At 56.1% G+C, this 53,507-nt stretch carries 48 protein-coding genes and 2 pseudogenes; 19 read left to right on the forward strand and 31 right to left on the reverse strand.

What is annotated here, in order from left to right:
* Nucleotides 1-182 precede the first annotated feature (182 nt).
* The 5 genes and pseudogenes from LKE08_RS10745 to LKE08_RS10765 form a co-directional block, all read right to left on the reverse strand.
* The gene (locus LKE08_RS10745) at nt 183-1,643 is read right to left on the reverse strand and encodes a DASH family cryptochrome (protein WP_324704220.1); all 1,461 of its coding nucleotides are present in this window, start codon (nt 1,641-1,643) and stop codon (nt 183-185) included.
* Nucleotides 1,644-1,655: 12 nt separating this feature from the next.
* The gene (locus LKE08_RS10750) at nt 1,656-2,552 is read right to left on the reverse strand and encodes a CoA-binding protein (protein ID WP_324704221.1); all 897 of its coding nucleotides are present in this window, start codon (nt 2,550-2,552) and stop codon (nt 1,656-1,658) included.
* A 21-nt stretch (nt 2,553-2,573) separates the two neighbouring features.
* A complete protein-coding gene (locus LKE08_RS10755) occupies nt 2,574-3,734 on the reverse strand; it encodes a succinate--CoA ligase subunit beta (protein WP_324704222.1) in 1,161 nt (386 codons plus the stop codon).
* Nucleotides 3,735-3,924: 190 nt separating this feature from the next.
* A pseudogene (locus LKE08_RS10760) lies at nt 3,925-4,044 on the reverse strand (zinc ribbon domain-containing protein); the annotation flags it as partial.
* Nucleotides 4,045-4,171: 127 nt separating this feature from the next.
* Nucleotides 4,172-5,779, reverse strand: a complete 1,608-nt coding sequence (locus LKE08_RS10765; protein ID WP_324704223.1) for a glycosyltransferase family 2 protein — start codon at nt 5,777-5,779, stop codon at nt 4,172-4,174.
* Nucleotides 5,780-6,079: 300 nt separating this feature from the next.
* On the opposite strand from LKE08_RS10765, the gene ebsA reads away from it, so the two are divergent.
* Both ebsA and LKE08_RS10775 read left to right on the forward strand, forming a co-directional pair.
* A complete protein-coding gene (ebsA, locus tag LKE08_RS10770) occupies nt 6,080-6,469 on the forward strand; it encodes a type IV pilus biogenesis protein EbsA (RefSeq protein ID WP_324704224.1) in 390 nt (129 codons plus the stop codon).
* A 250-nt stretch (nt 6,470-6,719) separates the two neighbouring features.
* Entirely contained in the window at nt 6,720-7,817 is a 1,098-nt protein-coding gene (locus tag LKE08_RS10775) for a phosphotransacetylase family protein (RefSeq protein WP_324704225.1), read from the forward strand.
* A gap of 56 nt (nt 7,818-7,873) precedes the next feature.
* Here the strand turns inward: LKE08_RS10775 and LKE08_RS10780 are convergent, their stop codons facing one another.
* The 3 genes from LKE08_RS10780 to LKE08_RS10790 form a co-directional block, all read right to left on the reverse strand.
* Nucleotides 7,874-9,886 carry a response regulator gene (locus LKE08_RS10780; RefSeq protein ID WP_324704226.1) on the reverse strand — a complete coding sequence of 671 codons (2,013 nt, stop codon included), beginning with the start codon at nt 9,884-9,886 and terminating at the stop codon, nt 7,874-7,876.
* A 119-nt stretch (nt 9,887-10,005) separates the two neighbouring features.
* On the reverse strand, nt 10,006-11,289 hold the full coding sequence (locus LKE08_RS10785; RefSeq protein ID WP_324704227.1) for a folylpolyglutamate synthase/dihydrofolate synthase family protein: 1,284 nt from the start codon (nt 11,287-11,289) through the stop codon (nt 10,006-10,008).
* Between the two features lie 95 nt (nt 11,290-11,384).
* Nucleotides 11,385-11,660 carry a hypothetical protein gene (locus tag LKE08_RS10790; RefSeq protein WP_324704228.1) on the reverse strand — a complete coding sequence of 92 codons (276 nt, stop codon included), beginning with the start codon at nt 11,658-11,660 and terminating at the stop codon, nt 11,385-11,387.
* A gap of 664 nt (nt 11,661-12,324) precedes the next feature.
* On the opposite strand from LKE08_RS10790, the gene LKE08_RS10795 reads away from it, so the two are divergent.
* Entirely contained in the window at nt 12,325-13,161 is an 837-nt protein-coding gene (locus LKE08_RS10795; protein ID WP_324704229.1) for a photosystem II manganese-stabilizing polypeptide, read from the forward strand.
* Nucleotides 13,162-13,553: 392 nt separating this feature from the next.
* Nucleotides 13,554-14,333: an RNA polymerase sigma factor SigF gene (locus LKE08_RS10800; RefSeq protein ID WP_324704230.1), complete on the forward strand. Its 780-nt coding sequence runs from the start codon at nt 13,554-13,556 to the stop codon at nt 14,331-14,333.
* Nucleotides 14,334-14,490: 157 nt separating this feature from the next.
* Here the strand turns inward: LKE08_RS10800 and LKE08_RS10805 are convergent, their stop codons facing one another.
* The 3 genes from LKE08_RS10805 to LKE08_RS10815 form a co-directional block, all read right to left on the reverse strand.
* Nucleotides 14,491-14,646, reverse strand: a complete 156-nt coding sequence (locus tag LKE08_RS10805; protein ID WP_324704267.1) for a hypothetical protein — start codon at nt 14,644-14,646, stop codon at nt 14,491-14,493.
* A 109-nt stretch (nt 14,647-14,755) separates the two neighbouring features.
* Nucleotides 14,756-15,133, reverse strand: a complete 378-nt coding sequence (locus LKE08_RS10810) for a hypothetical protein (protein ID WP_324704231.1) — start codon at nt 15,131-15,133, stop codon at nt 14,756-14,758.
* Between the two features lie 123 nt (nt 15,134-15,256).
* Nucleotides 15,257-15,379: a hypothetical protein gene (locus tag LKE08_RS10815; RefSeq protein ID WP_324704232.1), complete on the reverse strand. Its 123-nt coding sequence runs from the start codon at nt 15,377-15,379 to the stop codon at nt 15,257-15,259.
* A gap of 159 nt (nt 15,380-15,538) precedes the next feature.
* Between LKE08_RS10815 and LKE08_RS10820 the strand changes: the two genes are divergently transcribed.
* The gene (locus LKE08_RS10820) at nt 15,539-17,035 is read left to right on the forward strand and encodes a CIA30 family protein (RefSeq protein WP_324704233.1); all 1,497 of its coding nucleotides are present in this window, start codon (nt 15,539-15,541) and stop codon (nt 17,033-17,035) included.
* A gap of 389 nt (nt 17,036-17,424) precedes the next feature.
* Here LKE08_RS10820 and LKE08_RS10825 read toward each other — a convergent pair.
* The 5 genes and pseudogenes from LKE08_RS10825 to LKE08_RS10845 form a co-directional block, all read right to left on the reverse strand.
* Nucleotides 17,425-17,802 (reverse strand): annotated as a pseudogene (locus LKE08_RS10825) (ribonucleotide-diphosphate reductase subunit beta); the annotation flags it as partial.
* Between the two features lie 608 nt (nt 17,803-18,410).
* Nucleotides 18,411-18,617, reverse strand: a complete 207-nt coding sequence (locus LKE08_RS10830; protein WP_324704234.1) for a hypothetical protein — start codon at nt 18,615-18,617, stop codon at nt 18,411-18,413.
* A 304-nt stretch (nt 18,618-18,921) separates the two neighbouring features.
* Nucleotides 18,922-19,128 carry a ribonucleotide-diphosphate reductase subunit beta gene (locus LKE08_RS10835; protein WP_324704235.1) on the reverse strand — a complete coding sequence of 69 codons (207 nt, stop codon included), beginning with the start codon at nt 19,126-19,128 and terminating at the stop codon, nt 18,922-18,924.
* 254 nt (nt 19,129-19,382) lie between these two features.
* A complete protein-coding gene (locus LKE08_RS10840) occupies nt 19,383-19,544 on the reverse strand; it encodes a ribonucleoside-diphosphate reductase (protein WP_324704236.1) in 162 nt (53 codons plus the stop codon).
* A 284-nt stretch (nt 19,545-19,828) separates the two neighbouring features.
* Nucleotides 19,829-23,119 carry a ribonucleotide reductase N-terminal alpha domain-containing protein gene (locus LKE08_RS10845; protein WP_324704264.1) on the reverse strand — a complete coding sequence of 1,097 codons (3,291 nt, stop codon included), beginning with the start codon at nt 23,117-23,119 and terminating at the stop codon, nt 19,829-19,831.
* A 303-nt stretch (nt 23,120-23,422) separates the two neighbouring features.
* Here LKE08_RS10845 and LKE08_RS10850 point away from each other — a divergent pair, with 303 nt between their 5' ends.
* Nucleotides 23,423-23,827, forward strand: coding sequence for a DUF4346 domain-containing protein (locus tag LKE08_RS10850; RefSeq protein ID WP_324704237.1), 405 nt, complete (start codon nt 23,423-23,425; stop codon nt 23,825-23,827).
* A gap of 70 nt (nt 23,828-23,897) precedes the next feature.
* Here the strand turns inward: LKE08_RS10850 and psb30 are convergent, their stop codons facing one another.
* Nucleotides 23,898-24,029: a photosystem II reaction center protein Ycf12/Psb30 gene (gene psb30 / locus LKE08_RS10855; protein ID WP_324704238.1), complete on the reverse strand. Its 132-nt coding sequence runs from the start codon at nt 24,027-24,029 to the stop codon at nt 23,898-23,900.
* 212 nt (nt 24,030-24,241) lie between these two features.
* Here psb30 and ileS point away from each other — a divergent pair, with 212 nt between their 5' ends.
* Nucleotides 24,242-27,124, forward strand: coding sequence for an isoleucine--tRNA ligase (gene ileS / locus LKE08_RS10860; protein ID WP_324704239.1), 2,883 nt, complete (start codon nt 24,242-24,244; stop codon nt 27,122-27,124).
* A gap of 2 nt (nt 27,125-27,126) precedes the next feature.
* Here the strand turns inward: ileS and LKE08_RS10865 are convergent, their stop codons facing one another.
* The 6 genes from LKE08_RS10865 to LKE08_RS10890 form a co-directional block, all read right to left on the reverse strand.
* Nucleotides 27,127-27,954, reverse strand: a complete 828-nt coding sequence (locus LKE08_RS10865) for a DUF3598 family protein (protein WP_324704240.1) — start codon at nt 27,952-27,954, stop codon at nt 27,127-27,129.
* A 53-nt stretch (nt 27,955-28,007) separates the two neighbouring features.
* On the reverse strand, nt 28,008-29,819 hold the full coding sequence (sppA, locus tag LKE08_RS10870) for a signal peptide peptidase SppA (RefSeq protein ID WP_324704241.1): 1,812 nt from the start codon (nt 29,817-29,819) through the stop codon (nt 28,008-28,010).
* A 76-nt stretch (nt 29,820-29,895) separates the two neighbouring features.
* Nucleotides 29,896-30,975: a type 2 isopentenyl-diphosphate Delta-isomerase gene (gene fni, locus LKE08_RS10875; protein ID WP_324704242.1), complete on the reverse strand. Its 1,080-nt coding sequence runs from the start codon at nt 30,973-30,975 to the stop codon at nt 29,896-29,898.
* A gap of 177 nt (nt 30,976-31,152) precedes the next feature.
* Nucleotides 31,153-31,689 carry a bifunctional pyr operon transcriptional regulator/uracil phosphoribosyltransferase PyrR gene (gene pyrR, locus LKE08_RS10880; protein WP_324704243.1) on the reverse strand — a complete coding sequence of 179 codons (537 nt, stop codon included), beginning with the start codon at nt 31,687-31,689 and terminating at the stop codon, nt 31,153-31,155.
* A 101-nt stretch (nt 31,690-31,790) separates the two neighbouring features.
* Nucleotides 31,791-32,783: an adenosylcobinamide-phosphate synthase CbiB gene (cbiB, locus tag LKE08_RS10885; RefSeq protein WP_324704244.1), complete on the reverse strand. Its 993-nt coding sequence runs from the start codon at nt 32,781-32,783 to the stop codon at nt 31,791-31,793.
* 90 nt (nt 32,784-32,873) lie between these two features.
* Nucleotides 32,874-33,317, reverse strand: coding sequence for an Rrf2 family transcriptional regulator (locus LKE08_RS10890; RefSeq protein WP_324704265.1), 444 nt, complete (start codon nt 33,315-33,317; stop codon nt 32,874-32,876).
* A gap of 427 nt (nt 33,318-33,744) precedes the next feature.
* Here LKE08_RS10890 and LKE08_RS10895 point away from each other — a divergent pair, with 427 nt between their 5' ends.
* Complete coding sequence (locus tag LKE08_RS10895) at nt 33,745-34,137, forward strand: AbrB family transcriptional regulator (RefSeq protein WP_324704266.1); 393 nt, start codon at nt 33,745-33,747, stop codon at nt 34,135-34,137.
* A 140-nt stretch (nt 34,138-34,277) separates the two neighbouring features.
* Here the strand turns inward: LKE08_RS10895 and LKE08_RS10900 are convergent, their stop codons facing one another.
* The 4 genes from LKE08_RS10900 to LKE08_RS10915 form a co-directional block, all read right to left on the reverse strand.
* Nucleotides 34,278-35,189 carry a MoxR family ATPase gene (locus LKE08_RS10900; RefSeq protein ID WP_324704245.1) on the reverse strand — a complete coding sequence of 304 codons (912 nt, stop codon included), beginning with the start codon at nt 35,187-35,189 and terminating at the stop codon, nt 34,278-34,280.
* Nucleotides 35,190-35,260: 71 nt separating this feature from the next.
* A complete protein-coding gene (locus tag LKE08_RS10905; protein WP_324704246.1) occupies nt 35,261-36,310 on the reverse strand; it encodes a bifunctional riboflavin kinase/FAD synthetase in 1,050 nt (349 codons plus the stop codon).
* Between the two features lie 217 nt (nt 36,311-36,527).
* Nucleotides 36,528-37,436 carry an MBL fold metallo-hydrolase gene (locus LKE08_RS10910; RefSeq protein ID WP_324704247.1) on the reverse strand — a complete coding sequence of 303 codons (909 nt, stop codon included), beginning with the start codon at nt 37,434-37,436 and terminating at the stop codon, nt 36,528-36,530.
* 29 nt (nt 37,437-37,465) lie between these two features.
* Nucleotides 37,466-37,675: a hypothetical protein gene (locus tag LKE08_RS10915; RefSeq protein WP_324704248.1), complete on the reverse strand. Its 210-nt coding sequence runs from the start codon at nt 37,673-37,675 to the stop codon at nt 37,466-37,468.
* A gap of 161 nt (nt 37,676-37,836) precedes the next feature.
* Between LKE08_RS10915 and LKE08_RS10920 the strand changes: the two genes are divergently transcribed.
* Nucleotides 37,837-38,685: a hypothetical protein gene (locus LKE08_RS10920; RefSeq protein WP_324704249.1), complete on the forward strand. Its 849-nt coding sequence runs from the start codon at nt 37,837-37,839 to the stop codon at nt 38,683-38,685.
* 434 nt (nt 38,686-39,119) lie between these two features.
* Here LKE08_RS10920 and LKE08_RS10925 read toward each other — a convergent pair whose 3' ends face one another.
* Nucleotides 39,120-39,707: a hypothetical protein gene (locus LKE08_RS10925; RefSeq protein ID WP_324704250.1), complete on the reverse strand. Its 588-nt coding sequence runs from the start codon at nt 39,705-39,707 to the stop codon at nt 39,120-39,122.
* Between the two features lie 425 nt (nt 39,708-40,132).
* On the opposite strand from LKE08_RS10925, the gene LKE08_RS10930 reads away from it, so the two are divergent.
* From LKE08_RS10930 to LKE08_RS10950, 5 genes are all read left to right on the forward strand, one after another.
* Entirely contained in the window at nt 40,133-41,038 is a 906-nt protein-coding gene (locus LKE08_RS10930; RefSeq protein WP_324704251.1) for an alpha/beta hydrolase, read from the forward strand.
* A gap of 150 nt (nt 41,039-41,188) precedes the next feature.
* Nucleotides 41,189-41,374 (forward strand): PCP reductase family protein, encoded by a 186-nt coding sequence (locus LKE08_RS10935; protein ID WP_324704252.1) that lies wholly within the window; start codon nt 41,189-41,191, stop codon nt 41,372-41,374.
* A gap of 78 nt (nt 41,375-41,452) precedes the next feature.
* Nucleotides 41,453-42,178 carry a triose-phosphate isomerase gene (gene tpiA, locus LKE08_RS10940; RefSeq protein WP_324704253.1) on the forward strand — a complete coding sequence of 242 codons (726 nt, stop codon included), beginning with the start codon at nt 41,453-41,455 and terminating at the stop codon, nt 42,176-42,178.
* 8 nt (nt 42,179-42,186) lie between these two features.
* Nucleotides 42,187-43,041, forward strand: a complete 855-nt coding sequence (gene folP, locus LKE08_RS10945; RefSeq protein WP_324704254.1) for a dihydropteroate synthase — start codon at nt 42,187-42,189, stop codon at nt 43,039-43,041.
* A gap of 206 nt (nt 43,042-43,247) precedes the next feature.
* Nucleotides 43,248-43,856: a hypothetical protein gene (locus LKE08_RS10950; RefSeq protein ID WP_324704255.1), complete on the forward strand. Its 609-nt coding sequence runs from the start codon at nt 43,248-43,250 to the stop codon at nt 43,854-43,856.
* Nucleotides 43,857-44,113: 257 nt separating this feature from the next.
* On the opposite strand, the gene LKE08_RS10955 is transcribed toward LKE08_RS10950, so the two are convergent.
* Nucleotides 44,114-46,048, reverse strand: a complete 1,935-nt coding sequence (locus LKE08_RS10955) for a protein phosphatase 2C domain-containing protein (protein ID WP_324704256.1) — start codon at nt 46,046-46,048, stop codon at nt 44,114-44,116.
* Between the two features lie 145 nt (nt 46,049-46,193).
* Here LKE08_RS10955 and LKE08_RS10960 point away from each other — a divergent pair, with 145 nt between their 5' ends.
* From LKE08_RS10960 to LKE08_RS10970, 3 genes are all read left to right on the forward strand, one after another.
* Entirely contained in the window at nt 46,194-46,622 is a 429-nt protein-coding gene (locus tag LKE08_RS10960) for an NfeD family protein (RefSeq protein WP_324704257.1), read from the forward strand.
* Nucleotides 46,623-46,728: 106 nt separating this feature from the next.
* The gene (locus LKE08_RS10965; protein WP_324704258.1) at nt 46,729-47,649 is read left to right on the forward strand and encodes an SPFH domain-containing protein; all 921 of its coding nucleotides are present in this window, start codon (nt 46,729-46,731) and stop codon (nt 47,647-47,649) included.
* A 331-nt stretch (nt 47,650-47,980) separates the two neighbouring features.
* A complete protein-coding gene (locus tag LKE08_RS10970) occupies nt 47,981-48,661 on the forward strand; it encodes an SDR family oxidoreductase (protein WP_324704259.1) in 681 nt (226 codons plus the stop codon).
* 543 nt (nt 48,662-49,204) lie between these two features.
* Here LKE08_RS10970 and LKE08_RS10975 read toward each other — a convergent pair.
* Together LKE08_RS10975 and LKE08_RS10980 are read right to left on the reverse strand one after the other, a co-directional pair.
* Nucleotides 49,205-50,344, reverse strand: coding sequence for an ATP-binding protein (locus tag LKE08_RS10975; RefSeq protein WP_324704260.1), 1,140 nt, complete (start codon nt 50,342-50,344; stop codon nt 49,205-49,207).
* A 329-nt stretch (nt 50,345-50,673) separates the two neighbouring features.
* The gene (locus tag LKE08_RS10980) at nt 50,674-51,267 is read right to left on the reverse strand and encodes a GNAT family N-acetyltransferase (protein ID WP_324704261.1); all 594 of its coding nucleotides are present in this window, start codon (nt 51,265-51,267) and stop codon (nt 50,674-50,676) included.
* Between the two features lie 343 nt (nt 51,268-51,610).
* Between LKE08_RS10980 and LKE08_RS10985 the strand changes: the two genes are divergently transcribed.
* On the forward strand, nt 51,611-51,910 hold the full coding sequence (locus tag LKE08_RS10985; RefSeq protein WP_324704262.1) for a hypothetical protein: 300 nt from the start codon (nt 51,611-51,613) through the stop codon (nt 51,908-51,910).
* 194 nt (nt 51,911-52,104) lie between these two features.
* Nucleotides 52,105-52,548: a heavy metal-responsive transcriptional regulator gene (locus tag LKE08_RS10990; protein WP_324704263.1), complete on the forward strand. Its 444-nt coding sequence runs from the start codon at nt 52,105-52,107 to the stop codon at nt 52,546-52,548.
* Nucleotides 52,549-53,507: the final 959 nt, after the last annotated feature.

The following is a 53,507-nucleotide window of genomic DNA, read 5'->3' on the forward strand; positions in this document are numbered from 1 at the left end:
CACCCGAGGGGGTGAAAGCCTTACCGGGAGGCTATTTCAGGCATTTCAGCCCTATTTCACTCCCGAACGAATCGCACGACTTCCCTATCTATAGCAGTGTGAAAGGATTCGTGAAAATTCGATCCGGTCAAAGCCCCCATAATTGGGGGTTTGGGGGCTAGATATGTTTCATGATGACTTCCCTATCTATTCTGACTCAACGCCCGTTCGTAAACCCGCCGGTTGTCTCGGACGGACTGTTGCAAATCCACCATCGGATGGGGATAGTCCACCCCCAAATGTACTCCAAATTGCCGTTGTTCTGCATTTGATAACGTCCAGGGGGCGTGAATCTTCGATGCGGGAATGGCAGATAATTCTGGCAACCAATGTCTGACATATTCCCCTTTGGGATCGTAATCTTTCGACTGTTTGGGGATGTTGAAATAGCGGAAACCCCGGGCGTCGTTGCCCACCCCGGCCGTATAGTTCCAATTTCCCCAATTGCTGCAGACATCGTAATCGATCAGCAGGGACTCGAACCATTCGGCGCCGATTTGCCAGTCGATTCCCAAATTTTTTGTTAAAAAACTCGCCACATTTTGCCGCCCCCGGTTGGACATGAACCCCGTCGCCGCCAGTTCTCTCATGTTGGCATCGACGAGGGGAAATCCGGTGGTCCCAAGCCGCCAGCGATCGCACTGTTCCCAGTCCTCCCGCCAGGGGATCTCCACCCCCTGCAATCCGGATTTTCGGAAGATTTTGTCGCCGTGTTTGAGGCAGATAAAGCGAAAATAGTCCCGCCACAACAATTCAAATATTAACCAATAAGTCGAATCGTTTTTGACCCGATTTTCTTCGTATTCCCGGACTTGTTGAGCGATGAAGCGGGGAGAAAGGCAACCGGAAGCCAACCAGGGGGAAAATTTGGAGGAATAGTCGGGACCCAACATTCCGTTTCGGGTTTGCTTGTAGTTTTTCAGACAATCCCGCTCCCAAATATAGTTGTTTAATCGATTCAAACCCGCCGTTTCGCCGCCTTGAAAGTTTAAAACGGCGCGGCTGTCAAAAACTGGAGGTTCGAGTCCGAGTTCTTCTAAGGTGGGAATGGAACCGGGTTCGATGTCGGGTAAGGGGGGCAAATTTTTGGGGGTTGGAAAAGCTGGATAAACGGTCGATTTTTTTTCGACTTGTTTTCGGAATTGGGTAAAAACTTCGGGGATATTTTGTATGGGAAAGGGCAGGTCTTCGAGATGATAGAGGGTCGCGCCCCAAAAGGATTGGGTCGGGATATCGGTGCTGTTTTTGAGATTATTTTCGACGGTAATTTCTTCTGATGTGACTTCTTTGTGATAGTAAATTTTATCGACGTTTAATTTTTTTGCGATCGCGGCAATTGCCATTTCGGGATGTCCGACTCGCACCACCAAATCGCATCCCAATTGTTGTAAATTATGGCGCAAATTTGTAACACTTTCAATTATAAACTGCGCTCGAAATGAGCCGGTTTTCGGAAATCCGAAGGCAGTTTTTCCGAATTTTCGCGGGTCGAAACAGTAAACGGGTATAATTTTGGCATCCGCTTTCAGGGCGACGTGCATCGGTTCATGATCGTGCAGGCGGAGGTCGTTTCGATACCAAATTAAAATTATTTTTTGATTCACCACAACACTCGACTATCGCTTTTTTTTAAGGGACTTTTTCAGCAGATCGGGAATTTGGGAGGGGCGTGTGGCGACGGGAATTTTTGCTTTTTTGAACGCCGCAATTTTGCTCTGGGCCGTGCCGGGGTGGGCGGCTTCCGTAAATTTGGAGGTGATGATCGTGCTGGCGTGGCCGATGAGTTGGACTTGGGGGGCGTGGAGTCCGGCGATGTAGGCGACGACGGGTTTATCGATGGTTTCGGCGATGTAGGATGCGGCCTCTTCTTCGCTCGCGCCGCCCACTTCTCCCACCAAAACGATCGCATCGGTATTGTCGTCCTCGTCCAAAATTTGCAGCCACTGGATGAAGGACGACCCCACAATCAGGTCACTGCCGATGCTGACACCGAGGGACTGGCCAAATTTGGCGCGGGTCAGGATTTGAGCGACTTCGTAGGTGAGGGTGCTGCTGCGGCTGATCAGGCCGATGGGACCGGGGGTGTACAATTCGCCGGGGTGGGTTCCCAACAGTAAAGTGTCGGGGACGATGATCCCGGGACAGTTGGGGCCGACGACGAGGGTTTCCGTGGCTTCGGCCTTCCGAACCAGGCGCACCATGTCCAGCGGTGGCATTCCCTCGGTAACGATCACGAGTTGGCGGATGCCGGCGTCGATCGCCTCCAGGGCCGCGTCGAGGACTTCGTAGGGGTGGACGAAGATCACCGTCGTATCCAGGGGGCCCACAGCCGCCTGGGCCTGTTCCACCAGGTCAAATACGGGGATGTCGTCCCCCTTCGCACCCCCCCGGCCGGCGCTGACGTAGGCAACGACGTTAGTCCCGTAGGCTTTCATCTTCAGGGCCGCGCGGAGCGACGAGTCGGAGGCTCTCAAACCCTGAATAATGACTTTGCTATCTGGCGTTAAATTCATGTCAGTTCTGGGAATCGTGAACTATCGGGCCGAAGCCACCGCTTCGGTGACGGCATCATCCAAGGTTTCGACGAGCGTCACCGGCAGGTCTTCAAAAAGCCCTTGGGTCGTCTTGAGGTCAGTCACGTTCAGGCGGAGGACGATTTGGGGAAGGGGGCGATTTTGTCCGCGCCCTTTCAAATGGGCCGCGATCGCCTCGGCCAGGGGATCGGCGGCGGTCTGGTGGCCGAGCCAGTTGACCAAAACCACTTTCACCCGGTTCGATCGCATCACCAATTCCAACCCCCGGCAGAGGCGGTCGCGGAGACTCTCCGAGGCCTCGAAATCATCTTCACCGCCCAAATTCAAGAAATTCGCCGGTTTGCCCTGGGCTGCGATCACCTGGTCGAGGGTCGTCATCGTCAGGGCCGCGCCGTTGCACAGGATGGCGATATTGCCGTCGAGTTCCACCAAATCGGGGCGGTCGGGGGGCAAAACCGCCTCCCGGACAGTTTCCAAATGGTCTTCCCGGGACGGTTCCGGTTGGTTGCGGACCAACATCACCAAATCCGCGTGGCGCCCGAGTGCCCCATTGTTGGCGACCACCTTCCCGTCCAGGGCCATCACCTCCCCGGTGGGACTGATGCCGAGGGGGTTAATTTCCACCAAATCCAGGTCTTTGTCCACGAACAGGCGGTACATTTTCTCCACGATATTGCTAACGGCGAGGTGATGGTGGTCTTGCAACCCCATTTTCACCATCAGGCGGCGAGCGTAAAAGGGGGAAAATTCCTGATCGACCACCACCTGTTTGATGTGGGACAGGGTCGCCTCCACGTTCACCCCCCCTTGCAGGGAGCCGAGGAGCAGGGGGCGGCGGATCACCGGGTCAAGGATCACCGCCAGATAGAGTTCCTGGTCCGCGTCGTATTTGGCTTCCGCCAGGAGGACCTGGGGATATTCGTCCCGGATGGGGAGGTTAAAAATCGTCTGGGCGGCGGCCACCGCGTCGATGGTATTTTCGACGAACTTGATCCCCCCCGCCTTTCCCCGCCCCCCCGAGCGGACTTGGGATTTGAGAACCACCGGATAGGGAATATTCAACCCTTTGAGATCGTGGGCGCGATCGATTCGCTGGGAGGGCAACACCGGGATTGCCATCTGGCGAAATAGGGTTTTTGCTTGGTACTCTAGCAAATCCATGGGACTCCGTTCTAAAAAACCGACTCAAACCTATCCATGGGTTGTCCAAATCTCGGCTGGCGTTGGATGGGCTCGATGTTTTCTTCGGAGCTTCGCCGAAGGAAGTGTCGGCACTCTCCGGTCCACCGGCTGACACGGGCGAACTGCCCGCCATCCCTCGACTCCGCTCGGGAACCATTGCCAAATTTTTAGCCGCATTCAAGTCTCGATCGCAGTCAAACCCGCATTTTTCGCAGCGATACACTCGCTCCGATAACGGCATCGAGTCTTTGACGTCAGAGCCGTTTGAACGACTAAGCCAAGATGACAACTTCCAGAAAGATGGGATGGACCCATTGTCCGGCTCGATGCAACAAAACGCCTCAACCCCCGAAAATTCCGTGAACAGACCAATATTGAGAATGTTTAGCTAGATTTTGGGTTTCTGTCAAACACCCTCAAGGGCGATCAGGGGTTCCTTGATGGACCGTCTTCACCCATTTGAGACGTTTCGGACGCACCGAGATGCGGACGGTCGTGCTGGCGACGACGATCAGCCAATGAAACATATACACCGTACCACGGAGGGTCTGAAACAATGTAGTGACGTAGGACACCCGGGGGAAGTTGGGGGTGCGATCGCCGGTTTCCGAGGTTTCCGTCGCGCCTTCAGCGGGGGCGTCCGGCAGCGGTTTCACCGTCCCCAGGCTGCGGCGCAGGCCGACGAACATCCCGAACAGGGAGAGGGTGACGGCCAGCAGGGTGATGGGGGTGGTGACGGGCGGACGGCGGAGGATGGCGGACAGGAGCAGGTCGGGGACGGCGGCCATCGGCAGCAGGTATTGGGTGACCAAAAAGCCGAACAGATCGACCTTTTTGCCGAAGTTGAGGCGATCGCCGAGGAGGAATTTCCCGTAGTCGAGATAGCGCTGGTAGCCGCCTTCGGCCCAGCGGTTGCGCTGGTGCCAGAGGGCCCTCGGGCCGGTCACGCCTTCTTCAAAGACGACGGCTCGATCCAGGAAGGCGATGTCCCAGCGGTCTAGGTGCAGGCGGAGGGTGAGGTCGAGGTCGTCGGTGATGGTTTCTTCGCACCAGCCGCCGCAGGTTTCCAGGGCGCGGCGGCGGACAAATTCGCCGTTGCCCCGCAGTTCCCCGATGCCGCCGACGGCGACGCGCTGTTTTTGGAAAAAGGCATCCAGAGCCATCTCGGCGGCCTGGGAGCGGGTCCAGAAGTTGAAGGATGCGTTGGCGATCGCCTTTTGCAGTTGTACGGCTCCCACCCGTGCGGCCCGAAATTCGGGGACGACGTGCCGCAGCAGGTCGGGGGCCACCTGGGCGTCCGCATCGAAGACGCCGACGATTTCGCCGCGGGTCAGGGGCAGGACTTGGTTGAGGGCGCCCGACTTGCCGCCGGTGGCGGTTTCGTCGCGGCGGAGGACGTTGAGCTGCCGGTAGCGTCCGGCCAACTCGTCGAGGACCGAAGGGGTGCGATCGCTGCTGTTGTCGTCGATGACCCACAATTCGTAGCAGTGGGCCGGGTAGTCGAGATTGCAGAGGTTTTTGACCAAGTTGCCGATCACGGCCTCCTCATTCTTGGCGGCGACGAGGAGGGAGACAAAGGGCCAGTCGTCTCCGGCCGGCTCCGGCTCGATTTCCCCCCGGCGGGGGTCGGCGAACAAAACCCGCAGGGCGTGCAGGGTCAAGACACCGCCCAGACCCCAGAGCAGCCAAGCCCCCCAGGAAATCAAGTGCAGGGTGAGAGTCCCGCCCCAGATGACGGTGAGGGCCGCGGCCGCCTTGCGCCGCCGGTGTTGATAACACTGGGGGGGGACCGACAGGGCGTCCGCGTCGCGGGGGGCGGGTTGCGGGGGCCGGTGGGGGGCCGCGATCGCGCCATTTGGCAGGTTTCGGAAGCGCCGGATATTCCGCAGGGGAAATCGGGGAGTCCGTCGGGTGCTATGGGACGGGCCCGAATCCCGGGGGTTCTGGCGCATTTCATATAACCCGGTCGTGCCTCGACTGGTCGGATTCTGACGCTGATGGTTCGGCCGAGATGTCTCTGGCATAGATGATCTCAATTCAATACTCAATGGTCGTTCCTCTACATTGTCCTCCACCCGGAGCGGGGATTCACAGGTCGTCGAGTTCCCCCGCCCGAAGGCATCGTCAGGCGATCGCGCCGGCCGGTTTTCGAGCCGTAATTCCGACCCCCGATGAGAATCAATGCTGCTATATAGTATCCAACATTGTCGGGAAATTCGCCGGTTGATCTTCGGGTATCGGCGCATCCGAGGAAGGCTCGGGTCCGCCAAGGGACTCACCCGTCGCCTAAGATGGAAGAGATGGGCGTTCGCAGGAGTTTGACCATGACCGATTCGGCCGCAGTCCTCAAAGAACTCAAACCGGCGGAGAAGCGGGAAGTCGGGGTTTATCTGCCCTACTACGATGACAAAAAGCGGCGGTATTTGCCGTTGTCGATCAGTCTCTACCGAGAAAAAAGCCTGGAGGGGGCGCGAAAAATTGACGGCGGGGAGGACATCCCCTTCGTGGCCACCTGGAGCGTTTCGACGCTGCCGGCGGACCTGACCCGATGTCGGGTGATGTTCGACGGAAACGCCGATCTGAGCTACGAAGTGATCATGGCGAATTATGAATTCATCAAGTACCTGATCGATATCGTCCACAATTTCCGCCTCAACCACACGATCGATTTTTCCCAGGAGTTTTACAAGCGGTTGCTGCACATGGAATCGTGACCGGAAATGCGATCGCCTCGCCGACCCCTCTCACCCCCGGCGGAGGGCGGGCGATCGATGAACGTGGAAACCTTTATAATGGGGGCACCCGTCGCCCGAGTGCGTCCGGAGAAGGGGAGAATTGGGGTCGCCCCGCTACCCGGCATGACGATGACAGGTCAGCGACACCGAACCCGCCCCCCGTGAAGTGATGTCCGGAAACATCAGATTCTAGGAAATGGCGTTGAATGCAAGTGGAGGAGTCAATTGCGTGGCTAAATCTGCCAAGTATCTTTTAATCGGATCGATCGAACCTTACAGCGGCAAGTCTGCGGTCGCCCTCGGTTTGGCTTATCAGTTGAAAAATCGGGGGTTTGACGTGGCTTACGGCAAACCCCTCGGGACGGACATGGATGGCGCTCCGGACGGGGGGGGAGATGCCGACTTTCAATTTATCGCCCAAACCCTGGGACTTTCCGAATCCCACCTGCGACCGCCCGTCGTGATGCTCGACGACGCCACCATTGACCAGCATCTCCACCATCCGGACAGCGCGGGCTACCGCCGGGAGCTGGCCGGTTATCGGGAACGGACGGGGGGGGATTGCGTGTTGCTCGAAGGTCCGGGAACCCTGCAGGAGGGGAGTCTGTTCGACCTGTCGCCGATCCGGATCGCCGAGGTGTTGGACGCCGCGGTGATGTTGGTCGTCCGCTTCGACTCCCAGCGGTTTTTGGACGAGTTGCTCTCGGCCCGGGAACGGTTGGGCGACCGCCTGCTGGGCATCGTCGTCAACGACCTGACGCCGGAGCACTCCGAGACCCTTCAAACTCGGGTCCAACCCTTTTTGGAAAGTCACGGCATCCCGATTTTGGGCCTGCTCCCCAGACACGCCCTGCTGCGGAGCGTCACCGTCGGCGAACTGGCCCGGCAGCTCGACGCCCAGGTCGCCTGCGGCCGGGAGCGGTTGGACCTGATGGTGGAGAGCCTCAGCGTCGGCGCAATGAACGTGAGTTCGGCGATGAAGTATTTCAGCCAATCGCACAACATGGCGGTGGTGACGGGGGGCGATCGCCGGGACATCCAAATGGCCGCCCTGGAACAATCGACTCACTGCCTGATCTTGACGGGACAACTGCCCCCTGACCCGATGGTGATCGCCCGGGCCGAGGAGCTGGAAATTCCGATCCTGTGCGCGGACCTCGACACCCTGACGACGGTGGAGATCATCGACCGCGCCTTCGGCCGGGTCCGCCTCCACGAAGCCAGCAAGGTGGAGTGCATCGCCCAAATTATGGCGGAACACTTCGACCTGTCCCGACTCCTGGAAATGACGGGTTGGGAAGCGATCGCCCCCGCCAATTTGGCTTGAGATCCCGTCTGTCCGGCGACCCGAAACTCCCCGTCCGCGCCCGGGCCGCTCCGCTCTCAACGGTCCGACCGGACGAATTTGAGTCCGAGCAGTCGGCTCATTTTTTTCAACAATTCCTCATACTCAAACGGCTTGTCTACAAAATCATCGCATCCGACGGAGAGCAGCGCTTCGCGATCGCGGTCGAAAACGCTGGCCGTCAGGGCGATGATCGCCGTTTCCGCCCCGCCGGGGGAGTTCTTGATCTGGCGGGTGGCCTCAAAGCCATCCATCTCCGGCATCCGCATATCCATCCAGATCAGGTGCGGGTGCCAGTCCGACCAGATTCGGACCGCCTCCCGGCCGTCCCTAGCCCGCCGGACTTCAAAACCGGCGCGGGTGAGAAACTCCGCCAAAACGAAGCTGTGGCTGGGGTCGTCCTCGGCCACCAAAATCCGATAGGTGCGGCCGTCGGGGACCCGTTTCGCGGTGGTGTCGGACGGGATTTTTGCACGGTCCGCGATCGCGGCGGTGGTGACCGGAATTTCAAAAAAGAATTTCGCCCCCCGACCCACTTCACTGGCGACATCCAATTCCCCCCCCATCACCCGCACGAACTGATAGCTGATCGCCAAACCCAAACCCGTGCCTTCAAAGGCCTTCAACCCCGCTTCGGTTTGGGCGAACGGCTCGAAGAGTCGGTCCCGTTCTTCTCGGGAAATTCCCGGCCCGGTATCCTCCACTTCAAACCGCAGGTGCAACAGGTGATCGTCCGGCGTCAAAACTTGTTGGGGTCCGCTGCGCGTCACCCGCAACGTCACCGTCCCGGCCTCGGTAAATTTGATGCCGTTGTCCAACAGATTTAACAGCACTTGGCGGAGTTTGCCGGCGTCCGCCACGACGGGTTGGGGAATGTCCGGATCTCGCTCGAACTCGAGTTTTAACCCCTTGGATTCCGCCCGCATTTTCAGCAGGTGTTCGAGGTTGTCCAACAGTTGAAAGACGTCGAATTCCGTTTCCTTGAGTTTGATCTGTCCGGCTTCGATTTTGGACATATCCAACACGTCGTTGATCAGCGCCAGCAGGTGGCGCCCGCAGCGGATCACCGTCTCTAAATATTGGTGGTGCTTGACCGAAAGGTTCGGGTCCCGCAGCATCAGTTGGGTAAAGCCCAGGATCGAATTGAGCGGCGTCCGCAACTCGTGGCTCATCCGGGCCAGAAACTCACTTTTCGCCCGGTTCGCCCGGTCGGCCGTCTCCTTCGCCTGCTGCAAAATGACGGTCTGCTGCTGGGCGTGGATGAGCAGTTGCGCCAACTTCTGCTCCGCCTGCTTGCGATCGCTGATATCCGTCACCATCGCCAGGGTGGCGATGCACTCCCCCGCTTCGTCCCGGATGGGATTGGTGGAAATCAAGGTCCACAGGCTGCCCCCGTCCCGCCGGGGCAGACACAGCTCGTGCTGGCCCGGGTCGCCCCGGCGGGAATTCTCGCACAAATGTTCGGCTTCGGGGATGTCGGCGAGGGCGACGCACTCGGTGGGGGAGCGCTCCGAAATGTCCTCGGCCCTATAGCCCAGCATGGCGGCCATCTGGGCGTTGGCGTAGATCGTCCGGCCGTCGCGGGCGATCATCCAAATTCCCTCCCGGGCCGTCTCGACGATCTGGCGGTATTTTTCCTCGCTTTGGCGCAGGGCCTCCTCGGCCCGCCGGCGGTTCGCCCGTTCCCGGCTTTCCCGCATTGCCCGCCCCACGGCCAGGGGCAGCCGCGACAGCCGCCGTTTCAAGACGTAATCCGTCGCCCCCAGTTTCAGGGCGTCGATCGCCTGTTCTTCCCCCAACTGTCCGGAAACCAAAATGAAGGGCATCTCCGGGTCGAGTTCCCGGGCAATTTGCAGCGCGCTGATGCCGTCGAAGGCGGGAAGGGCGTAGTCGGCCAGGATCAGGTCGTATTTTTCGGTGTTCAGCGACCGGACAAATTCATCCTGGTTTTCGACGCGCATCCAGCGACATTCAATCCCCGCATTGGTCAGGATCGTGCGGATCAGTTCCACATCGACCGGATCGTCTTCGAGCAATAAAATACTCAACATGGATGGGGCAGGACTATATAATGGTGGGCGATCGCGGATTCTGACCGTGCGGGTTGAGAATGCACAATTGACCATTCAAATCTTACCAAATTTTGGGGGGACAACTCATCCTCCCCAAGTCAGATTTCCGCGTCCGCCCGCCGTTTGTATTCTTTCAAAATCGCCCCCGCCAGGTACAGGGACCCGCACAAAATCACCGGTTTCTCAGAGGTGGTCAAAACGCTCTCCAAACCGGCGATCGCATCGGCGTGGGTGCGGCAGGACCCCAAATCCGGACACACAGTCCGGGCGAGGGCGGCGAGGTCTTCGGGAGCGGCGGAACTGTGGTCGGGGACGGGAACCAAATCCAAGCGGTCGCCGGGGCGCAGCAGGGCGCGAAAAATGTCGGCGTGGTCTTTGGTGGAGAGCATCCCCATCACCCAATGAATGGGAGGGACAATCACCCCGAATGCTTGCAGGTCGTCCGCGTACCGTCGCAACTCAGCCGCGGCCGCCCGGTTGTGGGCTCCGTCGATCAGAAATTGGCGGTCGCCCCGGGCGACCCACTGCAGGCGCCCGGGCCACCGGGTTTTGGCGATTCCGTCTGTAACCGCCCGGTCCGGAACCGCCCACCCCTGTTCCCGCAGGACGTCGATGGCCGCGATCGCGATCGCCGAGTTGACCAGTTGCACCCGCCCGGGCAGGGGGAGCCGGTACTCCAGACCGTTGTAGGAAGCGACCGGCTCGAAGGGGTGGGATGTCACGAGTCGGGCCGGCTCCACCCACATAGCCGGACAGCCGAGTTCGTCCATGCGGTCGGCGACCACTTTCCGGGCTTCCGGGGGCAGGGGACCGACGATGGCCGGCCGGCCGGGTTTGAGGATTCCCGCCTTTTCCCGGGCGATGTGGGCGAGGGTGGGGCCGAGGCGCTGCCGGTGTTCCAGGCTCAGGCTGGTGATGACGCAGGCGATGGGGCGCGCGATGACGTTGGTGGCATCGAGACGCCCCCCCAGCCCCACTTCCACCACCGCCACGTCCACGTCCTGTCCGGCAAAATACAGCCAGGCCGCCGCCGTGATGACTTCAAATTGGGTGGGGGAGGGTTCGTCTTCGGGGATGGCCGCGGCGACCTCTCGGAGGAGGTCCCGGAAGTCGGCTTCGGAAATGGGGACGCCATTGATATTGATGCGTTCGGTCCAATCGACCAGATGGGGGGAGATGTAGCGCCCGACCTGATATCCGGCCTCCGCCAAGATGGAGGAGAGGTACGCGCAGACGGAGCCTTTCCCGTTCGTCCCGGCGACGTGCAGGGTCGGGACTCGCCGCTGGGGGTCGCCCAAGCGGTGCAGGAGGGTTTGAATCCGCTCCAAACCGAGGTGGACGCCGAAGCGCTGGAAGGGTTGTAAGAGAGTTTCGAGGTTCACGGTGTCGCTGTGTCGGGGGGTTCGGTCGCGTTGCTCTCAAAAATTAACCGGGCGGGGTCCCCGAATCCCCAGGCAGGGTTCGACCCCGATACCGGTCAGGTTTTTTTCGGCTCGGATGGGGCGGTCTCCTCCAGGGGAAACCGCTTCAAGAGCGATCGCAGGGAGTTGCGCGGAATGTAGGGCCACCCGCCTTCGGATTCGATCTCCCGCAGCAAATGATACAGTTCCTGTCTGTTTTTCGGCAACGTCTTCTGAAACAAATCGTCCCGGATTTCCTGGTGCAACCGCTCCAAAGTCCGCAGCAAGGCCAGCAGGGCTCGCCCGTCTCCCCGCGCTTCCTCCGCCAGCTCCTCAACGGTCTGAGTCAGCATTTGCAATGCCTTGTCAAAATCGGTCTCGCGCTCCATCATCATCGGTCACTTATTTCAAGGATACGAATCGCGGTGGATTCGGCTTCGATCATAGCTCCAACTCCCCCGCTATGAAAGCGCGATCGGGAAATTGACTCGCGTCCGTCAACTCGACGCCGAAAAATTTGTACTTCCCGTAACAAAAAGGTCCCGAGCCGTGTAAAATGCTGTATTGGACAGCTTACACTCGCGGTCGGGCAGACCGTGAAAGCTTGGGTCGGGCCCGGCTACAACCCGGACGTTGTAAAATTCCGGTGCCCCGCGAAGCCAGAATCCTCATCCCTATTCGGGCGAGGAGCGTTAACCTGTCCCCATCGCCGAACAATTTTCCATGGGACTCAGAAATTGGGTCTCAAGTCTCGTCCTTTTGGGGCGGGGAGCGTCAGAACGTATCGACCGACATCTGGTCAGGGGGTCTCCTCGGAAAAAAGAGTCGCCGTCGGGGCGATGTCGGCGCGTTTCCTCTGGGGAAAGAAGGGTCGCTGACGACGGGGGACGACCATCCCGCCAGTTCAGTCGGCCCGATGTTACATAACGTGTTCAAACCGTGGCTTCAGAAGTCGTTGCCGATTTCTGGAAACTCGAAAATTGCATCACATATCGATTTTGGATATTGAGGTTGAAAATGAGATATCGCGCTTTAGTGGCAACACTTTTGGCTTTGTGCCTGAGTGTGCTGACAGCTTGCTCGGAGAGTCCCGAAGCAAAAGATCCGGCATTGTTGACTTATGATGATATTCGGAACACCGGTTTGGCTGTGAAGTGTCCCAGCCTTCCCGAAACGGCTCGGGGTTCGATCCCCCTCGACTCGGACACCACCTATGAAATTTCCGGTTTGTGTTTGGAACCGACCACCTACTTCGTGAAAGAAGAACCCAGCAACAAACGCCAAGAGGCGGAATTTGTCCCGGGCAAATTGCTGACCCGCTTCACTTACAGTCTCGACCAGGTGGGGGGAACTCTCAATTTTGAGGAGGATGGCAGCCTCAAGTTTACCGAAGAGTACGGTATTGACTTTCAGCCGATTACGGTGCAACTGCCCGGTGGCGAGCAGGTGCCGTTCTTGTTCACCATCAAAGGACTCGTCGCCAGCAGCCAATCTGGGTTAAATAGCATTAATACGTCTACAGATTTGGAAGGGGATTTTGACGTTCCCTCCTATCGGGGTTCCACCTTCCTCGACCCGAAGGGACGCGGTTTGGCCTCCGGCTACGATAATGCCGTCGCCCTGCCGGCGACCGCCGACGAAGAAGACTATATTAAAGCGAATGTCAAACTCGCCGACACCCAGTTCAAGGCCGGTCACATTTCTTTACAAGTCGCCAAAGTTGACGGCGAGAGCGGCGAAATTGCCGGCATTTTTGAGAGCGAACAACCTTCCGATACCGACCTGGGCGCTCAGGAAGCGGTTGAGCTCAAAATTCGGGGCACGTTTTATGCCCGGATTCAGCCCAAAGCCTGATTGGGCGGTTTGCGAAGCGAACTGATTCCCTCGAGTTGAAGAGCCGTTTTCAGAGGGACGATGCGTCCCTCTTTTTTGAGCTTTTGTCAACTTTTTGACAAACCGTTGCCTGGGGGGCGGGAGTCATCTTGCCGGCGATCGCCTTTTTGGTATATAATGGTTAGTCGGGATCATAATAATTGAGCCGGTTTCCACAGACCCAGCTCGCCGTCCGAGCAGCCCGGGCCGCGCCGTTTGACCCGTCCGGTTCCAAAAGCGCGGACGACTTCCCCGAGAGATTGAAAGCTGGAAAGTGTCGGGACAGGGAAACCGGGTCGTGTTTGTCAGCCCTTTGTGACTCGGGTTACAATTTATACAAGCCAGTACCCCCGCTCTACCTACACCAGGACGCCATGCAGACGACAGTCACCAACCAGCTCAAATCTGACAGTTTGGAGTTGCTGCGCGAGTATCAGCACTCCCCATCCAACGACCTTCGCAACCGGCTCGTCCAGCTCAACATCGGGTTAGTCCGCAAGGAAGTTCACCACTGGATCAACCAGTGTGCCGAAAGTTACGACGACCTGTTGCAAGTGGGCTGCATCGGCTTGATTCGGGCGATCGAGCGGTTCGATTTGTCCAAGGGCCACGCTTTCAGCTCCTTCGCCATCCCCTACATCCGGGGCGAGATCCAGCACTACCTGCGGGACAAAAGTCCGTCCGTCCGGGTTCCCCGCCAGTGGTTGACCCTGCATCGGAAAGCCGCCAAATGCACCCAGGTGCTGCAAATGGAGCTGGGGCGGAAGCCGACCGACGCCGAAATCGCCGCGGCACTGGAGATTTCCGTCGAGGAGTGGAACGAGGTGAAACTGGCCTCCCGCAACCGATCGCCGCTGAGTTTGGACGCGCCGGTTCAAGACGAAGAGGAAGGGGCGACGAGTCTGGGCGACCTGGTTCCGGACACCCGCTACCGCAGCTTCCAACTGGCCCAAGAAGATCAAATTCGCCTCCAACAGGCCCTCGCCCACCTCGAAGACGGAACTCGCAAGGTTTTGGAATTCGTGTTTCTCTACGACCTGACCCAAAAGGAAACCGCCGAGCGGATGGGAATCAGCGCGGTGACGGTATCCCGTCGCGTCAAGCGGGGGTTGAATCTCCTGAAAACCATGATGGGCGGGACCACCGACGAGTGACGTCGCCCTCGGATCTGCCTTGATCGCAGGTGGGTACTGTTTGCCGAAAAGCCCGATGATTCCTTGCATCGGGCTTTTTTTGATGTCGGTCCCGGGGGGTGGGAAGCAAACTGAAAGAAAATGCCGGTTCGGGCAACCGGCCAGAACGGGCAACAGCCTAAAGCTGCTCCATTTCTGCTTCTAACATCCGGACTAAATGTTCGTCTCCCTTGGCTTTGGCGACTTCGAGCCGGTGTTCCAGGCGCTTTTGGATGTTGGCCCGGTGGGTTTCGGATAATTTGCTGGCGCCTTTACGGTGATTTTTGTTCAGCATGGACTGTTTTTGACTCCCATTTGTGCAGGTTTTTGTTCCTGCCCCCATTATATCCGCTTTGGAGATGCCTTGAAAGCACCGCTTCCAGGCGATCACCAGCCTGATCTATCTAATCGGTCGCATTTCGCCACCTCAGAATCCTGTTGTGCCCGACCGAAAGACCCATTTCGAGCAGGCGAATCATCGGGGCGGGTTTGGCGATCGCCCACAGGTTGACCGCCAGGCAGGTACTCCCCAAACAGAGTAAGATAAACGTGGGGGCCATCACCACGCCGATGGCGAACCAGGTCCAGACGTGGGCGACCATGATCCCCGCGTACAGACTGGCGAACCCCGCCATCACGAAGGTTTGTCTCCCGGGCCGCCCCAGGGCGGTAAATAGAATCGTCTGCAGGGTGGCGATCAGGTTCATCGGCACCAAGAAGGCGCAGATCGTCCCGCAGTTTTGCCGGGAAAATTCGGCTAGAGCATTGAAGTCCAAAATCATCGAAATTTAAAATTGCTGCAACTGCCCCAATTGTAATCGCAGACTTTTCAAATTGCGATCGCATTTGTGAAAATTTAAGACTTCCGAAATAAAGCGGCTCTCCGCGAACAATTTAATCGAAATTTAATCATCTTTTTTGCGGAGTGCGGTCGTCCAAAAGTTGGTGAACATCATCAGCATCGCCCCCAAAAAAATAATTCCGGCGAGTCCGAGGGCGATCGCACTTTCCCAATCAATTGTATCCATCGATATCGCTCGAATCCTTCACTGGCATACCTTAGCACAAATACTCCCCCGATGCGGGGGCCGCCCGAAATATCCCGTCGGAGAGAGATCCCCGCCCCGCCCAGATTTTGTAACATCTCTTAATATAGTAGACAGAAAGACGCGAGACACCACACACCTATGGCTACAGACAATCAAAAAGCAACTTGGGACGGCGGTCGGTTCCTCAAAACCCTCGGCTATTTCGGCGTCATCCCCTTCGTCGGCAGTTTTCGCTGGATACAGAAATTATTCGGCGGGGACGCGCCCAAACCGGGCCAACCCGCCGAAGTCGTCCTCGTGGCGGGGGCGACGGGAGGCGTCGGCAAACGGGTCGTCCGACGCCTGCAACAGAAGGGTGTCAAGGTGCGGGCACTGGTCCGAGATGCCAGACGGGCCCGACAAATCCTCGGTCAAACCGTCGATGTCGTCGAAGCCGACATCACCATCCCGGAAACCCTCACGCCACAGGTGATGCAAGATGTCGCGGCGGTCATCTGCTGTACGGGGACGCGGGTGCAACCCGTCGAGGGCGACACCCCCACCCGAGAAAAATATTACCAGGGCATCAAATTTTACCTGCCGGAAGTCGTCGATACCCCGGAATATGTGGAATATAACGGCATCAAAAACCTCCTCGACGCCGCCCCCAATTATTTGCGAAATTCCGGTCAAAAAGTCTTGTTCGATTTCACCAAACCTTCGACAGAATTGAAAGAAACTTGGGGGGCTTTGGACGACGTGGTGATGGGGGGGACGAGCGAAAGTTCGCTCCGTTTGATCGGCGATGCGGCCCTATTTGCTGGGACGGTTTCGACGGCGAATTCCGGGGGGTTCGTCTCCGTGCGGACTCGCAATTTTGAACCGGCCCTGGACTTGTCGGAATTTGAAGGCATCGAATTGCGCGTCAAAGGGGACGGAAAGCGATATAAATTGATCGTCCGCAACGATGAAAAGTGGGACAGCATCGCCTACTGCTATTCCTTCGATACGATTTACAATATTCCCATCACCGTCCGGATTCCCTTCGATCGCCTCATTCCCGTGTTTCGTGCCCAAACCCTCAAAGACAATCCCCCCTTCGATGCGCGTCAGGTTTACGCCTTCCAGGTGATGCTGAGTAAGTTTGAATACGACGGGGAATTGAACCCGAAATTTGAAGCCGGAAATTTTCAGCTTCAAATCGAGTCCATCAAAGCTTATGGCAGTGCGGTCAAACCCCGCTTCGTGATGGTGAGTTCCGCCGGAGTCACTCGGCCGGGGAAACCGGGATTGAACTTGGAGGAAGAACCGCCGGCGGTGCGGATGAACGACCAACTGGGGGGGATTTTGACCTGGAAATTGCGGGGGGAAGATGCGGTGCGGTCGAGCGGTATTCCCTACACCATTATCCGGCCTTGTGCGCTGACGGAAGAAGCCGGGGGGGAACCGTTGATGCTGGATCAGGGGGATACGATCAAGGGAAAAGTCAGCCGGGAAGATATTTCCGAACTCTGCATTCGAGCGTTAAATGACCCCGAAGCTGCCCATGTTACCGTCGAAGTGAAAGAAGCCGAAAGTGGCGATCGCATCGATGGCGATACGAGCCTATTTTCTGCGGTCAAATCCGACCGCGATCGCCAGGCGATCGGAGTTTAAAATTCATCTCCCCCGACTCGGGGGAGGTCGAATCTTGTCGAACTTGGACAATTGGGGTATGATCGCCGTATCGATACGGAGGTCAGACCCCAGTTTCGATCTCTTCACATTGGGTCAATTCCGAACCGCCATCGCGATCGCCCCCAAATCTGGCAGAAATTCACCCCACTCTCAGCCGTCTCAGCTCAACTCTGGAGGGCACGATCGTCGTTCAACAGACCCGAAATTACCCCGATTTGGGGTGGGGAGCGTCGTCGCGATCGGCCGTTTCTTGGCTGCAAGCCGCGCGATCGCAGGGATCGCGATCGTGTCAAGTTTTAGGGGCAGAGAAAACTAAAATGGGGGCGCAACATCACCCCCACTTTGCCACTCATTTCAGTCCCGAAATTTTAAATCTCGTCCCAGCCACCGACACCGGAGGACATCACATAACTGGTGACGCTGGCTTCAAAAAAGTTCGCCTTGGTGTGGGCTTCTTTTTTGGTGTCAGAAAACCGCTCCAAATGAGTGTAAGGACTCTTGTTGTATTTCTCATCGGAATAGAGGGGATCTAACCCGATCGCCCGCAGACGGATGTTGGCGAGATATTTGGTGTACTGTTCGGTACTGTGTTCGGTGATTCCCAAAATGTTGTTCCCGACGATATGGTTCGTCCACCGACATTCGTGCTGGACCGCCGCATCGAACATTTCGTAAACGTAATCCTTGGAATGGGGAAAAATTGCCATCGCTTCGGGAATGATTTTTTGGAAGAGCCGGACATGAGATAGTTCGTCCTTTGCGTTCGGTGGGTTTCGTTAATCCCCACCCGTCTTTTTAGACTGCTACCCGTCACCGGGCAGAACAGACCATATCATAATCCTCAATTGAGGATTCCCCCCGCTTCGAGCCACTTGGCCCTACTCCGTTTCCGGATGGTCGTTGCACGTTCCCTTTCAGGCTTCGCTCAGGATTATCTATTTCTAGATTTCCCCTGAATTCAAGGGGTTTTCGATTGCCATTGCTGACAAAAGCCGCTACTTGTTAACGGTTAATCATCTTGAAAATGTCGGCACTTCCCGGCATCAACATTCGGGATGCGAGGTTGTAAAAGAAGATGACGCTATTACCCATCCTTTCGGTAGGGGCTAGAACATACCATTGTCCCGGTCGGGACACTCACCCTCTGTTCGTTGAACGTTCCACCGAGTCGGCGGCTTCGCTGCTGATTGCCCATTGTTCTGGCCGGATGCCTTACGGCTTACGACCAATCCCCCAACTTTTTTCTGCTCTCGCACCTTCGCGTTTATCCTTTCGGATTCCGATTTGGTATGGAGGCTTTAGGGCTTCCCAGCAATTTGGCGAGTTTTCATCAACACCTTGCGATGCTGCGGGGCTACTCAACTAACCCGTTGTAAAAATACATCCCCTCCAACAAGTAATCTGCCACCAGGGAAACAAAGTAATTTTCCGGGGTGGGATCGTCCACATATTGCTGATACAATCCAGCGATAAACTCGCAGCGATCGCGCAATACTTTGTCCGTCCGCCAGAAGTCGTAGACGTAGTTTCTCCGATCCGAAGGAATGATGGTTTCAATCATGTATTGATACCCGAGTTCAGAAAGGTTCGCAAAGCCTTTCCCGTGGACTAACCACAGCTACCTATCACTAGGTAGAGCAGACCATATCTTCATCCCTTTGGGATGCTCCCCATTTCCACTACCATTAGCTTGTAGTGTACGAGCGTCGCGCTCTGGTCGTTGAACCAGAATCAGCTATCTAGTCCATTGACTTATGTGCTGATTATATTGGCTGCTGATTGTCTCTATTATATTCTAATTAACAGAGAGTTCCCAGCAATTAGAGGAGTTTTCGACAGCCGTTACCGACTGAAGGAGCTATCGATTAACTCTGATTGTGCATTCCTTCTTGGGAGATTTGTTCCGCCATGCACAGGCTAACTTCGGGGGCGGTGACGCTGTTTTTAATGTACGGAATGTTGCAGGTTTGAATGGAATCCAAGAACGTCAAATAAGACAGAATTCCGTCAAATGCAACCCGTTCATCCGGGGTTAAATTCGTGTAATCCACCACATCCTGGGTGATGTCCAATTTTTCGGGTCATCGTGTTCGGTAAAGTTCGCTAGGCTTTACCCGCTTTATTCAAGCTGCTGTATGTCGCCACACAGATCGGACTATATCATCATCTAAAGGTTTAGATGTCCCCCGCTTCGACTGTCGATCGCTTACAGCCTACACCCTTTCGGGTTAGTCTCTACACCTTCTCATTTTTAGTGAGCTTGGCACGGTATTGTCTGCTCAGAGTTCCACCGTTTTCAGGGGATTTAGTCTGGGCTACCCTTGATTTAGTTAACCCAGAAATTCTCGCGCATTTGTTTGTACAAGCCAACCGCCCAAGAATAGCGGACATCGTTGAGTTGCATCAGGTTGGTAGTTTCTCCAAACCACATCGAACGGTGTTCGACGTCATCATTCCCATCGGGGTTGAAGATGGGATTGAGTGGCATTTGGGTAACTTCTTTGTTGTTGTGACCGTTAAAATTGAGGATGAGCGACATTTTTCCATCTAGAGAATAGATTATTTGCTGCGATTAAAAAAAGCTGAAAAATCGGCTTTTAATCGGCGGCAAAAACACCAAACAAAGACTGGAAAATCAGGGATTCTCCCGACCGAGGATTTGGTGACAATGAGTATTATAACGAATTCTTTTTAAATTGACCATGAAAGACCCCCGGCTTTCGCCCGGAGGCCCTTCATTGAGTCCCGCGTTATCACAAAATGAGACGATCGCTAATTCGCACAAGCCACGCAGGCATCGTCCGCTTCTTTAAAGCTGTCCCGCTGCACCGTCCTCACATAATAGACGGCTTTGCAGCCCTGTTCCCAGGCGCCCATGAGGGTTTCAAAGATGTCTTTAGCTTTGATACAGCGATCGGGTTCTTCGGGGAAGTAAATGCCCTGATTTAAGTTGAACATTAGTTCCATGGAAATCCCCGTATCGATCCACTGCTGCATGGTGGCGACAGCCTCGACGACCACTTGCTGGTTAAGGGTTTTATTTTCCGGGTAAAACCAGAAGTAATCTTTGATAAAGGGAGGAGCGATGGGGACGGTTCCTTTCGCCCATTTGTCGTAGAAAAAGCGACTGTAGCAGGGCAGGACGCTGGCGGTGCAGCCCTGAACCAAGGAAGAGGAAGTATTGGGCGCGATCGCAGTTATATGGGAATTTCTAATCCCATATTTTTTGATATCTTCGCTCAACTGCTGCCACCGTTCGGGATAGTAGGCGCGATCCAAAAACCACTCCACCGGCTTGGCGCCGATCAACTTTCCTTCACTCCAGGAACTGCCCGCAAATGCCGGATAAGCGCCCCGTTCCTTCGCCAATTCCATCGAGGTTTGGGTACAATAAAATCCGATATCCTCAAACAGGTGGCTAATTTCCCGCAAGTCGCGGTAGGAGAGGCGACGTTTCGCCAGCCAGTCCGCCAACCCCATCGCGCCGACGCCGATGGTGCGATATTTGTCGTTATGGACGCGGCTACCTTCAAAAGGAGGGTGGCTCAACTCAATGGTATTGTCCAAAATCCGCACGGCGATCGCGCAAACTTGGGGGAGATCTTCTAAGTCCAAATTCGCCAAGTTTAAACTGTTGAGGTTGCAGGTGTGGCTCTCTTCCCCCGGCTTGACATTAGACCAGCTCTCTTGACATTGCCCTGTTAGAATCCCATTAAACATTCCCAGGTGACGCTTGGGTTCAGTGAAGCAGTAGGTGTCATCCCGACGACAGGTTAGCTCGACTCGTTCGACCTTGATGAAGTGGCTGGCATTCCGCTGAGGTTTGCGCGGATTCCAACTCAGTCGATGTGTTTGAAGTCCCAACTCGGACAGCCGGTTCAACCCGTTAGACGAGATAGTAAGACGGTAAGCACTTTGACATCGGTAGTCTTTGTACCCCCCTTTACCGTCAGGCATGGGCTGCCATCCTTCTTCAACGTGTTGACCAACTTTCGAGTCAACACCGAGAGTTTGCAACATGAAACGAACGTCGAGCAGGAATCTTTTTTGGGTTGACACGATCGCCAGACTTTCGTTTACACCGTTGCGGTAAACACAGCCATCAGAATCGAGCAACCCAGCCAGCCAATCCAACCGAGAGCGCAAGGTATAGCCGTTCAACGGAACCGTGTATTTTTTAGGAATGTCTGGGGGTAGCTTGCAAACGAGACGGTCTTGCTTGATATCATCGCAGACGGCGATCGCCCCAGTCTCCCGAGAATACCAACGGCTCCCCTGACGTTTGTTCCGGACATCGAGTTGGCTCAACAACTCTTTTTTGACCCCGTACAAATCTAACTCGGGCAACCCCTCACCCGAGTAGCTTCCGTCGCCGGTAAAGAAACCGGAGGTGTAAGCATAGGGAAAGTCGATGTCATCTTCAGACTCAACCAAAGGTAGCTGATATTTAATCAGCTTGTCACCGGGCTTCAACTCGCTCGCTTCAACACGCCGGGGCTGGGATTTGTAGGAGTCCTGAATCCAGAAATGGTGGTAATAGGTACATTCGAGACTCACCCCGTTGCTAAAGTGGACTTTGAGCAGGGGTTGATTTTCCCCGGTCTTCCGCACCAAGACGTTAGACCACTCAGACCCATTCCAGACGTTAACGTATCGATCTTTGAGGTCAACGATGGGAATTTGTCCCCGGTCAGTCAAGACTCGGGTTTCGGGGGCGACACACAAATTGCCCCCCGGAATATAACCTTCGTGTTGGTTGGGGTTGGCGCGGTTGGAGGTATCTTTAAACCACAGATAAGGCATCCCCGTTTCCACCTGCGATCGCATGATCGTTTTGAACAGTTCCCGGGCGTTGATCCGCTTGTAGAGCACCAATTCCGACTCGACGGCGGCTTCGATTTTTTGATAGGCCCTCTCAAATTCTTCGCCCCACAATTGGGCCAATTCGATCCCCAATTTGGTGCGGACTTCGTAGGGGTCAACCAGGGTCCAATCCCCGCGATCGCGCACCCGTCGCATGAACTCGTCAGTAATCACCAATTGCGGGAAAATATCGTAGGCTTTGCGACGCTGGTCGCCGTTTTCCGTCTGCATTTCCAGGAATTCCGGGACGTCCAAATGCCACACGTCCAGACTGACGGTAATCGCCCCGGCCCTGCGGCCCCCCTGGTTGACGGCGATCGCGGTATCGTTGAGCAATTTAATCCAGGGAATTACCCCCCCAGAAGTGTTGGCTTTGCCCATCACCCAGCTACCCGTCGCCCTAACCGGGCTGACATTAACCCCCACACCACCGCCATTTTTGGAGATGCGGGCGGCATCTTTGATGGTGTCGAAAATGTTCTCCAGATTGTCGTCCATGCCCATGATAAAGCAGGAACTCAGGGACCCGTGGGGAATTCTCAGGTTGCCCAAAATCGGTGTCGCCAGGGAAATTTGACGGCGGGCGATCACTTCGTAGAATTTCTTGGCCCAAAACAGGCGATTTTCCGGGGCCTCCACCGCCGCCAGCAACAGGGCGCAGGTCAGCAGGGCCTCCTGGGGCAGTTCTTCCGGCAACAGATACCGCTTGGTGAGTAACACCGCCCCGGCATAATCATAATCCTTGTCCCACTCCGGTTTAATCCAGGTTCCGGCCTCCTGCAATTCCTCGTGAGTGTAGGTTAGAATGCGATCGTCGTACTGACCCGCCTCAACTTTGGTGCGGACGGTTTGCGCGTAATCCCCATACTCGTATCCGCGGCTGACGAGGGTATCTTTCCACAGACTCCAGATGTGCAGGCGCCCGGCCACATAGCGCCAGTCCGGGTCCGAAGGGCTGCACAACTCCAGGGCACAGCCGATCAGGTTATCTTGAATTTCGCGGGTGGTGACTCCGTTTCTGAGGCGGGTGGTGAGTCCGGCTTCCAAGGTGATGGGGTTGGCGTCCAAATCCGCGCAGGCCCAATTCACGACAGCACGAATTTTGGAGACGTCTAGGGGAGTGGGCGATCCATCGCGCCGGATCACCTCAATTTTGCCGTTGAAGGGGCTATCGGCTGTGGGCGAAAGGGTCTGTTGCATGATCTGCATGATCGGTTCGAGAAGTGTTAAGTAACGCTTTCCCAATGTACTGCAAATCTATATCTGGTGACAGGTATTGACAAAATTTTTTTTTTCCGCTATATCTGGTGTATCTCAACGTGTGTAAGGCGATCGGGCGATCTCAAAGTTCAAATCGAAAATCTGTATAAAGTCATACCAACCGCCCCGAATCCGGGGGATCGGGTGGGGCTAAAAATTTAAAATTATCAATTGTCAACTATCAATTATCAATTAATCCAGTGTTATGATGGATATCTTTGACGATCGCAGAATTTGACTATTGTGGCTACCCAATCAACGACGCCAAACCTGACCCCCGAAGACCGAGCCGCCCTGGACGACAAGCTCTCGCAGCGTTTTATCGAGCTGGACCCGGCGGGCTACTTTATCATTTACATCGATCGCGATGCCGGGTTGATTTGCGCGGAACACTACAGCAACGACATCAACGAAAAGGGCCTCGCCGTCGATCCCGACACCGGGGAACCCTTCCCCTGCAAGGGGCCCCTCAAACGTACCCCCATCGGCATCTACCGGGGCAGAACCGCCAAGGAACTGGGGATCAAAATCACCGAAGAAGCCGACCCCTGTCCCCTGACTTGTTACGATCACGCCCTGTACCTAGGACGGGAATTCGTGCGGGCGGAAATGGCGTTGAACGGCGGACAGGAATACATCCAAGATTGACCCAAAAATGAGGAGGCTCGGGTCGAGTCAACCCGGCCTCCCGGCGACCGACGCCAGGGGTGGAAACGAATTAGAGATCGCCACCCCGAAACGCCAGCAGAACAATCACCACCGGACCGGCAATCACGATCAGCGACAGCATGAGTAACTGGGCAATCAGTTCAAAATTGATGCTGCTGAACAAGTTTGTAATAAAGTCCATTGTGCCTCCCAACAAAACCGGATTCAGTCAAAAAAAGCTGATGATACAAACCAAGGGTTTATCATATCAGGCGATCGCGCCGTTATTTTAAGGAACGTTACAAAACTCAATACTGCGATCGCCTTTTGCGATCGCGGCCCCGTGCTAACGCGACCCCAACGGGGTTAAAATGTCTCACAACGCCCACCTTAGAGAATCATTCAGTACCTACCGTGACCGAACAAAAATCCTACAAAGACACGGTCAACCTACCCAAGACCAAGTTTGACATGAGGGCCAACGCCGTCAAACGGGAACCCCAACTGCAACAATTCTGGGCCGAAAACCGAATTTACGAACGCCTGTCCGAAAGCAATCCCGGCGATCGCTTCATCCTGCACGACGGCCCCCCCTACGCCAACGGCGCCCTGCACATCGGCCACGCCCTGAACAAGATTCTCAAGGACATTATCAACCGCTACCAAATGCTTCGGGGGCGGAAAGTTCGCTACGTCCCCGGCTGGGACTGCCACGGACTCCCCATCGAACTGAAAGTCCTGCAAAACATGAAGCAGAAGGAGCGGGAACAACTCACCCCCCTCACCCTGCGCCAGAAGGCGCGGGACTTCGCCCTGAAAACCGTCGAAGAGCAAAAGGCCGGATTCCGGCGATATGGCGTTTGGGGGGACTGGGACGACCCCTATCTGACCCTGAAGCCCGAATACGAAGCGGCCCAGATCGGCGTCTTCGGCCAGATGGTCCTCAAAGGTTACATCTACCGGGGCATGAAACCCGTCCACTGGAGCCCGAGTTCCCAAACTGCCCTCGCCGAGGCTGAATTGGAATATCCCGAGGGCCACACCTCCCGCAGCCTCTACGCCGCCTTCCAGGTGACGGGTGCGGCGGAACCGGTGAAGGAAATATTGACCCCCTATCTGCCGGAATTGGGGGTGGCAATCTGGACGACGACACCCTGGACGATTCCCGGAAATTTGGCCGTCGCCCTCAACCCGGAATTGACTTACGCCGTGGTGGAAACCGGCGAGGGCGAAACTCCCGTCCACTTCAAATATTTGATCGTGGCGGCGGAATTGGTGGAACGCCTCTCAGCCACCTTCGGGCGCGATTTGACCGTGAAAACCACGGTGAAAGGGGAACACCTGGAAAATTGCACCTACAAGCATCCGCTGTTCGATCGCGAAAGTCCGGTTGTCATCGGCGGGGATTACGTCACCACCGAATCCGGGACGGGTTTGGTGCACACCGCACCGGGACACGGCCAGGAAGACTACATCGTGGGGCGGCGCTACGGTTTGCCGATTTTGTCCCCCGTGGACGGCAACGGCAACTTCACCGAGGAGGCGGGACAGTTCGCCGGGTTGAACGTGCTCAAAGAGGGCAACGGGGCGGTGATCGAGGCGTTGCAGGCGATCGGTTCTTTAATTAAAGAGGAGCCCTACCAGCACAAATATCCCTACGATTGGCGGACGAAAAAGCCGACGATTTTCCGGGCGACGGAACAATGGTTCGCCTCGGTGGAAGGGTTCCGGGAGGAGGCTTTAAAAGCGATTAAAGATGTGCGTTGGATTCCCGCCCAGGGGGAAAACCGGATCACGCCGATGGTGGGCGATCGCTCCGATTGGTGCATCTCCCGACAGCGCAGTTGGGGGGTTCCCATCCCAGTTTTTTATGATGAAGAAACTGGGGAAGCTTTGCTCACGGAAGAAACCATCGCCCACGTTCAAAACATTATCGGCGATCGCGGATCGGATGCCTGGTGGGAACTGTCCGTCGAGGAATTACTGCCCGAATCCTACCGCAATAATGGCAAAACCTACCGCAAGGGCACGGACACGATGGATGTCTGGTTTGACTCCGGTTCTTCCTGGGCGGCGGTGGCCCAACGGCGGGAAGAATTGGGCTATCCGGTGGAGATGTATTTGGAGGGGTCGGACCAACACCGGGGCTGGTTCCAATCCAGCTTATTAACGAGTGTCGCCAATAACGGATTTGCCCCCTACAAAACCGTTTTGACCCACGGATTTGTCTTGGATGAAAAGGGACAAAAAATGAGCAAATCTTTGGGCAATGTGGTCGATCCGGCGATCGTGATTGAGGGGGGTAAAAATCAGCAGCAGGAACCGCCCTACGGCGCGGATATTTTGCGGCTGTGGGTGTCTTCCGTGGACTATTCCGCCGACGTTCCGCTGGGTAAAAATATCCTCAAACAGATGTCGGATGTGTACCGGAAGATCCGGAATACGGCGCGATTTTTATTAGGAAATCTGCACGATTTTGACCCCAAAAAAGATGCGATCGAGTATGACAAACTGCCGGATTTAGACAAATATATGTTGCACCGGATTACCGAAGTGTTTGCCGAGGTGACGGACGCTTTCGAGAAGTTTCAATTTTTCCGGTTTTTCCAAATGGTGCAGAATTTCTGTGTCGTGGATTTGTCTAACTTTTATCTGGATATCGCCAAGGATCGCCTCTATATCAGTGCGGCGGATTCATTCCGGCGGCGCAGTTGTCAGACGGTGTTGGCGATCGCGCTGGAGAATTTGGCGAAGGCGATCGCGCCGGTTTTGTGCCACATGGCCGAGGATATCTGGCAAAATCTGCCCTATTCCACGTCTTATTTATCCGTGTTCGAGTCCGGCTGGGTGACGCTGGACGACACCTGGAAACAGCCCGATTTGGCGACAGTTTGGGTAAAGCTGCGGGAGATCCGCGGCGAGGTTAACCAGGTGATGGAACAGGCGCGGAAGGATAAGGCGATTGGGTCTTCTTTGGATGCGAAGGTGTTGCTTTATGTGGAAGATGAGGGACTGCGGCAACAGTTGGAAGGGATGAATCCGGCATTCGGAGAAAATAACGGCGTTGACGAATTACGCTATCTGTTCATTTCCTCCCAGGTGGAATTGTTGGAGAGTACCGAACCCCTGAAAGGTTTGGAGTACAAAATGGAGTCCGAACCCCTCGGGGTGGGGGTGGTGAAAGCGGACGGGGAAAAGTGCGATCGCTGTTGGAATTACTCCGTCCATGTGGGCGAGTCCTCCGAAGATCCGACCATTTGCGAACGCTGTGTTTCGGCTTTGGGCGGTGAATTTTAAACTCATTTTTGACCGACTTTTCGTTCCCGCACCCACGTCAAACTCAGCCATTCCCCCGTCTCACTGTAACGCCGGATCAGGCGATCGCGCCGATTGTCTTCCACCAGCCAACCCGCCTCCAAAAAGAACGGGTTTCCCCTCGGTGCCCGTTCCGGAAATGTCGCCGACGCCCCGTCCGGCAACATCGACACCCGCACGGGTGGGGAACCGTCATCAAAATAGAGGTTGGAGTCCTCAATTCGCGCCGTCGAGCACACCCGAACCGTGCCAAATTCCAACGTTTGTACCAGCCGTCCCCCCCCGTCCAACCGCAACTCCAACCGGGTGGGGACGATATCCGGAGACAGCCAACTCGGAGAAATCGTCACCGCCTCCCCTTCCCAAGTCCCCAGCAACGCCTCCAGCGTCAGGGGGGGACGTTCCGGGGCATCCGTGCCCGCCCTTTTTTCCCGGATTAGGGTGAAGCGATCGGGATCTCCTTCCGGGGTGAAGATCTCCACCAGACGCAGGCGACGATTGTCCGCCACAAACCCGAACTCCGCACCGAACGCGGACAGGGGACTGCGTTGAATCGTGCCCTGGGAAAACGCGCCGCCATCAAAAAATAAAATATCCTTTCCCAGCGATCGATACTCCCGCACCACCTCATCGGCGGGGGAGTCGGGGGGAAACCGCCGCAGGGTGAGGCGGACGGCTTTGTCATCCTCCAACCCTTCCAACAACAGCCGACTGGGGGTATCCTTCAAAATCTCCCCCGCCGGAGAAACTTGAGTAAACGAACCCTCCCAGTCTCCCAAATTCGTCAGAAAATTTTCCCACTGCGATCGCATCTCAAATCTCCCGCCCTTCTAAAATTCTGCATTCGGAATTTCGTCAGGTTCCCTCAGTCAATTCGCAAATTGAACGGCAACCGAGTATAAACCCCCCGGGGATCGTTGAGATTTCGGAGAACCGCCAGTTCTTGGTAAAGTTGCATCAGTTCGGCGGTGAGGGGATCGGTTTGTCCGACTTCTCCGATGACGAGACTTTCCAAAAGCCGTTCCTCGAAACTGCGGGTTTTCGGATATTCTTCGATTTTCCAATCGTCTCCGAGTTCCGCTTTTTCGGCGACGGCGACGATCGCATCTTCCAAACCGCCGATCTCGTCCACCAACCCCAACTCCTGAGCCTGCATCCCCGACCAGATGCGGCCCTGGGCAATTTCCTCGACCTGGGTTTCCGGCAATTTTCGGAACTCCGCCACCCCGGCGATAAAGCGATCGTAAATCAGATCCACGATCGCCTGAATCCGTTCGAGTTCTTCGGGGGTTTTCGGGCGGCTGGAGGAATCGAGATCGGCGAAAGGTCCCGTTTTTACCCCGTCCCAGGTAATGCCATTTTCGTTGGCAATTTCTTGGAGATTAAATAAGAGTCCGAACACCCCGATCGAGCCGGTGATCGTGTTGGGTTCGGCAAAAATGCGATCGCCGGCCATCGAAATCCAATAGCCCCCCGATGCGGCGTAATTGCCCATCGAAACCATGATCGGTTTTTCCTCCCGCATCAACTCCACCTCCCGCCCGATCACCTCGGAGGCCGTGGCGCTGCCCCCCGGACTGTTCACCCGCAGGACGACACCTTTCACGTCTTCATCTCGGCGCAATTTCTGCAACTCCGACGCCAGACGATCGCCCCCAATTTGACTGCTCAAACCCCGGCCGTCAACGATTTCCCCGTCGGCGTAAACCACCGCAATGGTGTTGCGGCTGGTGACATCCCCCGCCGCCATTTTCACCACCTCCGGCGTTTTGGCGTAGGCCGCGACTCCGATTTGCTCGAAGGGTTGTTTTTCTTTCTCCTTTTCTCCCGTCAGTTCGCGGAAGTCGGCCGCGACTTCATCCGTGTAGGCGATGCGATCGACGAGTTGGCGATCGACGGCATCTTCGGCTACCAAAATCCCGTTCTGCTCGACAATTTCCCGAACCTGCGGGGCGCTCAAACTGCGACTTTCCTGGATGGGGAGCACGAATTCCCCCCACAGGTCGGCCAGCAATTGCCGGGTTTGTTCGCGATTTTCCGGACTCATTTCTTGCCGTAAAAACGGCTCGACGGCGGATTTATATTCGCCGACCCGCGTCACCTGCACCCCGACGCCAAATTTTTCCATCGCCCCGGCCAAAAACATCGTTTCCGAACTGAGTCCGTTCATTTCCACCGTTCCCATCGGGTGGATGACGACGGTATCGGCGACCGAAGCGAGATAATATTCCCGTTCCGTCCAGTCGGTATCGTAGGCGATGATGGTTTTGCCCGCTTCCCGGAACCGTTCCAAAGCTTGGCGGACTTCTTTCAAGTTGGCAAATCCCGTGGGGGTGGTGCCACTGGCCCCCCGCAGGTACAGGGCGACAATTTGATCGTCCTGGCTGGCGCGCGCGAGGGTTTCCAACAACAACCGCAACTGCATCGAACCCGTCGGGTCTTCGGCCAGAGTCTTTTGCAACACTTCCGGCGCCGTGGATTCGGGAGAGGTGTCGCTGATGCCGAGGGAGAGGTCGAAAACCAGCACGGATTTGTCCGTCAGACCGGTTTCCGCCTTCTTGGAGGTGCTCGCCACGATCAAAAAAGCCAGTCCCCCGATGCCGAATATCGTCAGGAGAATCAGTCCCAGGAGATTTCCGACCAGACTGGCTAGGGTGTATTTCAGAAAGTCTTTCATGGGGAGAGGTGCGGTGTAGGAGTGGGAGCGAATCTGAGAACCGTGAGCGTCAACTGATTCTTTAGATCTATTTTATCTATTTTAATTCTTCCAAGGCCCGCGATCGCTTCAGGGCTTCCGGAGTCGCATTCCCCGTACAAAATAGCGCGGTGGAGAGTTCCGCCACCAACATTTCCAACAGGCTATCGACGGCGGCCTCCGATTCGGCCGCGGCCTGCAAAAACGGCCAGGCCAACCCCGCCAAGTCCGCCCCCAGGGCGATCGCTTTGGCGACGTCCAACCCGTTGCGGAGTCCCCCGGAGGCGATCAGGGGGATCTCGGGTGCGATCGCCCGCACTTGTTTCAGACAGGTCGCCGTCGGCAAACCCCAGTCGGCGAAGGTGGTCCCCAATCGCCGCCCTCGGGGATCTTTCGCCCGTTCCCCCTCGATCCGCGCCCAGGACGTGCCGCCCGCCCCCGCCACGTCGATCGCCGACACCCCCGCCGCGATCAGTTTTTCCGCCATCTGCCCGGAAATGCCGTTGCCCACTTCCTTGGCGATCACCGGGACAGGGAGTTCATAGCACAAGTCGTTGATTTTGTCAAGCAATCCGCGAAAATTCGTGTCGCCCTCGGTCTGGATGCACTCCTGCAGCGAGTTCAAGTGCAAAATCAGGGCGTCGGCCTCCAGGAGATCCACCACCCGCCGACACTGTTCCAAACCGTAGCTGTAGTTGAGTTGCACCGCCCCCAAATTGGCGAACAACAGGATATCCGGGGCCAGCGATCGCACCGCGAAGGTGGGGGCGACCTCCGGCCTTTCCACCGCCACCCGCTGGGAACCGACTCCCATCGCGATTTTGTGTCGCTCGGCGACTTTGGCGAGGCGGGTGTTGATCAGCTTCGCCTGTTCGGTGCCCCCGGTCATCGAGGAAATCAGCAGCGGCGCCCCGAGGGATTTTCCCAGAAATTCCGTCGAGATGTCCACATCACTGAGATTGATTTCCGGGAGACAGGAGTGGATGAACCGGTAGCGATCGAATCCCGCCGTCTGCCGGCGAAACTGCACGTCCTCCTCCAAACAAATTCGCAGGTGGTCTGCCTTGCGGCTTTGGGTCTGGCCGGAGGAGTCAACGGAATCAGACGGCCGGTTGGTCGGTGTGGGTGGTCGAGACATTGCTGGCAAAACGCAAACTGCACGTTATTCAGTATCCCTCAATCTGGATGTCCGTTCCTGAAATCGAAATATTTCTTACCTCGCCGAGAAACCGGCGATAACTAGAAACCGGGTTTCTACTCAGATCTCGGTGGGAAACCCAAACGCCTTCTAGAAACCCGGTTTCTTTCTCCGAATTTACAACGGCGCGATCAACTCCACGCGATCGCACCCGTCCTCCTCTTCCAGATACACCCGCACCTGTTCCTCCCGGGAGGTGGGGAGCTCCTTGCCGATAAAATCCGCCTGGATGGGGAGTTGGCGGTGGCCGCGATCGACCAAAACCGCCAGTTGGATGGCTTCCGGGCGCCCGTACTCGATCACCGCATTCAGCGCCGCCCGGATGGTGCGTCCGCTGTAAATGACATCATCGACCAAAACCACGGTTTTGCCCGTCAGGTCGAAGGGAATCCGGGTCTGGGCCGGCGTCCGCATCCCCACCTTATCCAAATCGTCCCGGTAGAAGGTGATGTCGAGGGCGCCGATGGGGACTTCCAACTGTTCCAGGAGGGCGATCTGGTTGGCCAGCCGTTGCGAGAGGGGGACGCCGCGGGTGTAGATTCCCAATAAAACCAGATCGGACAAATCTCCGGCCCGTTCCACAATTTGGGAGGCCAGACGGTTCACCGTCCGACGCAGTTCTTCGGGGGAGAGGATTTCGACAAGTTTCGTCATGGTTCAAAACGGGCAGATTCCGACGGGGGGTCAAATGGAAGGCGAATTCAATTGCATTTTAGAATCAAAACGGATATCAATCGCTCCGATGCGGTAGAATTTTACCCCCGCAGCATCCAACCGATACCGATCGCCAATCCCAACCATAAGAAAATGCAAAAACGGGTCATCTGCAAGGCCGCGTCGATGGTATCCGATGTAATCGGATGAATCGGATCTCCCAATTTGGGTTTTTCTTTGATTTGTCCCCGATATCGATTGATTCCCCCCAACTGCACGCCGAGGGCGGCGGCGTAGGCACATTCGCTCCAACCGGCGTTGGGACTCGGGTCGTGAATGGCATCCCGCCGACAAATTTTTAAAACCCGTTTGGGTTGTTTGGATAACAGAGCGATGGTGAGGACGGTCAGACGGCAGGGAAGCCAAGTTAGAAAATCTTCAAATTTCGCACTAAACCACCCGATATCGGTGTAAGGAGCCTCTCGATAACCGATGGTTGAATCGAGGGTACTCGCCGCTTTGTAGGCGATCGCCAGGGGGACACTTCCGATTCCCGGTATCGCCAAGCCGAGGATGGCATAAAACAGCGGGGCCGTCACCCCATCCGTGGCATTTTCTGTTATCGTTTCTAAGATAGCCCGCCAAATTTCCGACTCGGATAACTGTTCGGTATCTCGACCCACATACTGACTCAATCGCCCTCGGGCCGTCGGCAAATCGCCGCCTTCGAGGGGGTCGAGTACGTCCTTTGCAGCCCGTCTCAAACTCCGGGCGGCAAAACAACTGGCTAGGAGAATACTTTGTACTGCAATGTCCAAAATTGGATGGAGGGGAAATGATCCGGGAAGAACCGCGATCGCCCGGACGATCGACCAACTGGTAAATCCGCTACCAATCACGACCCCGAAACCGAGTAAAATACCGGCCAGCTTCTGAGAGAAAGGGGCTCTCAAGTATCGGAAGACCGGCCGGGTCAATTGGGCGATCGCCCACCCCATCACCTGCACCGGATGTATCCAATTCCACGGGTCGCCGATCAGGTAATCTAAAAAAGCCGCGATCGCCAAAACGGCCATTGAATTGATGTCGCTCATCTGTGCGGGTCAACTGTGGAATGAATGTTCAAATTTACCGCCCCGGTCAACCGCCGGCGGTCGGCGAAGTGGAGTTCGGAAAAGGGCAGGTCAGACGACAAAACCGGTTTCCTCTCCTCGGGTTGCCTGCCAGCTTCGGGCATCATAATATAGATCCTCGAGGGAAATACTGTAGAGGGCCTCTTTGAGTTTCTGGTGCAGGCGATTCCAGATCGTAAATGTCACCCAGTCTTCCGCTTGTTCTGCATCCGGGATATGATTGGATAGCGGTTCGATCGTTTCTCCGACCGCTTCGAGAATTTGTCCGAGGGAAATTTGGGCGGGCGGACGCGCCAATTGATACCCCCCCCGGGCGCCCCGCACGGAACGAACCAAGCCGGCCCGCCGCATTTCAATTAACAGCTTTTCCAGATAGGGCGCCGGCAGGTTTTGTCGGCGGGAAATTTCCCGGACGGAAACCGGCCCGATTTCCCGATCGAGGGCGAGATCCAGGAGCGCCTTGACGCTGTAGTGTCCGCGAGTCGTTAATTTCATCCAGGTGTTTAGATCCGATCGCGATCGCAATTCGACGGTGGGTTGTGGCAACCTCCACTCCCGCACCTCCCCGCAGGTTGTCCGGTCTAAAGTGATGGATACTCTACCTTTAGATACTTGCCATGACGCCCCGGGCGATCGCACAACTGACGCACCTACCAGTTTAGGACATTTCGGGATAACTCTCATCCTCTCGTCCCGAACCGGGGGGGGAATCCATCTCCCAACAGACAGATGGAGAATCTTTAGAAGACTTGCTATCAAATGATTACTCCCCCCAAAAATGTCCCCCATCGGATGAACAAATTGACCGATTCGTGTAATATAGTTAATAGGTACCAATTCCGACAAAGTATCCCGGCAGCCACCGGCATGACCGGGACAAACCGATGACATTACCATGTCGAATTTTGAAGGGAAACAGTTAATGGCTAAGAAGAAAAATTCCGACGCTCAACCTCAACCGCTCACGGGTCAAGCGCTGCTTGAGAAAGTTCGGGATCTCGAACACATGAGCAAGGAAGAGAAAGCGAGAGAATGTGGCTACTACACCCTGACACGGGGTGGAGTCGAGCGCGTCAACATGATGAAATTCCTCAACGCACTGATCGATGCGGAGGGCATTGAACTCGACGGCAAGCAGCAAGGAAACGGCCGTGGCGGACGCTCCGCGAGCTACCGAATTAGCGTCCAATCGAACGGCAACTTGCTGATCGGTTCGGCCTATACCAAGCAAATGGATCTCGAACCGGGCGACGAGTTCGAGATTTCCTTGGGACGCAAACACATTCACCTGAAACAGGTGGGTTCTGACGCATAATTGCCGATCGCAGCGATCACACACCTATCGTGAGCATCTTCAACCTCAAAATTACCCCTCAATCTCCTTTCCGGTTGAGGGGTTAAAACCCGTGCGATCGCGACGCTTTTTTCGGCGTTATCGGGCTAAAATTGCCCGGATCAAGACGGGATAGGCACCGATCGCAGCAACTGTTCCATGATCGTCTTCGACCGCCGTCCTCCGGCGGGAATCAGGCGATGGGAGAGGACGTGGGGCGCCAAAAACTTGATGTCGTCCGGGACCCCATAATCCCGCCCCGACAGGAATGCCAGGGCTTGGGTCGCCCGGTGGAGCGCGATCGCCCCCCGGGGGCTGACGCCGAGCATGATCTCCTCGTGTTCGCGGGTCGTCCGCACCAGGTTGAGGATGTACTGCTGCAGGGACGGCTCCAACTTCACCCGGGAACATTCGAGTTGCAGCTCCAAAACCTCCGCCAAACTCAAACAGGGCTGGAGTTCTTCCACCGTCACCCCCGTCGTCACCTGCTGCAACATCTGCAACTCTTCCGCTTCGCTGGGATATCCCAGCGTCAGGGACAGCATGAACCGGTCCATCTGGGCTTCCGGGAGGGGGAACGTCCCCTGATACTCGATGGGGTTTTGGGTGGCGATCGCGAAAAATGGCCGGGGAACCGGACGGGAGACGCGATCGACCGTCACCTGTCGCTCCTCCATCACCTCCAACAAAGCCGACTGGGTGCGGGGCGTAGCCCGGTTGATCTCGTCGGTCAACAGGATATTCGCGAACACCGGACCGGGCAGAAATTCAAACTCCCCCGTGCTGGGATTCCAGATATTGGTTCCGGTGATATCCGTCGGCAACAAATCCGGCGTACACTGAATCCGCTGAAACGAACCGTCGATCGACCGCGCCAGGGATTTCGCCAGCAGCGTTTTGCCCACCCCCGGCACGTCTTCCAGGAGGGCGTGACCCCCCGCCAGCAGCGCCACCAAGGTCAGGCGGATGGACTCTTGCTTGCCGACAATCGTCCGACTCAAATTTTGCTTCAAGCGCTCGATGCGTTCTCTCATGTCACAAGGGTGTGGGAAGAATTGATAATTGATAATTGATAATTGATAATTGATAATTGATAATTGTCAATTCATTTCTCTTCCGGGACTTTCGCCTCCCCCAACACCGATCGCGCCTCGATACAATCCGCTTCAATTTGCGCTTTCAGGGCATCGAGGGATGCAAATTTCCGTTCGGGCCGCAAAAATGCTTCCAAACTCACCGTCAGGGTGCGGCCGTACAAATCCCCGCCCCAGTCCAACAGGTGAACCTCGACGGTGGGATGCGGTGCCCCGGCGACGGTGGGGCGAGAGCCGACGTTCATCACCCCAATTTTGGGGGACGGCGCGTCCCCCACCGATCCGCTGACTCCGGCGACACGCACCGCATAAACCCCGTACCGGGGCAAAAACTTGTCGGCCGGAAGTTGTAGGTTCGCCGTCGGGAAGCCCAGGGTCCGTCCCAACTGTTGGCCCCGCATCACCTGGCCGGCGAGGAGGTAGGGACGCCCCAGCAAATGGGCGGCCCGCTGCGGATCGCCCCGTTCCAGGGCTGTTCGGATCATGGAACTGCTGATCCGCTCCCCATTTTCGCAGGGATGTCGGGAGACGATATGGACTTCTAAACCATATCGGGGCGCGATCGCTTTCAAATCCTCCGTGCTGCCGGTCCGGCCGCGGCCGAAGCGAAAGTCGAAACCGACGCTGACCCGGCCGGCCCGCAGCCGGCGCACCAAAATTTCTTCCACGAACTCGGTCGGGGTCAGACTCGCCAACTGTCGGTCGAAGGGCAACAGCACCAACTGATCGACCCCGAAAGCCCGGAGTACCTCGACCTTCTCATCCAGCGGCGTCAGCAGTTTTTTGGGTTGGCCGGTAAAAAATTCTTGCGGATGGGGGTTGAAGGTGACGACGGTCGAATAGATGTGTTGGGCGATCGGAAGCAGTCCGGGCGGCACCTCGGCGGTCGGGCCGGGGGGTCCCGACGCTTGTCGGGCAGCCCGGGGGGAATCCACCGCAACCCGACGGGGGTTGAGGATGGGTTGGACGACCTGTTGATGTCCCCGATGAAATCCATCGAAGTTCCCCAAGGCAACAGTCGTCGGGGTTAGAACGGTATCTGTCGATGAAGTTATCCACACGCTTTACATTTTGACACAATCTGGGGAAGGAATTTTAGATTTCAGATTTTAGATTTTAGATTCTCCCCGAATCCGGTGTGACCTGGCGTGTGGGAGCGAAGGGAGCGGAGGGAGTCTCTGTCTTCCTATTCCCTATTCCCTATTCCCTATTGCTAGCTTGCCTATTCCCTATTCCCTATTCCCTACACCCTACACCCTACCCCCTACACCCTTCTTCCTAAGCCGAAACCCGCGCATCTTTCGCCGCTCCGTCCGTGGGGGTGAAGCCCGATGGGGGAATCAACTGCAGGGACAACCCCTCCCGGGCGATCAAACTGTTGGGGAAGGCATCGGCGACTTCCTCCCCCATCTCGTCCATAAATTCGTCGTCGTGGAGGGGATCGTGATGGAAAATTACCAATTTTTCGACGTTCGCCGCCCGGGCCACTTTGACGGCCTCCTGCCAGGTGGAATGTCCCCAACCCACTTTGCTGGAGTTGGGGGAGTGGTATTCTTCGTCGGTGTAGGTGGCGTCGTAAATTAACACGTTCGCGTTGCGGGCCAACTTGAGTACGTTCTCGTCGAGGCGATCGGGGAAATGTTCGGTATCCGTGACGTAGGCGGCGGCATATCCTTTCCAATTGACGCGATATCCGACCGCTTCTCCCGGGTGGTTGAGCAGGGCCGTTTCGACCACGATCTCCTCTTCGAGGTGGATGGACTCGCCGATGGTGATGTCGATGAAGTTGAGATTCGCCCCCATCACTTGCAGGGGGACGGGGAAGTTGGGGTGGAGCATCTGATCGTTGAGGCGCTGCTCGATGGTGGAGCCGTTGGGGGCGATCGCACCGTAGATGTCGAAGGCATTCACCGGAACGAAGGCTGGGGTGAAGAAGGGAAACCCCTGGATGTGGTCCCAGTGGGAGTGGGTGAAAAACAGGTGGGCTTTGAGGGGCATTTCCGCCAGCAGCGCCTGTCCGAGAACCCGCAAGCCCGTCCCGCCGTCGAAAATTAACCGCTGCGAGCCGACCCGCATTTCGACGCAGGGCGTGTTCCCGCCATATCGAACCGTTGCCGTTCCCGGACAGGAAATGCTCCCTCGGACGCCCCAGAAGTGAACCGTGAATTGGTGTTTCATGCTCGACATGGTTGGGTTTGCAAGATCAGCTAGGCGGTTTACCAGTTGTACGTTCGTTGAGTCCCCATCAATTCGAGTCGGGGGATTAGATTATCAAACAAAGCTGAGTTCGGCGGGTCAGGAATTTTCATCGATTCCTTGGTCTGCAAGTGACTCATGTCCTGTAGGGTCCGGAGGGTTTCCGTGGCATAGCCGAACGGATGAACGGATGCGTGAATCGTGGCAAAAGGTCGGATCGTCTTTACCATTGCCCATCAAATTTGATGGGGTCTTCCCGACGGAACTTGATAAACTATCGATAATGCTGATTTTACCATTACCGTTCGTCTAACCCCACAGGATTTCAACTCGACGCTCTCCTGAAAATGTAGCATTTTCCAGCTGGTGTCACGGGGGGCGATTCCACAAATTGCAGCCAACTCGAACCATGTACAGCCTCAATTCACCCGCCGATCGCCCGATGCCCTCGTCCCGGGAAGCGATCGCGGAACCCCGCAAAACCCTCGATATCCGACCCGCCGATCACATTCCGGCGCCGATGACCCGACCCCACGTCCTCCGCCTCAAATCCCCCGCCCCGACGGTGAAAAAGCGATCGCTCCGCTACCGCCGCACCCGCACCGGACTGTTGCTCCTGGGGGCTCTCGCCCTGGCGGCTTGGTACGGCTGGAATTCTCGCCTCTTATTTTCCACCTGCGGCGGTGTCGGGGCGGTGGCGCTCATCTACCGACTGCCGCAACTGAATTGGCAATTGTACGGATTGACAATTCGGCAACGATTGGCGCGGGCGAACCCCCGATGGTCGAAAGCGATCGCGGGCGGAGTCGCCACCACCTTATTGTTATACGGGATGGCGTCCGTGTGGGCGACGACGGAAACCCCCTGGATGGGTATCAGTACCATGGTTCAGGATTTCGGCGCGATCGCGATCGTGGGACTTTTGATCGGGCATTTTCTCGAACGTCGCCGGCAACAGTTGGAAACCTCGCGACAGGTTTGGCTGCGGGAGTTGACCGCCGAAGATCCCCTGAAGCGGTTGATTGCCGTGCGGGAACTGACGGCGGACGCCGATCGCAATGCGAGTAGATTTCGGCAACGGTCGCGATCGCATTTGAAGGACTATTTGCGTCTCATGCTCGACCGGGAGTCCGACTCCTGCGTTCGGGCCGCGATCGTCGAAGGTTTGCAACAGTTGGAACCCGAGGCAGCGTCACCAGTTAAAAGTCAACAGTCAAAAGTCAAAAGTATGACCTCTTGATAAGAGAGAAACTTTTTCCTCACTCCCCGTTGCTCACTCCTAAAAAGGGGAGGCTTTTGACGCAATTGGTTTGACGGCAGAGGCGATCGCACGGCGCGATTGATGTCTCAAATCCATTCAATTATGAATAATCGATTATCCCGGCAGCTATCTAAGCGACTGTGGCCGATTTTTCCCGGCTTGGCGATCGCCTTGATATCCAACCCGTTTGATTCCGAGCATTCAACCGGATTGGATTTGAGCTGGTAGGGGCGCCTGGCTTGCGCCCTGGGGGCGGATCGATTCCCAAGCGGTTCGGATATTAAACCCGTTTTGATTCGAGGATTTAACCGGATTTGATCGGACTTGGGATCGTCAGAAATCGAGATGATATGGCGCTGCGATCGGCGTGTCTTTGCACGCCCGACTCCCTTTTTTCTGTTTTCTGACGCCCGTCAAAACTCGACTTGGAAGCGCTCGACGATCAACTGGGCGTCAAAGGTGTAGAACGTGACTTTATATATATTCTCCGATCTGACCCGAAGTTCTCGACTCGGCAACAGGGAAGTCATCGAGTCGCCGGACTTGGAAACCGTCATCTCATCCTGGGCGATGAGAGTCCCATCGCGATCGCAGGCCGATAACATCGTGGTGTGGGGACTCGTCACCCGGGCGACAACCTGGCGGACGGGGTGGCTGAAGGTCACTTCCACGGTCCCGCCTTTGGGGGCCCCCATGAGGACGGTGACGCCGGGTTTGATGCCGAAGCGGGGATTAGACGGTTGCAGTGCGATGGCGTTGACAAATTTGATCCCCCAGTGTCGAAATTGATCCTCGACGGGCTCGAACCCTTCCAACTGTTCCAAAGCCAAGCGAATTCGGGTGGCGGGGGGCGGCGGGAGTAATGTCACGTTGCTGGCATTGGCCTCGGGGTGGGCCAGCAGTTCCGATGTCGCGTCCCGATCTGTCTTTCGGTTCGGGTTATCTGTGTCTCCGAGGCGATCCATCTGAAAGCTACAATCCTCTAGCATAGAAACGTTCATCACCTGAGTTCCTCAATAGGGTTTGGGCGGCGGATTCTGGATGTCCGGTGTCTCCCGGCCGGATGTCGAATGAATGTCCCCAAATATCAGGCTTCAGCCCGTGGGGTCCCGAATCCGGATCGTTTCAGAGAAAAAGGATTTCACCTCGAACTCGGACAACTCCGGAAATTTACGGTTTGACGGTCGGGATGGAAGGGCCCCGTCACTGGGGGGTTTCACCCCTCATCCATTATAGGGGCAACGGAGTCCAATTTCATGGGGGCGGGCGATCGCGACCCGACACGGCGGAATATTTCCGGAGAGATACCCGGTCGGACGACCGAAAGGCATACAATTGGAAGGGTCGCTCTCGCCCGTTCGAGCCGAGTTCAAACCCGACCACCAAAAAATCGTTTCATAACGCCGTCATTGCCAGAGGAATTTTCATGTTTTATCCCCTCGGATTTACTCAACAATCCACCGTCACATCTCTGGGGCGAATGGTGTACTACACCGCCACAGAAATGCCCTGGAAAACGCCCGAAACTTTGACCGGAAAAACATTACCGACCCTATTGTTCCTGCACGGTTTCGGCGGTGGATCGTCCGCCTACGAGTGGTCGAAGGTGTACCCAGCCTTCGCGTCGGAGTACAAAATCCTCGCCCCCGACCTGATCGGCTGGGGCCGTTCCGAACATCCGGCGCGGGACTACACCCCCGAAGATTACGTCACCACGATCGCGGAATTTATCGAGTCAACCTGCGAAGAACCGATCGTCGCGATCGCCTCCTCTTTGACCGCCGCCTTCACCATCCGCGTCGCCGTCAAAAAACCCGAATTATTCAAAGGTTTGATCCTCACCACCCCCTCCGGTTTGTCCGACTTCGGGGGAGACTACATCAACAGCTTATTCGCCCAAATCGTCAAAACCCCCGTCTTAGATCGGGTCCTCTACGCCACCGCCGTCGCCAACCCCGTCGGAATCCGCAGCTTCCTCGAACAGCGCCAGTTTGCCCGTCCCAACCGTATTTTTGACGAGATCGTGGAAGCCTACCTCGAATCCGCCCAGCAGCCCAACGCCGAATATGCCGCCCTGTCCTTCGTGCGGGGGGATCTCTGCTTCGATCTGTCCCTGTACATCCCCCAACTGAGAGTCCCCACCGGGATGATTTGGGGCAAAAAAACCCAATTCACCAGCCCGGAGCTCGGAAAGCGCCTCGCCGCCCTCAATTCCGAAGCCGTCCGCAAGTTTGAACAACTCGAGGATGTGGGACTGACGCCCCAGTTGGAACTTCCCGGCGTCACTGTCGGGGTGATCCGCAGTTTGCTCCGGACCCTCGCGATCGCGTAAGCTAGGAAAAACAAAAAAATTGCAGCGGAGCGAGTCCCGACTCCGACGAGACTTGTCAATCCCCCCGAATCGGACATAAATCTCTCAAACGGCTCCCCCCGCGGCTTTTTGCCTTTTGCCTGTTGACTTTTGCCTTTTGCCTGCAGTGCCATGTCAGACTCCGACTATCTCGACGAACTCAAGTGGCAGCCCGAAGCCACGGCCAAACTCAAAAATATCCCCTTCTTCGTGCGGGGGAAAGCCCGACAGCGCATCGAACAACTGGCCCGGGAAGCCGATCGCGATGTCGTCACCGTGGACCTGGTGGAACAGGCGCGGGTGGAATTCGGCCAGTAGCGGATTTCCGCAAATGCCCCCGACGTTTTAAACTAAAGTTTGGCATTCGGTTGTATTTTGAGGTTTATTGGTTCGACTGTGAGAAAAGTCATTATTGCCGGGAACTGGAAAATGTTCAAAACCCAAGCGGAAGCCCAGGAGTTTCTGAAAGGGTTTGTCACGCAATTGGAAGAGACCCCCGAAGATCGGGAGATCGTGCTGTGCGTCCCCTTCACGGATCTGGATATCATGTCCAAGAGCCTGCACGGGTCGCGGGTGCGGCTCGGGGCTCAAAATGTCCACTGGGAAGAGTCCGGGGCCTACACCGGGGAAATTTCCGCCCCGATGCTCACGGAGATCGGCGTCCGGTTCGTGGTGGTGGGCCACAGCGAACGGCGACAGTATTTCGGAGAGACGGATGAAACCGTCAACCTGCGGTTGAAAGCGGCCCAGAGCCACGGTTTGACCCCGATTTTGTGCGTGGGGGAAACCAAAGAGCAGCGGGATGCGGGACAGACGGAATCTCACATTTTCTCCCAACTCGAAAAGGATCTCGTCGGCGTGGATCAAGATAATTTGGTGATCGCCTACGAACCGATCTGGGCGATCGGCACCGGGGACACCTGCGAATCCAAGGAAGCCAACCGGGTGATCCGTTTGATCCGAAGCCAATTGACGAATCCCGATGTCACCATTCAATACGGTGGTTCGGTGAAGCCGGAAAACATCGACGAGATCATGGCCCAGACGGAAATTGACGGCGCTTTGGTGGGCGGGGCGAGCCTGCAGCCGGACAGTTTCGCCAAGATTGTCAACTACAAATAATCGCGCCGATGGTCGAACCCACAGTCATTCGAGGTCGCCCGTTCGAGTGGGGAACGCGAACCTATCTGATGGGCATTTTGAATGTCACCCCCGACAGCTTTAGCGACGGTGGGTCCTTCGATACCCCGGATGCCGCCCTCCTCCGAGCCGGGGACATGGTTGGGGCGGGGGCGGATCTGATTGACGTGGGCGGACAGTCCACCCGCCCGGGGGCGGCGGTCGTGTCCCTGGAAACGGAACTGGATCGGGTGATCCCGGTGGTGGAACGGTTGCGAAAACAGGCTGGTCCGGTGGGGGATGCGGTGATTTCCGTGGACACGACCCGGGCGGCGGTGGCTAAGGCGGCGGTGGAAGCCGGGGCGGATTTGATCAACGATATTTCCGGGGGGACTTATGATCCGGAAATGCTGCCGACGGCGGTGGCTCTGGGGGTGCCGATCGCCCTGATGCACATCCGGGGGACGCCGCAGACCATGCAAACCCTGACGGACTACCGGGATTTGATGGGGGAGATCCGGGAGTTTCTGGCCGATCGCACCCAGGCAGCGATCGCGGCGGGAATCGATCGCGCCCACATTATCCTCGACCCGGGGATCGGATTCGCGAAAAACTCAGACCAGAATTTGGAGATTTTGCGGGAACTGCCCCGAGTGCGATCGCTCGGTTTCCCCCTGTTGGTGGGGCCGTCCCGGAAAAGTTTCATCGGCAACATCCTCGATCGCCCCGACCCGAAACGACGGGTTTGGGGGACGGCGGCGGCCTGCGTGGCGGCGATCGTCGGCGGGGCGGACATTTTGCGGATCCACGATGTCGCCGAACTCTGCGATGTGGCGCGGGTGGCGGACGCGATTTACAGAAAATAATTAACAATTAATAATTAACAATTAATAATTGATGATTGAAGCGACTTCAAACTTTTGCTGATTGCCTCTTGCCTATGGATTTTTCTCGACGTTAAGTGTCAGTATTTAAACGGAGTTGATATTAAACAATCCACAGATTTCGCAGATTTTCGCAGATGGGGAATTGGGGGGGATAACGATTGTGTCAGTATTTAAACGGAGTTGATATGACTGAATATCTGGAAATTTTGGAACGGGCCGCGCGATCGCTCCACTCGAATGATCGCGATCGCCCCGCCGCCGAGGAGGTGGTCGCCGCCCTGTTGGAGGCGGAAAAGGTCGCCCGCAAACGCCGGGAATCACACCCCTTCGAGGGGCTGTGCGGCACCTGGCGGTTGTATTTGATCACCGGAACTAAAAAGACCCGCGATCGCCCTGGAGTCTTGATGGGGGCGGGTCGTTACATTCCCGCCCTCGTCGAGATCGGCTTGACTTATTCCCCCGTTGCGGATATCAAATCGGGCGATCGCGAACCCTTTGAAGCGGGCCGGATCGAAAATCGGGTCGGCGTCGGGTTGATGACGTTGACCGTCGGCGGGCCGGCGAAGTTTTTGCTCAAAAATGATATCCTCGCCTTTGATTTCACCCGCATGGGGGTCCGGGGGTTGGGACTCAAACTCTACGACGGCTACATCCGCAACGGAAAAAGCAGTGAAGAAACTTTCTATCAAAAGCGGGTCGCGGAACTGCCTTTTTTCGCCTATTTTTTGATTCGAGACCAATTCATTGCGGCCCGAGGGCGGGGCGGCGGACTGGCGTTGTGGGTGAAGGCCTGATTGATGTCTCCAAAAAAGACAGCTGGGTTGAAAAGTTAAAAAATGTAAAAATTTTTGCCGTTTTTGGGGGTTTGGGTTGCTTTTGCGCTTGACTTCTGGTATTATTTTAGATAATGGGAATATGTGTAAAAATATTTTTTTGGCAACCACTCCCATTATGGGGGTTTATGTCAATATCTTACCCCGAATGGTCGCCCCCTGTCAACCCCTTTTTTGGGGCCTTTTTTGGGGGAGTGGGGGGCGAGTCCGATCATGTTTCATTTTTCATTGTCCATTTTTGCCGAGTCCTGGGGGAAAACCGGATCTCGATCGCGGTTTTGCCACCCGATCCAGAAGCTGCCCGCGATCGCGGCAATTAATAAGCCAATGATCAACAGAATCCAGGCTAACTTTTGCGATCGCCTTCTGCGGGTCGCCTTTCCGGCCAAAGTCGCCGAATCCTCCTCCATCAGGGCCCGGGAAGCGGCCGTGAATTCCGACTCCAAAGGTTGCGGTTTCTGGGGAGGTTCCGGAGGTTCGACGAGGACCAATTTCTGAGGAGAAACGCCGAAGTAATTGAGCACGACGGAAATATTGTCGTGGCCGTTGTGGAGGTTGGCGATTTCGACGAGATCTCGGACCGCCGATTCCAAAGATTTTTCCCCCCGCAGCACCGCCGGGGCGTAATCCGCCCAGGTTTTTTCCACCCACCCGTTATCGCTGAGTCCGTCGGAACACAGCAGCAGCAGCCCGTCCGACTCGACGATCAGCCGCTTCACCGCCGGTTTCAGGAATTCCGCCTCCCGGGTCCCCAAAGCCTGGGTGAGGGCGCCGGCATCCCGCCGCTGTTTGGCGTCCCAGTACAACGCGCGGCCCGTGCGGACTTCCCGAGTCGCCACGTCGTCGTCCACCGTCAACAACTCGCAGGATTCCGAAGTGATCCAGTAGGCGCGGCTGTCGCCGATGTTGACGATATAGAGTTCGTGGGCGTTGTTGAAATCCGATCGCCCCTCGATTTGCACCCGCTGGCACAGTTGCAGGGCCATGACCAGGGTCGTCCCCATCCGCTGTTTGGACGATCGCCCCTGTTCGTCATTTTGGGCGGCGATGACGTTGTTGACCACCCGGGTAATTTCCTGGAGTTGGTGGGCGACCAGGTGCGGTGGCTGGGGGGTCTGCTGTTCCCCGATTTCCAACATCAAACTGTGAATCAGGGGTTTGATGGACTGGACCGCGAGTTGGCTGGCGACCTCGCCCCCCTCGTGCCCCGCCACCCCGTCGCAGACCAGACTCAAATGGGGGATCAGCTTGTCGTTGGGGTAAATCTCCTGCTGTTTGAGATCCGCCGCCGTGGGATAGCAGCAGTCCTCGTTGTGCGATCGCATCCGCCCCACGTCCGTCTGTCCCGCCGTGGCCAGGTGCAGGGGAAGCCTCGCCGCGGAGTGCAATAGAATTTCGTTGAGGTGGTCGGCGATCGCACCCGGGCCGGAACCCTCCGGACTTTGCCGCAGCCGCTGTAGGATATCTTGCAGGGGCGATCGCAAATTTTCGTGGGCCGTCTCCACAAACGCCGACCAGGACTCCGCCAGGTCCGGCAGGGTGGGCTGGATCTTGCCCCGGTGCAACTCCCGCAACCGCAGCCGCCACCCGTCTACCCGCAGGTTGTCTTTGATCAGCAAACTGTAAGCCGCCCCCTGTTCCGAGAGGGGGTCCCACAACGACCACATCTGCCACAGCCAGTAGACCTGCCGCACCGCCGTCGCCTGGGGCCAGGATTCCACCAGGGAGGGGTGCAGGTTCCCCTTGTCGTTCACCGGGACGTTATCGAGAAGTAAAATATCCGCCGTTTCCGGGGATGTCGCCCGGGTGTAGATGCCGTAGAGGTTGGGGAGGTGGAGTTTGTGGGGGTACAGGTAGAGATAGTTGCCGATCGCGTCCGAGAGGCGATCGGGCAGCACCGGCGGCACGGCGGGTTTGGTTTCCAGCCAAATTTGCGGCGCCGTGACGTAGTAGCGGTTGCCGACGATTTGCCCCGGTTTCATCTCCCGAGCCGCCGAACCGACCGCCCACAGGTAGCGGTAGGTGAGGGGCGTCTCGCAGGTGACGCAGCGGGACTGTCCCAAGGCATTGCGGGGTTGGGGACAGGCGGGGTTGGTGCAGTAAATCGGCGGTGGCGAGGAACTGCTGATTTGGAAGAGTTTATCTAAAGACACTTTGAAGATCTATTGCCGGGGACACTCAATACAAAATCTCAAATATAAAATGATTGTAGCTCCTGTCGATCGCACCCTAGGTGTCAGCAATAACAAATTGCCATCGACTCATACCTTAAATTTCCGCAACGCTATCATTAAACCCATGTTTGTCAATCCTACCCTTTTTTGGTTGCTGGCCGGGGTACTCCTCTGTCTGATGGAGTTGTTTTTGCCCACGGCATTTATCGAATTCATGATGGGTCTGAGTGCCTTAGCCGTGGCGGGGATCTCCCTGCTGGTGCCTAATGTGGGCGTTCAGGTCGTCCTGTGGATGATTTTATCGCTGGTGTTTGCCTTGGGGGTTCGTCGCCTGTTGCCTTCCCGCCGGGTGTCCGTCCTGGAAGCGGCGACGGAGGCTGAAAGTTTGACGGAAATTTTGCCGGGACAGACGGGGCGGGTGCTGTGCGAGGGCGTGTCCTGGCGGGCTCGGTGCGAGGGGGAATTTGCGATCGCCCCCCAACAAAGAGTGCTCGTGGTGAGTCGGGAGGGTAACACCCTGATCGTCGTCCCCGAAAAGTTAATTCATTCCTAAATTGTCGGTGCATTCGGCGAAATGGGGGACTCTTGAGGTGTAGGTTCTCTCGATCTCGGCGGTGCGATCGATCATCGGTCAAACATAATTGTATAGGAGATACAAAATGGGACAGCTCTTGTTCTTCATTCTTTTGATCTTCGGCGGGTCTGCCGCCGTGGGTTCGGTCAAAATTATCAATCAGGGGGATAAAGCTCTGGTGGAAACCCTGGGAAAATATAACGGCCGCACCCTCGAACCCGGTTTAAATTGGGTCGTTCCCTTTTTCGATCGCGTCGCCTACCGCCAGACTGTCCGGGAACAGGTGCTCGACATCCCCCCCCAACAGTGTATCACCCGCGATAACGTCTCCATCAGCGTCGATGCGGTGGTCTACTGGCGGATCATGGACTTGGAAAAAGCCTGCTACAAAGTCAATAATTTGCAGGCGGCGATGGAAAACTTGGTCCGCACCCAAATTCGCTCGGAAATGGGCAAGCTGGAGCTCGACCAGACCTTTACTGCCCGCACCGAAGTCAACGAATTATTATTGCGGGAACTCGACATCGCCACGGACCCCTGGGGGGTGAAGGTGACGCGGGTGGAACTGCGGGATATCTGCCCCGCCAAGGCGGTGATGGATGCGATGGAATTGCAGATGTCGGCGGAACGGCAAAAACGGGCGGCGATCTTATCTTCGGAAGGGGAACGGGAGTCCGCGATCAACTCCGCCCGGGGTCGCGCCGAAGCGGAAGTGCTCGCGGCGCAAGCCCACCAAAAAGCACTGGTGCTGCGGGCTCAGGCGGAACGGGAGGCTCAGGTCCTCAAAGCCCACGCCACGGCGGAAGCCTTGCAAATTCTCGCCAAGATCCTCAAAGCTGACCCCGAGGCGAAGGAAGTCCTGCAATACCTGCTGGCGCAGCATTACATAGACATGGGGACGACCATCGGCAACAGCGACAGCAGCAAGGTGATGTTTATGGACCCCCGGACGATTCCGGCGACGTTGGAGGGGATGCGATCGCTGATCTCGGACGGCGATCGGTAAGCTGTCGGGGGGAAGAATTGATAATTGATAATTGAATTGTCCTTTGATCGATTCTCTAACCCCCCACGCTTTCCCCCAATTTTTGGTTGTTTAGGGTGTTGCCCCCGCCATTCCCAAGCGGTCTTGATATCCAACCCGTTGTTTTTTAGCCTTCAACCGGATTTAATATAATTAGAGTCGGATTTCTCCTGGTCCTCTGTGTCTGGAGTGGTAAAATTTTCTGAATGTTATAAAAAAAGCCCGTAGTCGGATACAATCGGGGGAGAAAACGGGAGCACTCTCGAACTGCCCCGACAAACGTTATCGAAAAATTTGATAGTTTGACATGACGATGAATTCCGAATCTTGTATTTTTCTGGCCGGCGCCAGTCGGGGTGTGGGGCGTGAAATTGCCAACTGTTTGGCGGACGCGCAGATGAAGGTGAGAGCCTTGCTGCGATCGCCCGACACCCGCCCGGAGTTGGAGGCGATCGGCCTGGAAGTGGTGATGGGAGATGCCCTGGACGCGACGGCGACGGAACGGGCATTCCTGGACGGGACACCGCCGGTGCGGGCGGCGATCAGCACCATCGGCGGCTTGCCGAAGGACGGGCAGCGGGCGGATTATTTGGGCAACCGAAATTTGATCGATGCGGCGGTGAAAGCGAAGGTGGAGAAGTTTATTTTAATTTCCTCTATCGGCAGCGGAAATAGCGCGATCGCCCTCCCCCCCCAGGCGATGGAAACCCTGAAATCGGTGTTGATAGAAAAGGAAAAAGCCGAGCAACATTTGCTCGAGAGCGGACTCACCTACGTCATCATCCGTCCGGGGGGTTTGAAGTCCGAACCCGCCACGAAAAACGGCGTGTTGACGGAAGATTGTCGGGTGGCGGGAACCATCCACCGCCCCGATGTGGCGCTGCTGGCCTGCGCCTGTCTGATGTCCGACAAAGCGGATAATAAAATCCTCTCGGCGGTCGATCGCCAGATGGCTTACGGTCAGACGGATTTTGAAGTGTTAGATATCGCTTAAATTACACTCCCTCCAACTCCTCCGGGAGTTGGGGGGGGAAACTGTCAATTCATGGGATTTGGGAATGGTTTCGGGAACAGTTGCGATCGCTTTTTCGCCCTCAATGCACAAAATTTGGTTTTTGTCAACCCCCCGTCCCCGGCTCCCCGTCTCACCGCCCAAAATTGGTGCATCGTAGTTTTCCAATTTTCCCGAAATTTTCGGAAATTTTACGGAGGAATCGGGGTTGTAGCCTCCATTTTGACGGCTGGACACAAGAACCCCTTGGGAGCTATTTCCCCTAGTCTACCAGAACCCCCATAAACTCGTCAACTTTTTGACAGCAATTTTCGATAAAAAATCAGAATTCCCTGACAAAATTTAAAAAAACAAAATTATTTTCTCGAATCGATTAGCTTGACTTAAGTTTTGGTGTCCCCCGTCGCGAACGGTTCCGGTTTCGGTTTTCCATCCCCCTTCGCAGCGATTGCAACCGCCAGAACAGTTGAAATATCGGCAAACTTCTGCTGAAAGCTGAAAGCTGAAAGCTGAAGCTCTGTACCATCAGACCAGCCGAACTTCCTCTACAATTTCATCCCGGATCGGATCGTCGTGACTGAGGGGGAGGCGAATCCAAAACGTCGTCCCCGCCGCCGGGTTGGACTCGAATCCGATCGCGCCGCCGTGGGCTTCGACAATGGATTTTGCGATCGCCGTTCCCAGGCCAGTTCCCCCCTGTTTTCCGTAGGTGACAAAGGCATCAAATAGGTGGTCTTGAATCATCTCCGGAATTCCGGGTCCGTCATCTTGAATGGAAATTTCACACCAGTTATCGCGAATTTGAGCCGTGATAGTGACGTGTCCCTCGCGGTCTTCCAAAGCCTCGATCGCATTGCCGACCAAATTTTGCAGCACCCGCAGGATCTTGTTACTGTCAGCTCGAATATAAATCTCTTCTCGGATGTCAATTTTCCATTCAATTCCGCAGGATTGAAAATAGACGCGATTCAGGTTTTCAAACCGTTCGAGCATCTCGCGGACATCCACCCGGCGGCGGCTGAGGGTGGTGCTTCCCCGGCTGAACTCCAACACCTCTTCCGCCATCCCCAGCATCCGCTGAATTTGCATCGAAATTAAATCGCACCATTCTTGGGTTTCCTCGTCCGGGTGCAGTTCCCGAATCATGGAGCTCGAAAGCTGAATGCCGGTGAACGGACTGCGAAAATCGTGCAAAATCGTGTTCACCATTTCCCCGAGCAGTTCCATTTTTTGCTTGCGAACCATTTGTTTGACGTATTGGGTCGTCGTGACCCGCAGTTGCCGGGTAATGTAGCTAAATAGTTGCAAAACCACCTCTCCCCGGGCATCTCGGAGGATGGTCATCAGGTGATCCCGGGAAACTTTTGCGAGGGTTGCCCCTCCTTTTGCGATCGCCCGGGCACTGCGGGGCTGTCCGTCCAACACCCCGAATTCCCCGAAAAAACTGTTAGGTTCGGCGACGGTGACGACCTGGTAGCGATCGCCTTCCGCCCGTTTGCTGAATTCAACCCGTCCCTTGAGGACCAAATACAAATAGTCGGGAATTTCGCCTTCTTCAAAAATCAGGTCTCCGTCCGGATGGTCTTCGACGAGGGCCAACTGACAGAGTTTTTGGGCTTGTTCGGGTTCAAAATAACCGATAAACCGATGGGATTCTAAATCCATGATCCAGTACCGGGGGGTGCGTTGAGGGAGTCGAGAGGTCGTTTCTATGCAATAATTTTAGAACAATTTATCCCCCCCGAGTCAATTTTTTATTTTGGACGGGGAGGGGAAGCGATCGCCCCCCTTCTCAATCCGGCCGTCCGCCGGCTCTCAAACGGCTCGGACCATCGATTTGCGATCGAAATATGACTTGACAACAGTCCAAACATCGGAGACGAATGGAACCGAGGAAATCGGGTTTAACCCGGCGATCGCATCACCTTCGGTATCGAGGGGCGGCCCGGGATGCCGCCCCCATTGTCGGAGCAAAAGAAAATTTAACTTTCCCTTCAAGTCTCCCGATAAAAAATCGTCGATTCGTAGTCCTTTAAATCGAATAAATATTCCAAATTGAGAGTGCCGATCGCGGCGAACCCCTGGCGTTTGTGAAATTGTAAAGAGCGGTGGTTGGTGATGGGTCGGGTGACGACCAAAGCGGATAAAATAGAATCGGAAAATTGTCGATAAACGGAGGCGTAGAGGTGGCGGGCGATTCCTTTTCCCGTCCAACCCGGTTTGGTGGCGATCGCCTGAATGTAATGGTGGCGATGGTCGGAGAGGCGATCGCCGTAATCCGTCCCCGTCCAGCGAATGTTCCCCACGATCTCCGGCGAAATCTGCGGCCGGGCGATGGCGACAAATCCCACCAATTCTTCACTTTCGGGGGCGATCGCCACGAAAAAACGGGTCCCGTTCGCCATCTCCTCCCTGACCATCTCCTCGGTGCTTTCCGCCAGGAGAAATCCCCCGTCGAGATTGGGGATGTGGCGGCGAGATTGGGAGGTGTGGAGGGAGGCGATCGGATTGATATCGGATTCGACGGCTTCCCGGACATTAAAAATCGTCATGGCGGTCAGATGATGGATGGCTTGGAAGTGTGACAACAATTTGACGCTCGATCGTCCTTTTCTCGAAGAAGAATCCCCCCACCGGCCCTGACCAGCTCCGCCCGCTCGAAACAGGCGCTAAAATATAACGGGAGGGACGAGATCTCTGTCCGTTCCCGGGGAGCGGGCGGTCTGTTCGGGTTCCCACTCGAATGGGTGGCAGACGCACTGTTCGACCGGACGGAATTGCTTTAGAATACATGGAAAACCGGCAAGTTGAAATCCAACCCGACACAAGACAAGGTGATGGCGAATTCGATGCTTCGGGAAGTGTCCGGCAACCCGGATCGATCGGGTACAGTCTAGAACTAATATTAGTGTAAGAGCAGAGTAAACCGTGATGAATGCTTTGTGGCCGAGAATTTTGAAGTCCGCCTACCGGAGAGAGCCGATCGTCAGTTTCGTGGTGACGGTGGGGGCGGTTGACACCATGATTGGCGGTATCGGAGCCAGTTTGCCGCTGCTGAGTTTCGGTTTGGGAACCATCGGGGTGGCGTTTGCCCTGCGGTGGTGGCAAATTCAGCGATCGCACTCGGAACAGCAAGCCGAACCCGCCCCGGAATATTATCTGCCGCCCCATGCATCCCGCCCACCCCTGCCGCTGCTAACCCAGACCAAACGCCGGCGTCCTCCCTATTAACGGGTGTCGGGTGTCGGGTGTCGGGTGTCGGGTGTCGGGAACAAAGAGAAGAGACAGCAGACAACGGAGAAACGTCTCGTTTCTAACTCCCCACTCCTCACTCCTCCGGGAGAAATTCTGAACTCCCGCCATCATCGATGTTTTCGGATTGCCCATCAGAATTTGATAGCAATTGTCAACCGGGGGTTACAATCATGTCTGCGCGTCCTGCAACCGCTGACAAATCGCTCAAAATTGGAGAAGTTGCCGCCCGCAGCGGTTTGTCGGTGAAAACCATTCGCTACTACGACGAAATCGGGTTGTTGAGCCCCACCGTCGATCGCGCCAAGTCGAACTATCGACTCTTCAGCCCCGGCGTTTTGAACCGACTCTCATTTATCAAGCGAGCCCAGGGGTTGGGGTTGAGTTTGGCGGAAATTGGGGAAATTCTGGAGATCCGCGATCGCGGCAACCTTCCCTGTCACGAGGTAAAATCCCACTTAGAAGCGAAAGTGAGGGAAATTGACCGGCAAATTGCGGCTTTGGAAACCTTGAAAGGCGAACTACAAGTTCTACTCGATCGCTGGCAAGATCACCCCCCTCCCAGCCGCATCGCCCGCACCATCTGCCCGAACATTCAATCCGAAACCGATATTTGACAAAAAAAGAGGGAAGGATTTTGATGGTTCCTTCCCTTCGGTTGGTTGGTTTTTGTTTCGCTTTTGGTTTGGGATCGGGTCGTCGCCTTTGAGTTTGCGCCGCAACTGCTGTTCCCGTTTCTTGAGTTGTCGCGCCCGGGCTGCACCGCCTTTTCCTTTGACGTTTCGCCCCTGGCGGCGGGGGGATTCCCAGCGCTTGAGCTGTTGTGCCATGTCGGTTTAAATCGCCATATTTGTGGACTGATTTAATTATAATATCGGGGAATTGATTGTGTCAAGTCCGGGCAAAACATATCTGTTTTACTGGGAGTGTTCGATGCGATCGTCCGGTATCTGCATCGGTTCCATTTGGTGTTGCTGGTCCGGCATCTCGATACCGGGAGACAGGGGTTGGGGGGGATATTCACTTTTTGAGAAACGGAACGATCCCCCTAAATCCCCCTTAATAAGGGGGACTTTGAATTCAATTCTCCCCCCTTGCCAAGGGGGACTTTGAGTTCAATTCTCCCCCCTTGCCAAGGGGGGTTGGGGGGGATATTCACCTTTTTTTAGAAACGGAACGATCCCCCTAAATCCCCCTTAATAAGGGGGACTTTGAATTGAATTCTCCCCCCTTGGCAAGGGGGACTTTGAATTGGAAAGTGTACCTCATTGACTGGAAAATTGCTGTAAAACGGTCGCGATCGCCCCAATTGACGGGTTTTTGATGAACCCGTCGGAAATCATCCCAGAGTTTCTGTAACTCCCCTTCCGCCCGGGTTGACACGGGCACCCAATCCGCATCGAGGAAATAAAGTTTTTTAATTCTCACAATAGAAGACGATGTGATCAAAACCTTGAGTTTGCAGATACCGATGTCAAATTTTTCGATATCTTGCAATAATATAGCAGTGCGCGCTCGTCTGTTTACAGTTTCCTCAGAGGGACAAACCTTTAAACCCTGATGTCGAGGGAATTTC

The organism is Lyngbya sp. CCY1209 (assembly GCF_035615495.1).
GTDB lineage: Bacteria > Cyanobacteriota > Cyanobacteriia > Cyanobacteriales > Microcoleaceae > Limnospira.

Bases quoted from the DNA above. Each gene is read 5' to 3' on its own strand.
- LKE08_RS10750 (WP_324704221.1), bottom strand. From the start codon at position 2,552: ATGAATTTAACGCCAGATAGCAAAGTCATTATTCAGGGTTTGAGAGCC.
- LKE08_RS10755 (WP_324704222.1), bottom strand. From the start codon at position 3,734: ATGGATTTGCTAGAGTACCAAGCAAAAACCCTATTTCGCCAGATGGCA.
- LKE08_RS10765 (WP_324704223.1), bottom strand. From the start codon at position 5,779: ATGCCAGAGACATCTCGGCCGAACCATCAGCGTCAGAATCCGACCAGT.
- ebsA (WP_324704224.1), top strand. From the start codon at position 6,080: ATGACCGATTCGGCCGCAGTCCTCAAAGAACTCAAACCGGCGGAGAAG.
- LKE08_RS10780 (WP_324704226.1), bottom strand. From the start codon at position 9,886: ATGTTGAGTATTTTATTGCTCGAAGACGATCCGGTCGATGTGGAACTG.
- LKE08_RS10790 (WP_324704228.1), bottom strand. From the start codon at position 11,660: ATGCTGACTCAGACCGTTGAGGAGCTGGCGGAGGAAGCGCGGGGAGAC.
- LKE08_RS10795 (WP_324704229.1), top strand. From the start codon at position 12,325: ATGAGATATCGCGCTTTAGTGGCAACACTTTTGGCTTTGTGCCTGAGT.
- LKE08_RS10800 (WP_324704230.1), top strand. From the start codon at position 13,554: ATGCAGACGACAGTCACCAACCAGCTCAAATCTGACAGTTTGGAGTTG.
- LKE08_RS10805 (WP_324704267.1), bottom strand. From the start codon at position 14,646: ATGCTGAACAAAAATCACCGTAAAGGCGCCAGCAAATTATCCGAAACC.
- LKE08_RS10810 (WP_324704231.1), bottom strand. From the start codon at position 15,133: ATGATTTTGGACTTCAATGCTCTAGCCGAATTTTCCCGGCAAAACTGC.
- LKE08_RS10815 (WP_324704232.1), bottom strand. From the start codon at position 15,379: ATGGATACAATTGATTGGGAAAGTGCGATCGCCCTCGGACTCGCCGGA.
- LKE08_RS10820 (WP_324704233.1), top strand. From the start codon at position 15,539: ATGGCTACAGACAATCAAAAAGCAACTTGGGACGGCGGTCGGTTCCTC.
- LKE08_RS10830 (WP_324704234.1), bottom strand. From the start codon at position 18,617: ATGATTGAAACCATCATTCCTTCGGATCGGAGAAACTACGTCTACGAC.
- LKE08_RS10840 (WP_324704236.1), bottom strand. From the start codon at position 19,544: ATGCCACTCAATCCCATCTTCAACCCCGATGGGAATGATGACGTCGAA.
- LKE08_RS10845 (WP_324704264.1), bottom strand. From the start codon at position 23,119: ATGCAACAGACCCTTTCGCCCACAGCCGATAGCCCCTTCAACGGCAAA.
- psb30 (WP_324704238.1), bottom strand. From the start codon at position 24,029: ATGGACTTTATTACAAACTTGTTCAGCAGCATCAATTTTGAACTGATT.
- LKE08_RS10865 (WP_324704240.1), bottom strand. From the start codon at position 27,954: ATGCGATCGCAGTGGGAAAATTTTCTGACGAATTTGGGAGACTGGGAG.
- sppA (WP_324704241.1), bottom strand. From the start codon at position 29,819: ATGAAAGACTTTCTGAAATACACCCTAGCCAGTCTGGTCGGAAATCTC.
- fni (WP_324704242.1), bottom strand. From the start codon at position 30,975: ATGTCTCGACCACCCACACCGACCAACCGGCCGTCTGATTCCGTTGAC.
- pyrR (WP_324704243.1), bottom strand. From the start codon at position 31,689: ATGACGAAACTTGTCGAAATCCTCTCCCCCGAAGAACTGCGTCGGACG.
- cbiB (WP_324704244.1), bottom strand. From the start codon at position 32,783: ATGAGCGACATCAATTCAATGGCCGTTTTGGCGATCGCGGCTTTTTTA.
- LKE08_RS10890 (WP_324704265.1), bottom strand. From the start codon at position 33,317: ATGAAATTAACGACTCGCGGACACTACAGCGTCAAGGCGCTCCTGGAT.
- LKE08_RS10895 (WP_324704266.1), top strand. From the start codon at position 33,745: ATGGCTAAGAAGAAAAATTCCGACGCTCAACCTCAACCGCTCACGGGT.
- LKE08_RS10900 (WP_324704245.1), bottom strand. From the start codon at position 35,189: ATGAGAGAACGCATCGAGCGCTTGAAGCAAAATTTGAGTCGGACGATT.
- LKE08_RS10910 (WP_324704247.1), bottom strand. From the start codon at position 37,436: ATGTCGAGCATGAAACACCAATTCACGGTTCACTTCTGGGGCGTCCGA.
- LKE08_RS10915 (WP_324704248.1), bottom strand. From the start codon at position 37,675: ATGGTAAAGACGATCCGACCTTTTGCCACGATTCACGCATCCGTTCAT.
- LKE08_RS10925 (WP_324704250.1), bottom strand. From the start codon at position 39,707: ATGAACGTTTCTATGCTAGAGGATTGTAGCTTTCAGATGGATCGCCTC.
- LKE08_RS10930 (WP_324704251.1), top strand. From the start codon at position 40,133: ATGTTTTATCCCCTCGGATTTACTCAACAATCCACCGTCACATCTCTG.
- LKE08_RS10935 (WP_324704252.1), top strand. From the start codon at position 41,189: ATGTCAGACTCCGACTATCTCGACGAACTCAAGTGGCAGCCCGAAGCC.
- folP (WP_324704254.1), top strand. From the start codon at position 42,187: ATGGTCGAACCCACAGTCATTCGAGGTCGCCCGTTCGAGTGGGGAACG.
- LKE08_RS10950 (WP_324704255.1), top strand. From the start codon at position 43,248: ATGACTGAATATCTGGAAATTTTGGAACGGGCCGCGCGATCGCTCCAC.
- LKE08_RS10960 (WP_324704257.1), top strand. From the start codon at position 46,194: ATGTTTGTCAATCCTACCCTTTTTTGGTTGCTGGCCGGGGTACTCCTC.
- LKE08_RS10965 (WP_324704258.1), top strand. From the start codon at position 46,729: ATGGGACAGCTCTTGTTCTTCATTCTTTTGATCTTCGGCGGGTCTGCC.
- LKE08_RS10970 (WP_324704259.1), top strand. From the start codon at position 47,981: ATGAATTCCGAATCTTGTATTTTTCTGGCCGGCGCCAGTCGGGGTGTG.
- LKE08_RS10975 (WP_324704260.1), bottom strand. From the start codon at position 50,344: ATGGATTTAGAATCCCATCGGTTTATCGGTTATTTTGAACCCGAACAA.
- LKE08_RS10985 (WP_324704262.1), top strand. From the start codon at position 51,611: ATGAATGCTTTGTGGCCGAGAATTTTGAAGTCCGCCTACCGGAGAGAG.
- LKE08_RS10990 (WP_324704263.1), top strand. From the start codon at position 52,105: ATGTCTGCGCGTCCTGCAACCGCTGACAAATCGCTCAAAATTGGAGAA.